At 70.9% G+C, this 55,868-nt stretch carries 52 protein-coding genes and 2 pseudogenes (1 of these 54 running past the window's edge); 25 read left to right on the top strand and 29 right to left on the bottom strand.

What is annotated here, in order from left to right:
* Positions 1-115 precede the first annotated feature (115 nt).
* The 8 genes and pseudogenes from ACIHCL_RS28425 to ACIHCL_RS28460 all read left to right on the top strand — a co-directional run bounded on the left by ACIHCL_RS28425 (position 116) and on the right by ACIHCL_RS28460 (position 7,013).
* Positions 116-760 carry an HAD family hydrolase gene (locus ACIHCL_RS28425; RefSeq protein WP_399866216.1) on the top strand — a complete coding sequence of 215 codons (645 nt, stop codon included), beginning with the start codon at positions 116-118 and terminating at the stop codon, positions 758-760.
* Between the two features lie 54 nt (positions 761-814).
* Positions 815-2,029, top strand: a complete 1,215-nt coding sequence (locus ACIHCL_RS28430; protein WP_399866219.1) for an MFS transporter — start codon at positions 815-817, stop codon at positions 2,027-2,029.
* Complete coding sequence (locus ACIHCL_RS28435; RefSeq protein ID WP_399866222.1) at positions 1,998-3,170, top strand: acetoin utilization protein AcuC; 1,173 nt, start codon at positions 1,998-2,000, stop codon at positions 3,168-3,170. The genes ACIHCL_RS28430 and ACIHCL_RS28435 overlap by 32 nt, the downstream gene beginning before the upstream one ends.
* A 92-nt stretch (positions 3,171-3,262) precedes the next feature.
* Positions 3,263-4,093 (top strand): annotated as a pseudogene (locus ACIHCL_RS28440) (phosphatase).
* 128 nt (positions 4,094-4,221) lie between these two features.
* Positions 4,222-4,434: a helix-turn-helix domain-containing protein gene (locus ACIHCL_RS28445; RefSeq protein WP_399866225.1), complete on the top strand. Its 213-nt coding sequence runs from the start codon at positions 4,222-4,224 to the stop codon at positions 4,432-4,434.
* Positions 4,435-4,565: 131 nt separating this feature from the next.
* Complete coding sequence (locus ACIHCL_RS28450) at positions 4,566-4,664, top strand: 30S ribosomal protein bS22 (RefSeq protein ID WP_003948845.1); 99 nt, start codon at positions 4,566-4,568, stop codon at positions 4,662-4,664.
* A 180-nt stretch (positions 4,665-4,844) separates the two neighbouring features.
* The gene (locus ACIHCL_RS28455) at positions 4,845-5,948 is read left to right on the top strand and encodes an NAD-dependent epimerase/dehydratase family protein (RefSeq protein WP_399866227.1); all 1,104 of its coding nucleotides are present in this window, start codon (positions 4,845-4,847) and stop codon (positions 5,946-5,948) included.
* 15 nt (positions 5,949-5,963) lie between these two features.
* On the top strand, positions 5,964-7,013 hold the full coding sequence (locus tag ACIHCL_RS28460) for a 1-acyl-sn-glycerol-3-phosphate acyltransferase (RefSeq protein ID WP_399866230.1): 1,050 nt from the start codon (positions 5,964-5,966) through the stop codon (positions 7,011-7,013).
* 95 nt (positions 7,014-7,108) lie between these two features.
* Here ACIHCL_RS28460 and ACIHCL_RS28465 read toward each other — a convergent pair whose 3' ends face one another.
* The 3 genes from ACIHCL_RS28465 to ACIHCL_RS28475 all read right to left on the bottom strand — a co-directional run bounded on the left by ACIHCL_RS28465 (position 7,109) and on the right by ACIHCL_RS28475 (position 10,898).
* Positions 7,109-8,305, bottom strand: coding sequence for a DUF5667 domain-containing protein (locus ACIHCL_RS28465; RefSeq protein ID WP_399866232.1), 1,197 nt, complete (start codon positions 8,303-8,305; stop codon positions 7,109-7,111).
* A gap of 271 nt (positions 8,306-8,576) precedes the next feature.
* Positions 8,577-9,353 (bottom strand): ECF subfamily RNA polymerase sigma factor, BldN family, encoded by a 777-nt coding sequence (locus tag ACIHCL_RS28470; RefSeq protein ID WP_399866235.1) that lies wholly within the window; start codon positions 9,351-9,353, stop codon positions 8,577-8,579.
* 447 nt (positions 9,354-9,800) lie between these two features.
* Positions 9,801-10,898: an HAD family hydrolase gene (locus ACIHCL_RS28475; RefSeq protein ID WP_399866236.1), complete on the bottom strand. Its 1,098-nt coding sequence runs from the start codon at positions 10,896-10,898 to the stop codon at positions 9,801-9,803.
* 280 nt (positions 10,899-11,178) lie between these two features.
* Here ACIHCL_RS28475 and ACIHCL_RS28480 point away from each other — a divergent pair, with 280 nt between their 5' ends.
* The 6 genes from ACIHCL_RS28480 (at position 11,179) to hemB (ending at position 17,850) form a co-directional block, all read left to right on the top strand.
* Positions 11,179-11,454, top strand: coding sequence for a glutaredoxin family protein (locus ACIHCL_RS28480; protein WP_399866238.1), 276 nt, complete (start codon positions 11,179-11,181; stop codon positions 11,452-11,454).
* 299 nt (positions 11,455-11,753) lie between these two features.
* On the top strand, positions 11,754-12,569 hold the full coding sequence (locus ACIHCL_RS28485) for a redox-sensing transcriptional repressor Rex (protein ID WP_399866241.1): 816 nt from the start codon (positions 11,754-11,756) through the stop codon (positions 12,567-12,569).
* Positions 12,566-13,978, top strand: coding sequence for a glutamyl-tRNA reductase (locus ACIHCL_RS28490; RefSeq protein WP_399866242.1), 1,413 nt, complete (start codon positions 12,566-12,568; stop codon positions 13,976-13,978). Before ACIHCL_RS28485 ends, ACIHCL_RS28490 begins: the two co-directional genes overlap by 4 nt.
* Positions 13,975-14,961, top strand: coding sequence for a hydroxymethylbilane synthase (gene hemC, locus ACIHCL_RS28495; RefSeq protein WP_399866245.1), 987 nt, complete (start codon positions 13,975-13,977; stop codon positions 14,959-14,961). The genes ACIHCL_RS28490 and hemC overlap by 4 nt, the downstream gene beginning before the upstream one ends.
* Positions 14,958-16,628: a uroporphyrinogen-III synthase gene (locus ACIHCL_RS28500; protein WP_399866247.1), complete on the top strand. Its 1,671-nt coding sequence runs from the start codon at positions 14,958-14,960 to the stop codon at positions 16,626-16,628. Before hemC ends, ACIHCL_RS28500 begins: the two co-directional genes overlap by 4 nt.
* Positions 16,629-16,851: 223 nt before the next feature.
* Positions 16,852-17,850: a porphobilinogen synthase gene (gene hemB / locus ACIHCL_RS28505; RefSeq protein ID WP_399866249.1), complete on the top strand. Its 999-nt coding sequence runs from the start codon at positions 16,852-16,854 to the stop codon at positions 17,848-17,850.
* A 104-nt stretch (positions 17,851-17,954) separates the two neighbouring features.
* On the opposite strand, the gene ACIHCL_RS28510 is transcribed toward hemB, so the two are convergent.
* The 11 genes from ACIHCL_RS28510 to ACIHCL_RS28560 form a co-directional block, all read right to left on the bottom strand.
* A complete protein-coding gene (locus tag ACIHCL_RS28510) occupies positions 17,955-18,521 on the bottom strand; it encodes a hypothetical protein (RefSeq protein WP_399866251.1) in 567 nt (188 codons plus the stop codon).
* A 44-nt stretch (positions 18,522-18,565) separates the two neighbouring features.
* Positions 18,566-18,922: a hypothetical protein gene (locus tag ACIHCL_RS28515; protein WP_399866253.1), complete on the bottom strand. Its 357-nt coding sequence runs from the start codon at positions 18,920-18,922 to the stop codon at positions 18,566-18,568.
* Between the two features lie 204 nt (positions 18,923-19,126).
* Entirely contained in the window at positions 19,127-19,582 is a 456-nt protein-coding gene (locus ACIHCL_RS28520; RefSeq protein ID WP_399866256.1) for a MarR family winged helix-turn-helix transcriptional regulator, read from the bottom strand.
* A 143-nt stretch (positions 19,583-19,725) separates the two neighbouring features.
* A complete protein-coding gene (locus tag ACIHCL_RS28525; protein ID WP_399866258.1) occupies positions 19,726-20,085 on the bottom strand; it encodes a DUF6204 family protein in 360 nt (119 codons plus the stop codon).
* Between the two features lie 458 nt (positions 20,086-20,543).
* Positions 20,544-20,843, bottom strand: coding sequence for a hypothetical protein (locus tag ACIHCL_RS28530; RefSeq protein WP_399866260.1), 300 nt, complete (start codon positions 20,841-20,843; stop codon positions 20,544-20,546).
* Positions 20,844-21,153: 310 nt separating this feature from the next.
* Entirely contained in the window at positions 21,154-22,014 is an 861-nt protein-coding gene (locus ACIHCL_RS28535) for an alpha/beta fold hydrolase (RefSeq protein WP_399866261.1), read from the bottom strand.
* Between the two features lie 191 nt (positions 22,015-22,205).
* Entirely contained in the window at positions 22,206-23,000 is a 795-nt protein-coding gene (locus ACIHCL_RS28540; RefSeq protein WP_399866262.1) for a DUF4253 domain-containing protein, read from the bottom strand.
* A gap of 345 nt (positions 23,001-23,345) precedes the next feature.
* The gene (locus ACIHCL_RS28545) at positions 23,346-24,011 is read right to left on the bottom strand and encodes a 1,4-alpha-glucan branching protein (protein ID WP_399866265.1); all 666 of its coding nucleotides are present in this window, start codon (positions 24,009-24,011) and stop codon (positions 23,346-23,348) included.
* Between the two features lie 24 nt (positions 24,012-24,035).
* Positions 24,036-24,293, bottom strand: coding sequence for a DUF397 domain-containing protein (locus tag ACIHCL_RS28550; protein WP_399866267.1), 258 nt, complete (start codon positions 24,291-24,293; stop codon positions 24,036-24,038).
* A gap of 158 nt (positions 24,294-24,451) precedes the next feature.
* Positions 24,452-24,691, bottom strand: coding sequence for a DUF397 domain-containing protein (locus tag ACIHCL_RS28555; protein WP_399866269.1), 240 nt, complete (start codon positions 24,689-24,691; stop codon positions 24,452-24,454).
* A complete protein-coding gene (locus ACIHCL_RS28560; RefSeq protein WP_399866443.1) occupies positions 24,691-25,473 on the bottom strand; it encodes a Scr1 family TA system antitoxin-like transcriptional regulator in 783 nt (260 codons plus the stop codon). The genes ACIHCL_RS28555 and ACIHCL_RS28560 overlap by 1 nt, the downstream gene beginning before the upstream one ends.
* Positions 25,474-25,624: 151 nt before the next feature.
* Between ACIHCL_RS28560 and ACIHCL_RS28565 the strand changes: the two genes are divergently transcribed.
* The gene (locus ACIHCL_RS28565; protein ID WP_399866271.1) at positions 25,625-26,053 is read left to right on the top strand and encodes an ATP-binding protein; all 429 of its coding nucleotides are present in this window, start codon (positions 25,625-25,627) and stop codon (positions 26,051-26,053) included.
* A gap of 101 nt (positions 26,054-26,154) precedes the next feature.
* Positions 26,155-26,853: a tyrosine-protein phosphatase gene (locus ACIHCL_RS28570; protein WP_399866273.1), complete on the top strand. Its 699-nt coding sequence runs from the start codon at positions 26,155-26,157 to the stop codon at positions 26,851-26,853.
* 70 nt (positions 26,854-26,923) lie between these two features.
* On the opposite strand, the gene ACIHCL_RS28575 is transcribed toward ACIHCL_RS28570, so the two are convergent.
* From ACIHCL_RS28575 to ACIHCL_RS28585, 3 genes are all read right to left on the bottom strand, one after another.
* On the bottom strand, positions 26,924-27,124 hold the full coding sequence (locus tag ACIHCL_RS28575; RefSeq protein ID WP_399866274.1) for a hypothetical protein: 201 nt from the start codon (positions 27,122-27,124) through the stop codon (positions 26,924-26,926).
* 1 nt (position 27,125) lies between these two features.
* Complete coding sequence (locus ACIHCL_RS28580; protein WP_399866276.1) at positions 27,126-27,608, bottom strand: hypothetical protein; 483 nt, start codon at positions 27,606-27,608, stop codon at positions 27,126-27,128.
* 395 nt (positions 27,609-28,003) lie between these two features.
* Positions 28,004-28,762, bottom strand: a complete 759-nt coding sequence (locus ACIHCL_RS28585) for a DUF4232 domain-containing protein (protein WP_399866278.1) — start codon at positions 28,760-28,762, stop codon at positions 28,004-28,006.
* 338 nt (positions 28,763-29,100) lie between these two features.
* Here ACIHCL_RS28585 and ACIHCL_RS28590 point away from each other — a divergent pair, with 338 nt between their 5' ends.
* Complete coding sequence (locus tag ACIHCL_RS28590; RefSeq protein ID WP_399866279.1) at positions 29,101-30,771, top strand: helix-turn-helix domain-containing protein; 1,671 nt, start codon at positions 29,101-29,103, stop codon at positions 30,769-30,771.
* A gap of 69 nt (positions 30,772-30,840) precedes the next feature.
* Here the strand turns inward: ACIHCL_RS28590 and argS are convergent, their stop codons facing one another.
* Positions 30,841-32,607: an arginine--tRNA ligase gene (gene argS, locus ACIHCL_RS28595; protein WP_399866281.1), complete on the bottom strand. Its 1,767-nt coding sequence runs from the start codon at positions 32,605-32,607 to the stop codon at positions 30,841-30,843.
* 604 nt (positions 32,608-33,211) lie between these two features.
* On the opposite strand from argS, the gene lysS reads away from it, so the two are divergent.
* Entirely contained in the window at positions 33,212-34,987 is a 1,776-nt protein-coding gene (gene lysS / locus ACIHCL_RS28600) for a lysine--tRNA ligase (protein ID WP_399866283.1), read from the top strand.
* Positions 34,988-35,200: 213 nt separating this feature from the next.
* Here the strand turns inward: lysS and ACIHCL_RS28605 are convergent, their stop codons facing one another.
* From ACIHCL_RS28605 to ACIHCL_RS28615, 3 genes are all read right to left on the bottom strand, one after another.
* Complete coding sequence (locus tag ACIHCL_RS28605; RefSeq protein ID WP_399866285.1) at positions 35,201-36,967, bottom strand: DUF2637 domain-containing protein; 1,767 nt, start codon at positions 36,965-36,967, stop codon at positions 35,201-35,203.
* Between the two features lie 354 nt (positions 36,968-37,321).
* A complete protein-coding gene (locus ACIHCL_RS28610; RefSeq protein WP_399866287.1) occupies positions 37,322-38,173 on the bottom strand; it encodes a DUF3558 family protein in 852 nt (283 codons plus the stop codon).
* Positions 38,174-38,385: 212 nt separating this feature from the next.
* The gene (locus ACIHCL_RS28615) at positions 38,386-39,210 is read right to left on the bottom strand and encodes a DUF3558 domain-containing protein (RefSeq protein WP_399866289.1); all 825 of its coding nucleotides are present in this window, start codon (positions 39,208-39,210) and stop codon (positions 38,386-38,388) included.
* Positions 39,211-39,381: 171 nt separating this feature from the next.
* Between ACIHCL_RS28615 and ACIHCL_RS28620 the strand changes: the two genes are divergently transcribed.
* Positions 39,382-40,575 carry an RtcB family protein gene (locus ACIHCL_RS28620; RefSeq protein WP_399866290.1) on the top strand — a complete coding sequence of 398 codons (1,194 nt, stop codon included), beginning with the start codon at positions 39,382-39,384 and terminating at the stop codon, positions 40,573-40,575.
* Positions 40,576-40,766: 191 nt separating this feature from the next.
* On the opposite strand, the gene ACIHCL_RS28625 is transcribed toward ACIHCL_RS28620, so the two are convergent.
* A complete protein-coding gene (locus ACIHCL_RS28625) occupies positions 40,767-41,525 on the bottom strand; it encodes an SDR family NAD(P)-dependent oxidoreductase (protein WP_399866291.1) in 759 nt (252 codons plus the stop codon).
* Between the two features lie 180 nt (positions 41,526-41,705).
* On the opposite strand from ACIHCL_RS28625, the gene ACIHCL_RS28630 reads away from it, so the two are divergent.
* The gene (locus ACIHCL_RS28630; protein ID WP_399866292.1) at positions 41,706-42,278 is read left to right on the top strand and encodes a hypothetical protein; all 573 of its coding nucleotides are present in this window, start codon (positions 41,706-41,708) and stop codon (positions 42,276-42,278) included.
* A gap of 126 nt (positions 42,279-42,404) precedes the next feature.
* Here the strand turns inward: ACIHCL_RS28630 and ACIHCL_RS28635 are convergent, their stop codons facing one another.
* Entirely contained in the window at positions 42,405-43,862 is a 1,458-nt protein-coding gene (locus ACIHCL_RS28635; protein ID WP_399866293.1) for an FAD-dependent monooxygenase, read from the bottom strand.
* A gap of 139 nt (positions 43,863-44,001) precedes the next feature.
* Between ACIHCL_RS28635 and ACIHCL_RS28640 the strand changes: the two genes are divergently transcribed.
* The gene (locus ACIHCL_RS28640) at positions 44,002-44,574 is read left to right on the top strand and encodes a TetR family transcriptional regulator (RefSeq protein WP_399866295.1); all 573 of its coding nucleotides are present in this window, start codon (positions 44,002-44,004) and stop codon (positions 44,572-44,574) included.
* Positions 44,575-44,867: 293 nt separating this feature from the next.
* Here the strand turns inward: ACIHCL_RS28640 and ACIHCL_RS28645 are convergent.
* Together ACIHCL_RS28645 and ACIHCL_RS28650 are read right to left on the bottom strand one after the other, a co-directional pair.
* Positions 44,868-45,596: pseudogene (locus ACIHCL_RS28645) on the bottom strand (Mut7-C RNAse domain-containing protein); the annotation flags it as partial.
* Between the two features lie 166 nt (positions 45,597-45,762).
* Positions 45,763-46,575 carry a DUF6597 domain-containing transcriptional factor gene (locus tag ACIHCL_RS28650; protein WP_399866296.1) on the bottom strand — a complete coding sequence of 271 codons (813 nt, stop codon included), beginning with the start codon at positions 46,573-46,575 and terminating at the stop codon, positions 45,763-45,765.
* A 90-nt stretch (positions 46,576-46,665) separates the two neighbouring features.
* Here ACIHCL_RS28650 and ACIHCL_RS28655 point away from each other — a divergent pair, with 90 nt between their 5' ends.
* Positions 46,666-47,238, top strand: coding sequence for a TIGR03086 family metal-binding protein (locus tag ACIHCL_RS28655; RefSeq protein ID WP_399866298.1), 573 nt, complete (start codon positions 46,666-46,668; stop codon positions 47,236-47,238).
* A 236-nt stretch (positions 47,239-47,474) separates the two neighbouring features.
* Here ACIHCL_RS28655 and ACIHCL_RS28660 read toward each other — a convergent pair whose 3' ends face one another.
* The 3 genes from ACIHCL_RS28660 to ACIHCL_RS28670 form a co-directional block, all read right to left on the bottom strand.
* Complete coding sequence (locus ACIHCL_RS28660) at positions 47,475-47,720, bottom strand: hypothetical protein (RefSeq protein ID WP_399866300.1); 246 nt, start codon at positions 47,718-47,720, stop codon at positions 47,475-47,477.
* 484 nt (positions 47,721-48,204) lie between these two features.
* On the bottom strand, positions 48,205-49,137 hold the full coding sequence (locus tag ACIHCL_RS28665) for a universal stress protein (protein WP_399866302.1): 933 nt from the start codon (positions 49,135-49,137) through the stop codon (positions 48,205-48,207).
* A 290-nt stretch (positions 49,138-49,427) separates the two neighbouring features.
* The gene (locus tag ACIHCL_RS28670) at positions 49,428-50,426 is read right to left on the bottom strand and encodes an Acg family FMN-binding oxidoreductase (RefSeq protein WP_399866304.1); all 999 of its coding nucleotides are present in this window, start codon (positions 50,424-50,426) and stop codon (positions 49,428-49,430) included.
* A 663-nt stretch (positions 50,427-51,089) separates the two neighbouring features.
* On the opposite strand from ACIHCL_RS28670, the gene ACIHCL_RS28675 reads away from it, so the two are divergent.
* Both ACIHCL_RS28675 and ACIHCL_RS28680 read left to right on the top strand, forming a co-directional pair.
* Positions 51,090-51,866, top strand: a complete 777-nt coding sequence (locus ACIHCL_RS28675; protein WP_399866306.1) for an HAD family hydrolase — start codon at positions 51,090-51,092, stop codon at positions 51,864-51,866.
* On the top strand, positions 51,863-54,403 hold the full coding sequence (locus ACIHCL_RS28680; protein WP_399866309.1) for a glycoside hydrolase family 65 protein: 2,541 nt from the start codon (positions 51,863-51,865) through the stop codon (positions 54,401-54,403). The genes ACIHCL_RS28675 and ACIHCL_RS28680 overlap by 4 nt, the downstream gene beginning before the upstream one ends.
* A 192-nt stretch (positions 54,404-54,595) precedes the next feature.
* Here the strand turns inward: ACIHCL_RS28680 and ACIHCL_RS28685 are convergent, their stop codons facing one another.
* Positions 54,596-55,186: a hypothetical protein gene (locus ACIHCL_RS28685; RefSeq protein WP_399866311.1), complete on the bottom strand. Its 591-nt coding sequence runs from the start codon at positions 55,184-55,186 to the stop codon at positions 54,596-54,598.
* A 283-nt stretch (positions 55,187-55,469) separates the two neighbouring features.
* Here ACIHCL_RS28685 and hemL point away from each other — a divergent pair, with 283 nt between their 5' ends.
* Positions 55,470-55,868 carry the 5' portion of a glutamate-1-semialdehyde 2,1-aminomutase gene (gene hemL / locus ACIHCL_RS28690; protein ID WP_399866313.1) on the top strand. Its footprint extends 909 nt past the window's final position, so the window shows 399 of its 1,308 coding nt (coding positions 1-399); its start codon is at positions 55,470-55,472; the stop codon falls past the right edge of the window.

Raw genomic sequence — 55,868 nt, forward strand, 5'->3', positions numbered from 1 at the left:
CTGCAGGGGGGACCCTGTGGGAGAGTAGGTCGCCGCCGAACAGTTTTTGTGGGAGGGCCCCGCACCCTTGGTGGTGCGGGGCCCTTCTGCGTTTCCGAGCGTCTAGTCTCGGACCATGCGCTACGAACTGGTCATCTTCGACAACGACGGAGTGCTCGTGGACAGCGAGCCGATCTCCAATACGATCCTGGCCGAGTACCTCACCGAACTCGGCCACCCCACGTCGTACCAGGAGAGCCTTCGGGACTACATGGGCGCCGCGGTGCACCGCGTGCACGACCTCGTCGAGGAAAGAACCGGCGAGAAGCTGCCCGACGACTTCGACGACACGCTTCATTCACGCGTGTTCGCGGCGTTCCGCCAGGAGCTGGAGCCGGTGCCGGGTGTCGAGGAGGTGCTGGCGGGGCTCGTCGCCGATGGCGTGGCCTACTGCGTGGCGTCGTCCGGAAGCCATGAGCGGATCCGGGTCGGACACCGCAAGACCGGGCTGGACCAGTGGTTCGAAGAGGACTGGATCTTCAGCGTGGACGACGTCGGCCGCGGCAAGCCGGCCCCCGACCTGTTCCTGTACGCCGCCGAGCGGATGGGCGTCGCCCCCGAGCGGTGCGTTGTCGTCGAGGACAGCCCGCTCGGAGTGGAAGCGGCACGCGCCGCGGGGATGGATGTGTACGGGTTCACGTCGATGATGCCCGCCGACCGGCTCAGCGGATCGACGGGCGTCTTCTCCGACATGAGCCAACTGAGGGAAAAGCTCGCGTGATCCATCTACCCACGGGTAGAGACTGGTTCTACGCTCACGGCCATGAATGTGGCCATGACAGATGCGCCCCTGAGGCGCGGCAGGGCCTCCCTCACGCTGAGCTTTTTCGCGCAGGGAGTCACGTTCGCCCTGCTCGTGACGCGGATACCCGCGATCCAGGACAGGTACGGAATATCCGACAGGCTGCTGCCGGTCTTCCTGGCCGCGGTGCCGATCCTCGCCGGTGTGGGCAGTGTGATCACCGAGAAGGTGGTCGCACGGGTACGGCCGGGCATCGTACTGAGGTGGGCACAGCCCCTGGTGATGCTCGGGTTGCTCGCCGCCGGAGCCGGTGACGCGCTGTGGGAAGCGGCGCTCGCACTCGGGGTGTTCGGGCTCGCCGTCGGGGCACTCGACGCCTCCATGAACATGATCGGGGTCAGTCTCCAACGGGCCTACGGGCGTTCCATCATGCTCGGATTCCACGCGGCGTACAGCCTGGGCGGGATCGTCGGAGCGTCGATGGCGTGGGCCGGGGCGCACTGGAACCTCTCGCTGCTGATGTCGTACCTGCCGGCCGTCGCCGTGCTGCTGCCCGCCGTGTTCGTCGGCAGTCGGTGGTACGTCGCGGGCGGGGCGGCGGCCGACACGGACGGAGCGGACGGAGCGGGCGGGGGCCGGGACGGTGCCGCGGTCTCGCTCAGACTGCTGATGCCGCTCTGCCTCGTCATGAGCTTCGCGTACATCGGGGACTCGACGGTCTCCAACTGGAGCGCCAAGTACCTCCACGACGTGCTGGGCAGCTCGGAGCAGCTGTCGACCGTTCCGTACAACGTCTACATGGTGACCACGCTCTTGGGGCGGACCGTCGGAGACCTCGGGGTGCGGCGGTTCGGGGCGGTGGCCGTGGTCCGGTTCGGGAGCGTGCTGGCCGCCGCCGGCTTCGCCGTGGTGGCGACGGCCGGCGGGGCGTGGGTCGGAATGCTCGGGTTCACGATGCTGGGCTTCGGGCTGTGCGTGGTGATGCCGCAGACGTTCGTCGCGGCGGCGCGGATGTTCCCCGGTGCGAGCGAGACGGCCATCGCGCGGCTCAACGTCTTCAACTATGTGGGATTCCTGATCGGTTCTCCGCTCGTGGGGGTGCTGGGGGACGCCTGGAGCTACCGCGGGGCCATGCTGGTGCCGATGGTCCTGGTCCTGGCGACGCTCGTGTACGCCAAGTCGTTCGACGCGCCGCCCGCCCGATACGGTGGCGGACATGAGCGGCCGCGCACAGCTGATGTGGGATGACGCAGTCACGGGATACGACTTCGGGGAAGGTCACCCGATGGACCCCGTGCGACTCGCCCTGACGATGGGGCTGGTACGGGCGTTCGGGCTCGACCGGGCGGTGGACGTGGTGGCGGCCAAGGCGGCCGGGGACTCCACCCTGCGCCTGGTGCATCGGGAGGACTACGTCGCCGCCGTGCGCGCCGCCTCCGCCGCTCCGGAGCGGGCCGAGCAGAACTATGGGCTCGGGACGGCCGACGACCCCGCGTTCAAGGGGATGCACGAGGCGTCGGCGCTGATCGCCGGTCAGTCGGTGGCGGCGGCCGAGGCCGTGTGGCGCGGGGACACCGCGCACGCCGTGAACTTCACCGGCGGGCTGCATCACGCCATGCCGGGCGGCGCGGCCGGGTTCTGCGTCTACAACGACCCGGCGCTCGCCATCGCGCGGATGCTGGAACTGGGCGCCGAGCGGGTCGCGTACATCGATGTCGACGTGCACCACGGCGATGGGGTGCAGGCGGCGTTCATCGAGGACCCCCGGGTCCTGACCGTGTCGCTGCACGAGCATCCGCGCACCCTCTTCCCGCAGACCGGCTGGCCGCAGGAGACCGGCTCCGGTGCGGGCGAGGGCAGTGCGGTGAACGTGGCGCTGCCGGCCGGTACCGGCGACGCGGGCTGGCTGCGGGCGTTCCACGCGGTGGTGCCCGAACTGCTGGCGGACTTCCGGCCGCAGGTCCTGGTCACCCAGCACGGGGCCGACACGCACTTCGAGGACCCGCTCGCCCACTTCGCGGTGTCGCTGGACGCGCAACGGGCGATCATGACGGCCTGTCACGACCTCGTCCACACCCATGTGGAGGGCGGGCGCTGGATCGCGCTCGGCGGCGGTGGATACGAGGTGGTCGACGTGGTGCCGCGGTCCTGGACGCATCTGGTGGGGATCGTCGCGCACAGCCCGGTGGACCCCGAGTCGGTGATCCCGTCCTCCTGGCGGGACGAGGTCTATGCCAGGACGCGGCGGTTGGGCCCGGCCCGGATGACGGACGGGCGCACCCCCTCCTGGAGGCCGTGGGAGGAGGGGTACGACCCCGCGGACCGGCTCGACCAGGCGGTGCTGGCGACCAGGCGGGCGGTGTTCCCGCTGCGGGGGCTGCTGACCTGAGGCCCGGTTTCCGCGGCGGATTCCCGCGCCGGGGCGTCGCCGTTACGTCGATCGTGGGGAAACCCAGGGTTGGTGACCTCCCGTTCGGGTGAGTGGGGAAGCGTCGGCGGGGTGTTGAGCACCGGAGCGCTGCGCATCCGCCGGCGGCCCGGCCGGCCGGGCCCGTGGCCACCCCGCGGGAGGCGAGCCTGCGGAGCTGTCGGTTCTTCGCGGCCCGGGGACCCGCGTGTGATGATCGGCCTCGCGCCCGGAGGGAATGGGGGCGAGCCCGATCTGCTGCGGCTGATGGCCGACAGATGCGGGGTCTGTGACGATCCTGCCCTGGTCGAGGGCCCGGACGTGATCGATCCCGTGCGGACCTTGGAGAGGCTGGAGGCGTTCGTGGGGTGGCTGCCGCAGGCCGCGTCGCGGCGGTCGCCCGTGCTGTTCGGGACGCGGTACCCGCACCGGCCGCACGGTTTCTACGCAGCGCCGGCAGACGCGATGTCGGCGGCGGGGTGTCCCGTGCTCACCCCCGCGCAGGGGAGATGTATCGACATGACGACCCGGTTCGGCGTACGCACGGGCCGCCTCGACTACGTACGAGGGGTCGCGATGGTGCGCGAGCAGGGCGCGCGGACTCCCGGCGCCGGCGCCGGCGCACACACCCACCCGCCGCTCCCGGTGCGGGTCGTCCTGGAGGCGGCGGCGGAGGCCGGCGGGTGGTTTCCCGAGCTGGCCGTGGGGGCCATGGATGGGTCTGCGGGGCAGGTCAGCCGGGTATCGAGACGGTCGGGCCGGCGGACACGGACGACCCTGCGCTGTTCGTCGGGGAGACCGAGGGGAGGGGGGCGGTCGCCGTGCCGCTCGACGACGCGGTGCGTTCCGCGCACTGTCTGCCGCTCACTCGCTATGTACTCAATCGGGCGTGTCTGTCACAGTAGGCGGCCGATCACCTCTCCTCTTCCCCACTCGCATCACCCGCCCCTAGTCTGGGGAGTGAGCGCACAACGACGAAGAGTCACCGGAGGGGAAGCCGGTGAGCGTCTCGTGCGGAAGGTACAGGTGGGTCATGGCTGCTGACAGCGGAAGGCCTCTCAACGAGGTCAAGTTTCTGACCGTGGCGGAAGTCGCCGCGGTCATGAGGGTGTCGAAGATGACCGTGTACCGTTTGGTGCACAGCGGTCATCTGCCGGCGATCCGGGTGGGCAGGTCTTTCCGGGTTCCGGAGCAAGCGGTTCACGAGTATCTCCGCGAGTCCTTCGTGGGGGTGGAATCCGCCTGATAAGCGGGCGGAGTCCACCTGATATTCGCCTCGGATTACGTCCCTCACCCGGCGGCGGGTAGGCTAGGCCGACGTAGGTCGTGTGGGCCCAGACGCCCCGCACCAGTGAAGAGAAGTGAGCGAGGGTAGTCGTGGGCTCTGTTATCAAGAAGCGGCGCAAGCGGATGGCCAAGAAGAAGCACCGCAAGCTGCTCAAGCGCACGCGCGTCCAGCGTCGCAACAAGAAGTAAGCGAACGCTGTCCGTGGTTCCGCAGCCCTCCCGCCGAAGTGGTGGGAGGGCTGCGGCGCGTTGGGGGATACCCGCATTCGGACCAAGAGTCGGCGCAGGCCCGCCGTGAGACCGCCGTGAGGCGGTGTCCACCCGCTACGGTGACGGCCAGGTGAAACCTATCGACGGAAGGCGCTGATCTTGGGGAAGGTCGTGCTGGTCACGGGAGCGGCCCGGCAGTTGGGCGGCCGTTTCGTACGGCACATCCAGCGTGACCCGGAGGTGGACCGGGTGATCGCCGTCGACGCGGTCGCGCCCGGACATTCGTTGGGAGACGCCCGGTTCGTGGCGGCGGACATCCGTCGGCCCGCGATCGCGCGGGTTCTCGCGGAGTACGCGGTCGACACGGTCGTCCATCTGGACGTCTCCGCGAAGCCGGTGGGGGTGGGCAGCCGGGCGGCGGTCAAGGAGACCAACGTCATCGGCACCATGCAGTTGCTGGGGGCCTGCCAGAAGGCGCCCGGCGTGCGGCGGCTGGTGGTCAAGTCCAGTACGAACGTGTACGGCTCGGCCCCCCGCGATCCGGCGGTCTTCACCGAGACGACCCCGCCCAAGTCCCTGCCCAGCGGGGGCTTCGCGAAGGATGTGGTGGAGGTCGAGGGGTATGTGCGGGGCTTCGCACGGCGTCGGCCGGACGTCGCCGTGTGCGTGCTCCGGTTCGCGAACATCCTGGGACCGGAGGCGGATTCGCCGCTGGCCGACTATCTGTCGCTACCCGTCCTGCCGACGGTGTTCGGATACGATCCGAGGCTTCAGTTCGTGCACGAGGACGACGTCGTCGATGTCCTCGGCATCGCCTCGCGCGAGCCGAGGCGCGGGACGCTGAACAGCGGCACCTTCAACATCGCCGGGGACGGAGTGCTGCTGCTCTCGCAGTGCGCGCGGCGGCTGGGGCGGCCGACGATGCCGTTGCTGCTGCCCGCCGTCACCTGGGTCGGCCAGGCGCTGCGCAGGGTCGGCATGACGGACTTCTCGCCGGAGCAGATCCGGCTGCTGACCCACGGGCGGGTGGTCTCGACGGTCCAGATGCGCGAGACCTTGGGGTTCGGGCCGAGGTTCACCACCGCGGAGACGTTCGAGGAGTTCGCGCGCGGTCGGGGGCCCGGACTGCTCCCGCCGGAGGCGGTGGGCCGGGCGGTCGACAGGCTGGCCGCCGCGGCACCGTTCATCGGGGCGGGCGCCGAGGCCCTGCGGACCACCCGGACGGGTGGCACGTCCCCGACCCCCAGCGCCGGCAGGCAGTAGAGGAGCGCATCGACGATGGCGGACGCCAAGGTCATTCCGTTCGACGACGACCGTTCGCGGTCGGGCGGCCCGCCGCGCTCCGCGCGGGGCAGGTCCGCAGCGGGTCCCGTGGTCGGCACGGCGGCCGTCAGTGCCCTGCCGGGGCAGCAGGACGTCCCGGTACGGCAGGACGCGGAGCCGCCGCGGGAGGAGCCCCCCGGAGCCGGGCAGGCGCGGGAGGGCGAGGAGAGCTGGGAGCGGCGGCTCGCCGCCGGGCTTGCCTTCCTGCGGCGGCGGGTCACCGGCGAGTACGAGGTCGACGAGTTCGGGTACGACGAGGAACTGACCGACCAGGTCCTCATGTCGATGCTGCGGCCGTTGTACGAGAAGTACTTCCGGGTCGAGGTGAAGGGCATCGAGAACATCCCGACCGAGGGCGGCGCGCTCATCGTGTCCAACCACTCCGGCACGCTTCCGCTCGATGCGCTGATGCTCCAGGTCGCCGTGCACGACCGGCACCCGGCGGGACGGCATCTGCGGCTGCTCGCCGCCGATCTCGTGTTCGTGATGCCGGTGGTGAACCAACTGGCCCGTAAGGCGGGGCACACGCTGGCCTGCACGGAGGACGCGGAACGGCTGCTGGGCCGGGGCGAGATCGTGGGGGTGATGCCGGAGGGGTTCAAGGGCATCGGCAAGCCGTTCGGCGACCGGTACAAGCTGCAGCGCTTCGGCCGGGGCGGTTTCGTCTCCACGGCGTTGCGGGCCGGGGTGCCCATCGTTCCGTGCTCGATCGTGGGCGCGGAGGAGATCTACCCGATGATCGGCAATTCGAAGACGCTGGCCCGGCTGCTCGGATTCCCGTACTTCCCGATCACGCCGACGTTCCCCTGGCTGGGGCCGCTGGGGGCGGTGCCGTTGCCGACGAAGTGGACGATCCAGTTCGGGGAACCGATCCCCACGAGCGGGTACGCGCTGGAGGCGGCGGACGACCCGATGCTGATGTTCAACCTGACGGACCAGGTGCGTGAGCAGATTCAGCACACGCTGTACAAGCTGCTGGTGCAGCGGAGGTCGGTGTTCTTCTGACAGGGCCTCGACGGGGCTTTCGACAGAGTCTTCAGACGGGGCGCCCCTCGATCGCAGGACCGGCTCGGGACGGCCGGCGATCGAGGGGCGGCGGGTCAGTCGTTCAGGTTCTCGCTGCCGATTCCCAGTCCCGGGAGCAGTCCGGGCAGGAGCGGGGGCAGGGTCACGTCCGGGGCCGGCGGCGGGCTGATCCGGCCACCACCGCCGGACGGGTCGGTGCCCGGATGCTGGGGGCCGAGGAGGTCGTCCGCGCCGCCGGGGAGCAGACCGTCGGACGTGGCGCTGCCGGAACCGTCGGACGGATGGGGCGTGGCGTGGTCGTCCGCGTGGTCCTGCGAGGCGTCCGGCGCGGAGGGTGTGGCCCGGTCCGTGCGTGGTGTCACCGCGTCCCGTTCCCCGGCGTCCGGCCGCTTCGAGTCGTCGCTCCTGCCCGGGGTGCGCGGCAGAAGCGACTGGAGCGGCCCGACTTCTTCGTCTATGGCGTCGAACACCGAGCTGACCTGATCGCCGATGTCGGTCAGCTGGAGCGGAAGCCGGTCGCGCAGACTGCTCCAGCTCTGGCGGTGCGAGCGGGAGAAGGAGTCCAGGGTCTGGATCGGGCCGAGGACGCCGTCCCGCTGGTAGGCCGCGCGGAGCAGGCGGTGGCCCTCGGTGGCGTCATGCGTCATGCCGCTGAGCGTGCGCCGGATCTCACCGAGCGCTTCGTGGTCCAGGTCGCCCGAGCGGGCGCGCTCCATCAGGCGGCGGGCTTCGCTCAGCCGGGTCGACGCCTGGTCGAGATAGATCTCACCGCGGTCGGTGTCGTCGCTGGTCAGCCCGAGATGGATGTCCTCCATGCCGCGCTTGAGCCCATACAGCGCATCACCCGGCAGGGCGTCGGAACTGGCAGCGGCCACTCCACCGAAGGCCCCGGCTGCGACACCGACGGTGAGTCCGCCGGCCGCGAGCCCTTTCGACCAGCGTGAACGCGGGCGCAGTCTCCGGAGCGCGGAGGCCCGGTGGGCGCCCTTCTTCCGCTGCTCGGGCACCGTGGGGTCCGCGGACGCGTCGCCCTCGGCGATCATGGCCTCCATGGCGGCGACGAGCTGGGCTCGCTGCACCACTTTGACCTCGGGATCCAACTCCGGCCGCGGCAACTCACCGAGGCCGTTCGCCAGGGCCAACAGCGGTCCGTGGTCGGCCGGTTCGGCCGCTTCCTCGGGCTGTGCGGCCGCCCCGTCGCGGGGCGACTGCTCCTCCAGGGCCTGGGCGAAGGCGTTCGCCCGCCGGTGCGCCGATACGTTTGCGATCACTGGCGGCACCTCCTCTCGTCATGACGGTCGACTCCCCTGGGTGTCCGGAAGGTTGTACACCTTGAGCGCTTCCACACGAACGAGTGAGTGTCAGCGGACATGGGTGACGACAGGGGGCCTGCAATCGACACAACGACAGGCGCGGCACATGGGTTACGCAAGAAGAGTGACCGGACTCTGCGTGCGGAAGGTATCGCCGGGGCATGTCGCCGGGAGTGGGAAGGGTGGTCGGGACGGTTGTGCGGTCGGGACGGGACGGGGGTGGGACGGGTCAGCGGGCATCGTCCGGCAGGAGCCGGGCCAGGGTGCGCACGGCGCGGTACTGCAGGGTCTTGATCGCGCCCTCGTTCTTCCCCATGACACGGGCGGTCTCGGCGACCGAGAGGCCCTGGAGGAAGCGCAGGGTCACGCATTCCTGTTGCTGGGGGTTGAGCCGCCGCACGGCCTGGAGCAGCGCGGCGTTGGACAGGGATTCCAGCACGGAGTCCTCCGGGCTGCGCTCGACCTCGTTGGCGTCGAGCATCTCGCCCGTGGTCACCTCCAGGCGGAAGCGGCTGGACTTGAAGTGGTCGGCGACGAGGTTGCGGGCGATCGTGACCAGCCAGGCGCCGAAGTCACGGCCCTGCCAGGTGAACGTCGAGATGCGGCGCAGGGCGCGCAGAAAGGTCTCGCTGGTGAGGTCCTCCGCCGTGGCCTTTCCCCCCACGCGGTAATAGATGTAGCGGTAGACGGTGTCGCTGTACTGGTCGTAGAGGCGGCCGAAGGCTTCGGCCTCGCCGGCCTGCGCGCGCTCGACGAGCTCCATCATGCGCGCGCTGTCGCTGTCGGCGGTGGGACGGCGGACGGTGGACGTGGTCGCTGCGCCGCGGCTGCTGCGTCTTCCGACCGCGGCACCGCGTTCGGCCATGGCGTAGCAGGGGCCGACAGGCGCAGGGGTGGCGAACACGGGTACGGCGTACGCGGTGGGGACGAAGCCGCGCAAACGGTTGGCGACCGATGCGCGCAGCGTAGCCAGGCCCGAGGCGTCAACCCCGACGTGTGGGTACACGGGACTCCCAGAGGCAGAGCTTCCATCACGTGCAGTGCGAAACCCTCACTCGTCGTAGTGAGTCAGGGGTTCCGGAATGCGTCTGAGGAGAATAACGCTTCGTATAGACAGTGCTACACCCAGTTGCTCAAATCGCCGATTACGTCGCTTCTGTAGCGACTAATCGACGCATTCGGTGGCACGTCGTGACCGATTATTGATCGGATTACTTCGTGTTTTGTCTGCGTGGCGGACTGGTTGTGCCCGCGTGAGGGCAGGCCCACTGGTGGCGCGGGCCGCGGGCCGGGCGTTCGACCGGGGGTGCCCGGGCGGGGCCGGGCGCATCCGGAAGGCGCTGTCCGGTGTGCGGCGGTCGGTGAACGGTGTGCGGGCAGCGGAGGGCCGGAGGTCGGCGGGCGGCCCGGCGACCCCCGGCGGTGTGTCCCGGCGTGCGGACGCGCCTCGGCGTCAGCGGCGGCGACGGTGCAGGGCGACGGCCGCGGCCGTACCGCCCGCGAGGGCGCCGATCCCGGCCGCGGCCGGGATGCCGACCTTGGCCGCCTTGCGGCCGGTCCGGTAGTCCCGCAGTCGCCAGTCGCGGGCGCGGGCGTGCTTGCGGAGCTTGGTGTCCGGGTTGATCGCGTACGGGTGGCCGACGAGGGACAGCATCGGGATGTCGTTGTGCGAGTCGCTGTACGCGGCGCAGCGGTCGAGGTCGAGCCCCTCGGCCGTGGCGAGGGCGCGGACCGCCTCGGCCTTCGCGGGCCCGTGCAGCGGCTCGCCGACCAGGCGGCCGGTGTAGACGCCGTCGACAGACTCGGCGACCGTGCCGAGCGCGCCGGTCAGACCGAGACGCCGGGCGATGATCGTGGCCGTCTCCACGGGGGCGGCGGTGACCAGCCAGACCCGTTGACCGGCATCGAGGTGGGCCTGGGCGAGGGCGCGGGTGCCGGGCCAGATGCGGTCGGCCATGTACTCGTCGTAGATCTCCTCGCCGATCGCCATCAGTTCGGAGACGCGGTGGCCCTTGACGATGGACAGGGCGCTGTCACGGGCGTCCTGCATGTGCTCCGGGTCCTCGACGCCGGCCAGTCGGAACCACGCCTGCTGCCAGGCGAACCGGGCCAGTTCGCGGCGCTGGAAGAACTGCCGTTTGTACAAACCGCGGCCGAAGTGGAACAGGGCCGCGCCCTGCATGACGGTGTTGTCCAGGTCGAAGAAGGCGGCGGCCCGGTTGTCACCGACCACGGGGAAGGGGGGTTCCTCGGGCTTCTTCTCCTTGCCCGGTGCTTTGCCCTTCTCCTTGTCCTTCCCCTTCTCCTTGTCCCTTGCCTTCTTCTTCTCCGTCTTCTTCGTCTCGGCGGTCTTCGCGGACTCCGCCGCCGTCGCGCGGTCGGCGTCCGGGGCTTCGGGGGCTTCGGCGGCGGTGGCGGAGGGCTGGTCGTCGGCGGGGCGTTCGTTGTGCAGGGCGGACTTCCGCGCAGCCTCGGCTGCGGCCTCGCCTGCCAGCACGCTCCGCGCCGTGGCGGGGCGTCTACGGCGTGTGAGCCATCCAAGAGCGGCCATGCCGTGAGCATAGCCATGTGGTTCGGCCCTTCCCGACCTGCCGGGATGCCGCGCCGTGAACTCTTGGGCGCGGCTTTGTCCAAGGAGGGGTCGGGGGCGGAGGGGCGGGGAAGGGAAGGTGCGTGATACGGGGCGCCGGGCCGCGGTACGCGCTCCGGGGCCCGGGTGTGTGCCGGGCGGATCGCGCGGCGGGCTTCCGGGTGGACCGTGCGGCGGGGCGCGCCGAGTGGGATGGGGCTCCGGGCGGGGCGGTGCCGGTGCTTCGGCGCAGAATGAAGGCATGAGCGCGATGTTCCGACGTACGAAGAAGAATCCCGCCGAGCGGATGGTGACCCTCGTGGGCAAACCGGGGTGCCATCTGTGCGACGACGCGAGGGAGGTGGTGCGGGAGGTGTGCGCACAGACCGGTGCGTCCTGGGAGGAGAAGGACATCACCCGGGACGAGGCGCTGCACCGTGCGTACTGGGAGCAGATCCCGGTCGTCCTGATCGACGGCGAGCAGCACACCTTCTGGCGGGTGGACCCGGCGAGGCTGCGCGGCGCCCTGGGCTCGTGAGTGACGCGCGACGCGCTGGGTTCGTGGGTGAAACCCGGCTACCATCATGGGCGTTTTGACTGATCTCGGGGGAGTGGTAGTGAGGAGTGTGCGCCGCTTTGCCCCCTTCGGGTCTGCAACGGATCGATGCGGTCCTCGGTTCCGGGATCGCCCGACGGAAGTGCGTGACCCCGGTCACGTTGACCGGACAAAACGGACACAATCTTTGTGCACACGTTCACAAAGACATAGCCTGCATTCGACGGGGCGGTCATGTGAAATACGGCCGCCTACAGCCCCGCTCATCCCGCAGGAGCACCGTGGCAACTGGCCGAACTCACCGACCGGCGACCCGTAGCCGAGGAATTCCCGAGGCCACCGTCGCTCGGCTTCCGCTGTATCTGCGCGCGTTGACCGCGCTGTCCGAGCGCTCGGTCCCCACGGTCTCGTCCGAGGAGCTCGCCGCCGCGGCGGGGGTCAACTCGGCCAAGCTGCGCAAGGACTTCAGCTACCTCGGCTCGTACGGGACGCGCGGGGTCGGGTACGACGTGGAGTACCTCGTCTACCAGATCTCCCGCGAACTCGGGCTGACCCAGGACTGGCCGGTCGTGATCGTCGGCATCGGTAACCTCGGCGCCGCGCTCGCCAACTACGGCGGCTTCGCCTCCCGCGGTTTCCGGGTCGCCGCTCTGATCGACGCCGATCCGGCGATGGCCGGGACGCCCGTCGCCGGCATCCCGGTGCAGCACTCCGACGACCTGGAGACGATCATCCGCGACAACGGTGTGTCGATCGGTGTCATCTCGACCCCGGCCGGTGCCGCGCAGCAGGTGTGCGACCGGCTCGTCGCCGCGGGCGTCACCTCCATCCTGAACTTCGCGCCGACGGTGCTCTCCGTGCCCGACGGCGTCGACGTCCGCAAGGTGGACCTCTCCATCGAACTCCAGATCCTCGCCTTCCACGAGCAGCGCAAGTCGGTCGAGGACACCGGCGGGGCCGCCGGTCACGTCGTCACCGGGTCCGCCCAGGACGTGGCGGTGCCGCCCGTGCGGGACGCGGACGGGGAGCCGGTGCGCCCGGCCGCCGAGGGCCGTAAGGGACCTGACGGGGACATGCCCGCCGTGATGCCGGCATGAGTCTTCTCGTCGTAGGGCTGAGCCACCGCAGCGCCCCCGTCTCCGTGCTGGAGCGGGCCTCGCTGGCGGCCGAGACGCAGGCCAAGCTCCTCCAGGACGCCCTCGCCGCGGAGCCCGCGGCCGAGGCCGCCGCGCTCGCCACCTGCAACCGCATCGAGCTGTACGCCGACGTGGACAAGTTCCACGCGGGCGTCGCCGAGCTGTCCACGCTCCTCGCCCAGCACAGCGGCGTGGGCCTGGACGAGCTCACTCCGCATCTTTATGTGCACTACGAGGACCGGGCCGTCCACCACCTCTTCTCGGTGGCCTGCGGGCTGGACTCGATGGTCGTCGGCGAGGGGCAGATCCTCGGCCAGATCAAGGACGCGCTGGCGCGGGGCCAGGAGCTCCACACCGCGGGGCGGCTGCTGAACGACCTGTTCCAGCAGGCGCTGCGGGTCGGCAAGCGCGCCCACAGCGAGACCGGGATCGACCGGGCGGGGCAGTCGCTCGTCACCTTCGGCCTCGAACAGCTCGCCGCGGGCGAGGACGTCGCCGAGTGGGCCCGGGGCAAGCGCGCCGTGGTGATCGGCGCCGGTTCGATGTCCTCGCTGGCCGCCGCCACCCTGGCCCGCTCCGGGGTCGCCGAGATCGTCGTCGCCAACCGGACCCGCTCCCGCGCCGACCGGCTCGTCGAGATCCTGGGCCAGCCCGGCGGCACCGGAGTGGCCGCACGCGCCGTGGAGATGGCCGAGGTCCCCGGCGAACTGACACGTGCCGACATCGCCATTTCGTGCACCGGCGCGACGGGTCTCGTGCTGACCGCCGAGACCGTCGCAGAGGCGCTCGGCCTGCCCCACGCGCCGGTCGGCGAGGCGTCCGCCGCGCCCGCCGGGGAGACCGCGTCCGGCCAGGCCGCCGGTCCCGTCCGGCTCGCCCTGCTCGACCTCGCCATGCCGCGCGACATCGACGGCGCCGCCGACCGCCTCGACGGGGTGCGCCTCGTCGACATCGAGTCGCTCGCCGAGGTCTCCGCGGACGCACCGATGGCCTCCGACGTGGACCAGGTGCGCACCATCGTCGCCGACGAGGTGGCCGCCTTCGGCGCCGCCCAGCGGGCCGCCCGCATCACCCCGACCGTCGTCGCGCTGCGCACGATGGCCGCCGATGTGGTCACGGGCGAGATGGCCCGGCTCGACGGGCGCCTCCCCGACCTGGACGAGAAGCAGCGCGCCGAAATCACGCTGACCGTGCGCCGCGTTGTGGACAAGCTCCTGCACGCGCCCACCGTGCGGGTCAAGCAACTTGCCAGCGAGCCGGGCGGCGCCGGGTACGCCGACGCGCTCCGAGAACTCTTCGATCTCGACCCGCAGACGGTCGCCGCCGTCTCCCGGGCAGACCTGAACGACCCGAATCGAGGGCGGTCATGACCGACAACTCCCCCCTGGGCGCGGGTGCCGACAAGCCGCTGAGGCTGGGCACCAGGCGCAGCAAGCTCGCCATGGCGCAGTCCGGCCTGGTCGCCGATGCGGTCAGGGAGGTGACCGGGCGGGCCGTCGAGCTCGTCGCGGTCACCACGTACGGAGACATCTCCCGTGAGCACCTCTCGCAGATCGGCGGCACGGGCGTGTTCGTCGCCGCGCTGCGCGAGGCGCTGCTGCGCGGCGACGTGGACTTCGCCGTCCACTCGCTCAAGGACCTGCCGACCACCCCGCACGAGGGCCTCGTCCTGGCCGCCGTACCGGTGCGCGAGGACCCGCGCGACGTACTGGTGGCGCGGGACGGGCTGACCTTCGCGCAACTGCCGTCCGGTGTCCGCATCGGCACCGGCTCGCCGCGCCGTATGGCGCAGCTCAACGCATACGCCCGCAGCCACGGCCTCGACATCGAGACGGTGCCGATCCGGGGCAATGTCGACACGCGTATCGGATTTGTACGAAGCGGAGAGCTGGACGCGGTGGTACTCGCCGCGGCCGGGCTCAGCCGCCTCGGCCGGATCGGTGAGGCGACCGACTTCCTGTCGCCCGACACCATCCTGCCCGCTCCCGGCCAGGGAGCACTGGCGATCGAGTGCGCTGCAGGCAGCGCCGACCTCGTCGCCGCGCTCGGAGAGCTCGACGACCCGTACACCCGGGCCGCCGTGACCGCCGAGCGTGCCCTGCTCGCCGCCCTGGAGGCAGGCTGCTCCGCACCCGTGGGTGCGCTGGCGGATCTCCAGGCCGACGGACAGGCTGTCAACGAACTGCGCCTGCGCGGTGTCGTCGGTGCCACCGACGGTTCCTCGCTGGTGCAGATGTCCACCACCGGTCCCGTTCCCACGTCGCACGACGACGCGGCGGCCCTCGGTCGCGAACTCGCGGCCGAGATGCTCGCCAAGGGCGCGGCCGGTCTTATCGGGGAGCGAGCACTTTGAGCCCCACCGGCCCCGCTGCATCCGATTTTCCGGCCGTGTCCGCCCATGGGCACGTCACCTTCCTGGGTGCCGGTCCCGGCGATCCGGGACTGCTGACCCTGCGCGCTGTCGAGGCGCTTGCGAGCGCGGACGTCCTTGTCGCCGAGCCGGACGTTCTCGGCGTTGTTCGCTGCCACGCGCGGGCAGGCGTGAGCACACCCGAACTCACGGTCGTTGACGCACAGTCAACCGCCGCCGGTGTCCCTGTCCTCAGGGATGCGGTCAATCTTGTCATGGAGGCAGCGAAGGGCGGTAAGCGGGTGGTCCGTGCGGTCCCGGGGGACCCGGGGCTGGACGCGGACGCCGGTGCCGAGATGCTGGCTTGCGCCGCCGTCGGCATCCCCTTCGAGGTCGTGCCGGGAATCGCCGAGGCCGTGGGCGTACCCGCGTACGCCGGCGTGCCGCTGCGGGACGCGCAGGGCGCGGACGTCCGGTTCGTCGACGCGCGTACCGCCTCGGACCGCTGCTGGGGCGAGGTCGGCGCGAGCGATGCCACGGCGGTCATCTCGACGACGCTCGACGCGGTGGCCGCGGCCGCCGGTGAGCTGGTCTCGGCGGGACGCAAGCCGGACACGCCGCTGTCCGTGACGGTGTCCGGTACCACGACCCGCCAGCGCACCTGGACGGCGACCCTCGGGACGATCGCCCAGGTACTGAAGCAGGCGAAGGTGTTGCCGTCGCCGGAGGGGCACCGCCCCGTCATAGCCGTGGTCGGTGAGCGCAGCTCCGCCGCCCAGCGCGACCAGCTCGCGTGGTTCGAGTCCAAGCCGCTGTTCGGCTGGAAGGTGCTCGTACCGCGGACCAAGGAGCAGGCGGCGTCGCTCTCCGACCAGCTTCGTTCGTACGGTGCCGTGCCGCACGAGGTCCCGACGATCGCCGTCGAGCCGCCGCGCACCCCGCAGCAGATGGAGCGCGCGGTCAAGGGCCTGGTCACGGGCCGGTACGAGTGGATCGCCTTCACCAGCGTCAACGCCGTGAAGGCCGTCCGGGAGAAGTTCGAGGAGTACGGGCTCGACGCCCGTGCCTTCGCCGGGATCAAGGTCGCGGCCGTGGGCGAGCAGACCGCCGCCGCGCTCGTCGACTTCGGTGTGAAGCCGGACCTCGTGCCGTCCGGTGAGCAGTCCGCCGCGGGTCTGCTGGAGGACTGGCCGCCGTACGACCCGGTCTTCGACCCGATCGACCGGGTCTTCCTGCCGCGCGCCGACATCGCCACCGAGACGCTGGTGGCGGGCCTCATCGAGCTGGGCTGGGAGGTCGACGACGTCACCGCGTACCGCACGGTCCGCGCCTCGCCGCCGCCGGCCGAGACCCGCGAGGCGATCAAGGGCGGCGGGTTCGACGCGGTGATGTTCACCTCGTCGTCGACCGTCCGGAACCTCGTCGGCATCGCGGGCAAGCCGCACAATGTGACGGTCATCGCGTGTATCGGCCCGGCGACGGCGAAGACCGCGGAGGAGCACGGCCTGCGCGTCGACGTGCTGTCGCCGGAACCCTCGGTGCACAAGCTGGCCGAGGCCCTCTCCGAGTTCGGCGCGCGGCGCCGGGACGCGGCGAAGGAGGCCGGCGACCCGGTGACGCGACCGAGCGAGCGGCGTCCGGGGGCGCGGCGGCGTCGTTCGTCGACCTGACGCGCACGAGAACGCGCTGTCGTAGGAGCGCGCTACGCGCGGGGACCGGGCGGTCCGGCTGCTTCGGCAGCCGGACCGCCCGCGGCGTTTCCGGTGCTTGTGCCGTTTCCGGCGCGCGTGGCCCCGCGGCGTTTCCGGGGCGCTTGCTCCGGACAGGGGCGGCGGTGTTTTTCCGGCTGGGGTGTCGGTAAACCGGTGATGTGTGCGGGTCTAGTCTCGAAGCATGACTGTGTACGGAAACTTCCCCGGCTCCCGCCCCCGGCGGCTGCGGACGACCCCGGCGATGCGGCGCATGGTCGCCGAGACACGGCTCGACGCGGCGGACCTGATCCTGCCCGCGTTCGTACGCGAGGGCATCGACGCTCCCGTGCCCATTTCGGCCATGCCCGGGGTGTACCAGCACACCCTGGACACGCTGCGGAAGGCCGCCGCCGAGGCGGTGTCGGCGGGGGTCTCCGGGATCATGCTCTTCGGTGTGCCCGCGGACGAGAAGAAGGACGCCCGGGGCACGGCGGGCACCGACCCGGACGGCATCCTCCAGGTCGCTCTGCGCGCGGTGCGCGAGGAGGTCGGCGACGACCTCGTCGTCATGTCGGACCTGTGCCTGGACGAGTACACGGACCACGGCCACTGCGGTGTGCTGACCGCCGACGGCCGGGTCGACAACGACGCGACGCTGGAGCGGTACGCGGAGATGGCCCAGGTCCAGGCCGACGCGGGCGCCCATGTGGTCGGCCCCAGCGGCATGATGGACGGCCAGGTCGGGGTGGTCCGGGACGCGCTGGACCAGACGGGCCACGAGGACGTGTCGATCCTCGCGTACACCGTGAAGTACTCCTCGGCGTTCTACGGGCCCTTCCGTGAGGCGGTCGGCTCGTCGTTGAAGGGCGACCGCAAGACGTACCAGCAGGACCCGACGAACGCCCGTGAGTCGCTGCGCGAGCTGGCGCTCGACCTCGAAGAGGGCGCCGACATGGTCATGGTCAAGCCGGCCGGCCCGTACCTGGACATCCTCGCGAAGGTCGCCGACGCGGTGGACGTGCCGGTCGCCGCGTACCAGATCAGCGGCGAGTACGCGATGATCGAGGCCGCCGCCGAGAAGGGCTGGATCGACCGGGACGCGGCGATCATGGAGAGCCTGACCGGCATCCGGCGGGCGGGTGCGCGGATGATCCTGACGTACTGGGCGACGGAGGCCGCACAGCGGCTGGGCGGTCGCTGACCGTTCCGCGCCGAGGGTGACCGGGCCGTTTATGCGAACCGGCGGCTTCCGGCCGGATGCCGCCGGATCGTGGAGACGGCCCGGTGCCGTGTCCGGTCCGCCGTCTATGCCGGGGCGTCGGGCGTGCGGTCCCAGGCCGTGAGGACGCGGGCCGCCGCCCTGCCGAGTTCGGGGTCCGGGGCGAGGGCGCGCAGGACGTCGGAACGGGCGTCGCTCGGGCCCGCCTCTTCGAGGGCGGCGAGGGCGTTGTGGCGGACCAGGGTGTCTTCGTCGCCGTCGTCGTCCAGCACGGCGGCGGCCAGGGCCTCGTGCACGGCCGGCTCGTCGGCGTAGGAGCCGAGCGCATGGACCGCGTACTGGCGGACCAGGTCCTCATCGGGGTGGTTCGACGCGCTCAGCAGGGCCCGGACGACACTACGGGCGGCGGCGGGGTCGGACGGGGGCCACAGGCGCAGGATCGTGGCGGCCTCCACCCGGGCCAGTTCGTACGCGTGCGGGTCGGCGACGACGGACGCGAGGAAGAGCGCGGCGTCGACGGCGGTGCCGGTGGTGATGCCGCCGGGGTCCAGCGCCGCGATGATCTCGAGTCTGCGGTCGTCGTCTGCGGGCAGGGCATGGAACTCCTCGACCAGACGGGCGAGTTGAACGGGGTGCTCCGGAGGCTGGGACATGCGGTGTTTCTTTCGAGGGTTCTCTGTGGCGTGCGGGACTTCCGTCAGGGCCAGTCGATCATGGCCATGAACAGCAGCGCCGCGAAGAACACGACACCGGGCGCGAGAACCGCGAGGAAGAGCCCGGCCGGCGGCCTGCCCCGCCACAGAGCCCAGCTCCCCACCAGGGTGATCAGCGCCAGCACCAGACCGCAGTTGAACACCGTCCACGCGGGGCCGAAGCTCGCGTCGAACCGGCGGGCCGCGGCCCCTTGGCAGGAGTCACAGGCCATGGGCGAGATCCCGGCGAGGAACAGTGCGATGCACGCCAGCGGGAGCGTCACGATCGTGGAGATCAGTGAGGCGATCCAGACGCGCGGCGATCGGGTGGCGGTGGCGTCGGCGGTGAGGTCGTCAGTCATGCGTACGAGTCAACTCGGCTGTCTCTTGGGGCACATGAGTGCGCGTACTCATCGCCGGTCTGGTGCCTGACCGGGATGTCGGGCCCGTACCCGCCGGGCGAAGCGGCGCGGGGCTAGGGGCGCTGGAGGCCATGGGACGTGGAAGCCGGGGTGTGGGCTCACGGGGTGTGGGGGCCGTGGAGTGTGGGAGTCACCGGGTGCGGGTCATGGGGCGACGGTGTGGCCGGGGAGGCCGGTGCCGCCGAGAAGGGTCAGCAGGCTGGACAGCCGGCCGATGTCCTTCTTGCTCCATGGGGGCGCGGCGAAGATCTCGGCGGCGACCTGCTCGGCCGTGGCGAGCATCTCCGTCAGGCGTGCGTGGCCGGTGTCGGTCAGTGCCGCGTAGGCCACTCGGCCGTCGCGGGCGTCCGTCTCGCGTGTGACCAGGCCGATCCGCTCCAGCGGCGCCAGCCCCCGGGTCACCCCGGAGGCGGTCAGCCCCAGCGCCTCGGCCAGGTCCACCCGGCGCATCCGGCCGCCGGGCGCCTGCCCCAGGCGCAGCAGCATCGTGAAGTCGGCCAGGCTCACCCCGTGCAGCCCGCTCAGGCTCGCGTCGAACCGCTTCACCAGGGCCGCCTGGGCTCGTACGAGACGCAGGGTCGCGTCCAGGGCGTCACTCATTGCATCCTCCTTGACTGCTCAAGCATATATCCATACGTGAGCAGTCAAGGATTTATGCGAGGGGGCGACGGGGGATCAGAGGCTCGTCAGGCTCAGACGCGCTGTGGGAGCCGGCCCGCTTCTGGCTCGGGCCTGCTTCGGACTCAGGCCTGCTTCTGGGCTGCGGCTCGGCGCTGCCGTTTGCCCAGTGGCGCCTGGGAGAGGTCCTCGGCCTGGGGCTTGAGGTTCTTGTAGCCATAGCCACGGCTGGTCAGCCATGCCTTCGCCGCTTCTTCGGCGCGTTCGGTTGCCTCCAGGATGTCCTCCTCTTCCTCCCCGGAGTCCAGGAAGCGGAAGGTGAAGGCGGATCGCGCCGCCAGGTCGTAACTGAGGTGCCCCTCGGGCGTGAAGGCCGCGTGCAGGATGTCGTGTTCGGCGGCGCGGGCCAGGAGTTCGGCGCGTTGTTCGGCGCTGAGTCCGTCGAAGACACCGCGCACGGTGATACGGAAGGTACGAGTACTCATCCCGCGACATTAACAAGGCGTTACCTCGTTGGCTGAGTGGATATTGCCGGCCTGGTCCACGTGCGAGGGAGTTCGGGGGGGAACCCGGTCGACGTCGCATGGAAGCGTCCGCACGGGTCGGGCGTGGCCCATCCGGCACGGCGGCACTCGGGTCTGGGCGGCGCCGGCCGTCCTCATGGACCGCCGTCTTCATGGACCGCGGGCCTCACACCCTTTCCGGTCCTGGGCCATCGGTGACCCGGCCCGTTCGTACTTGGGGCGCGGCTTTGCGCCATGTGGCGCGACTTCGCCTTGATTCCTGGATGGCTCCGTCCATGGGACCGTCGTCATCATGATCGAGTCCTGGTTGATCGATGCCCGCAGATGCCCACCGGGTGTCCAATCGCTGACCAGGGAGCCGTCGTCGGGCCCGGACATCGAAAGTGAGCGGCGACCGCCGGGACGGCCCGCTTCGACTCCTACGAAAGCCAAGAGCGGACGAGGTGCACGACGGCCATGGCCACGAACCCGAACCCGATCAGGGCGACCACTCCACCCCATATCCGCACGAGCACGCGGAGTCGTGGCCTTCTGAGGGAGAAGTCCATCGAAGGATGTTCCTTCCCCAGCCTGTCGAGGCGCCGCAGGACGCTCGGTTCGGCGAACACGGGGTTGAGTTGCGTGTCCACGAACCATTGGGCGGCGCCGCGGTAGTCCGTCGTCAGAACGAGCCCGGCGAGCGTGATCCCGATCCCCAACAACACTGCTGTCCCGATCATTTGCCCCCCGAGAGGTTCGCTGTGGCGAGGCCGACCTGACGCCCGCCGGTCCGTTGCGTCAGGGCCTGGATCGTGCGCCGGGGCGTCTCCCCTGCGCTCGGCCCATGTTGTACTCCGCTTCGGGCATGCGCGGCGGTGTGTGGTGGGCGTTACGCTGCTCCGCTCGTTCGGTGGGACGGTTCGGTGCGTCGGCGGTCCGGATGGCGCGCTTCGGCGTGGGCGCGGTGGAGCGCGGCTTCGTGGGTGGCGGCGGCCGGGCGGCGGTTCAAAGCCAGGGCATCCGCCGTCTCCCCATCGCTTTTGGCGGAAACTACCCCGCCGCGCCGTCCGCCTGGTCCGGGCTCCGCAGCAGCGCGGACAGGTAGGCGGGGCATTCCTCGACCACGAGGTGACCGGCCCCGGAGACCACGCCCAGCTCAGTGCCGAGCCTGTCGCGCACTGCCGGTCCGAGCCGCCGTGGAGGGAGGAAGACGTCGTGCTCCCCGGTGACGACCAGGCGGGGTATCGACCGCACGGGCAGGGTGGCAGTACCGGGCGCCCCGCTGGAGCGCGCGTGCCGGGCGACCAGCGTCATCCACTCCACCAGTTCCCCGCGGGGCGGACGGCCCGGCGCGAGCATGGTGCGCAGGAGCCGGGCGCTGCGTGTCGACGTGGGCCGCAGGAACCAGGCGGCCGAGGCGGTCAGTACCGAGGGCGTCAGCTTCAGCCTGGTCAGTCCGCCGGGCGAGACCAGGACGAGCCGGTCGATCAGGGGACAGTCGCTGGACAGGGCGATGGCGGCACCGAAGGAGTGCCCCATCACCGTCACCGGCTCGGACGAGATCTCCTCGATCGTCTCGCCCAGCCACGCTCCGTACCAGGACAACCGGCCGCCGGAGACACCACGTCGGCCGGAACTGAGACCCGGCTGCCCCGGAACGTCCACCAGCAGGACCCGGTGGCCGTCGTCGACCAGGGCCGTGGCCAGTGGAAGGGACGCGGCTGCGTTGAAGTTGGTGCCCGGGACGAACACGACCGTCGTCGGGCCGGAACCGGCGAGAACCACGTGGGTCCGTGCTCCGTTGGCGGTGACCGTCTTCCGTTCGTGCGGCACCGGCCACCCGGCGAGCTGATCGAGGCACCAGTCTCGGATGAGCTCCCTGCTGGTCGTGCCGCGGTAGATCGAGTCCATCCGTCGAGTGTCGCTGCTCGTCCCGGACCACGGGGCGAGAACGGCCCCATGGACCGAGAGACTTGTGCGTCGGCCCCGGGTGAGGCGGGCTCAGCCCGGGTGGCTCGGTCCGGGCCCGGGAGCGGCACTGGTCAGTGCGGACCGGGCCGGGGCAGGCCAGGTCGAGGCGGGCTGGGTCGAGGCGGGCTGGGTCAGTCCCACCAGAATCCCCAGGTCGCCTGGTCCAACAGGTACTTCTCGGCGTAGTGGTCGAGGTCGTAGGGCGGGTTCTGGTTGATGTTGTCCGGGCAGAACGCGAAGTGCTCGGCGGCGAGCGCCCGCGCCTCGGCCGACGTGGTGGGCGGGCGTCCGACCGTGACGGTCAGGGTGTCGAAACCGAGCATCAGGACCCGTATGCCGTAGCGGTCCTCCCAGGAGCGGAGCACCGAGCTGAGCCGGGCCGTGTCGTTCTCGTAGTTGAGCGGGCCCGACCAGCCGATCGCCGCGGGGATGTCCGCAGTGCGCCGGGCCGGGACGAGCGCCGCCCGTACGTTCGGGAACCATCCCTCCGGGCCGGTGAACAGGCCGGCCATTTCCGTCGCCAAGTCGTCGGGGGACTGCGTCGGGGGCGTTCCACCGGGCGTGGGGGCCAGGCCCGGCCATGCGGCGGGCGGGGCGCCGAGTTCGTCGGGCGCGTACGAGGCCCAGTACGCGGCGAGCACTTCGGCGGGGTCGTGGTCGTCCGGCGACGAGGTGTCCTCCGGGACGAGGTCCCAGTCCTCGGGCCAGTTGTCCCGTCGGCCGCCGTCGATCAGTACGGGGAGCAACCCGAGCGGCTGCCCGGCCGCGTGCAGCCGGGACCAGTCCCCGGGGGCCACGGGCGCGTCGGTGCACCAGAGCAGCGGTTCGTGCCAGGTGCCGTCGATCGTGGCGTCCACCAGTGAGCCGGGCGGAAGCTGAAGCCCTGAAGCGGCCAGGGACGTGAGCGGGTTCGGAAGCGTCGCCATGGTGTCGAGCGTACGGGCGGCCACTGACAACGGTCCTGTTCGGCCGGGCCGCCGCCGTCGGCCCGACCACTGTCCGGACGGTCGCTGTCCGGACGGTCACTGTCGGCGCGGGGCGGGTGGGCCACCGGGCGGGCTCGCGTTCCGGAGCACGCCGCGTGGCTGCGAGGGCCTGCGCGGCGTGCGTCCGGTCCGTGCTGCGTCCGGTCCGCGCGTCCGGTTCGTGCGTCCGGACGTACGTCCGGGCCGTACGTGTCCGTTCCTTACGCCCGTTCCGTAGGTCCGTTCCGGGTACGTCGCTGGTTGGGCGTGCGTCCGGTCCGGGGTGCGTTCGGTGGGGCGCGCGATCTACGGGCGGGCGTGGTTCACGGCGGCGAACACGGCACGTGCCGTCGTACCGTCGGGCACGGACCAGCCTGCGGTGACGAGCCCCAGCCCAGCTCGTGCGTCGGCCTCCTGTCCGGGTCGCAGAACGCGGTTGATGCGGAGGGCCGGCCGATGTCCGTCGGCCGCCGTCTCCACGAAGACATCCGTGCCGTCCGGATCGTCGGACACGCTCATGGAGGTGATCGCGGACGTGGCGATCGGCTCGGTGCGTGAGGCGGTGACGGAGGGGTCGGGGGTGTCGCTCGTGCTCTGCATCTGCGGTTCGGCCTCACCGGCGACGAGCGCGAGCAGTTGCGCGACGAGTACCGGGTCACGCGTGCCGTCGTAAACCCAGCGACGCCCCAGCACCCCGTGCTCGGTGGTGCCGATCAGGGCTTCGCCGGCGCCCGCGAGCGGTGCGCCCCGGTAACTGAACGGCACCTGGTACGTGGCCGGTCGGTCCCCCGAGGTGTCGGTGACCACCATGAATTCCATGCCGACCTCGCCCTCGGGGTCGTCCAGCCGGAACCCGCCGGCCCTCACCAGCTCGGGCTGTCCCTTGCCGTGGTACCAGGGCTGGGCGGGCAGCCAGGTGGTGAGGAGTTCCAGCTTGGTGGGCGTCAGGGTGGTGCGGTAGATGAGTGCCATGCCGGTGCTTTCTCTCCCGTGAGCTCAGTCGAGTCGCTGATCGGAGGCGAAGTCCGCGAAGGCCGCCCAGGTGGTGGGGGTGATGGTGAGGTGGGGACCTTCGGGGGTCTTGGAGTCGCGGATGTGGATGGCGGCGGGGTGTGCTGCCACCTCGACGCACTGCCCGCCTTCGTCGCCGCTGTAGCTGGACTTGTGCCAGTCGTAAGCGACTTCGAGGCAGGCGCCGCCTTCGCTGCCGCTGTAGGTCGACTTGAACCACTTATGTGCTGTGCTGCTGCTCATGGCTCTCCCAACAGGACTACGGGGCTGAGGGGGTAGGGCTTGCAGCGGTGCGTGGTGCTCGGTTGCGGGTCGGGCCACCGGGGGCCGGTTCGGGGGTGGGGCTTGTATCGGTGAGTCCATGGGCGGACGCCGACGACGGCCCGCCCCGAACCGGTCGTTCAGGACCCGATGTGGGTGGCGAAGGCCGCCCAGGTGGTGGGGGCGATGGTGAGGATGGGGCCCTCGGGGTCTTTCGAGTCGCGGATGTGGATGGCGGCGGGGTGTGTGGCCACCTCGACGCATGCGCCGCCCTCGTCGCCGCTGTAGCTGGACTTGTGCCAGTCGTAGGCGACTTCGAGGCAGGCGCCGCCTTCGTCGCTGCTGTAGCTGGACTTGAACCACTCAAGTGTGCTGCTCATTACTCTCCCAGCAGACGGTCCAACAGACCCACGGTGTCTTTGGGGTTGAGGGCCTGGGCTCGCAGCATCGCATATTTCTGAGCGAGGATGCTGGTCTCGTCGGGGTCGGAGACGAGCAGACTGCCGCGCTGAGTTTCGGAGTAGGCGATGTGTTGAAAGTCAGGAGTCTCCAGCAGGATGAAGGGGCCAGCGAGCCCCGAGTGGGTACGGCTGTTCAGTGGCAGCACCTGGAGACAGATGCCGGGGAGCCCGGCGCAGGCACGTAGATGACGAAGCTGCTCCATATGTGCCTCGTCATCGATGAGTTGGAGCGTCAGAACCGGTTCCCAGACGACGAAGCTGATGGTCGGGGGCGAGGGGCGGCGCAGGATCTCCTGGCGCTGGAGTCGCGCCTCCGTCTGGTTCGCGATCTCCTCCTCGTTGAAGACCGGGACGCGGTTGCGGAAGACCGCTTCGGCGTACGGGGCCGTCTGGAGCAGGCCCGGCAGTACCTGGTTGTCGTACCAGGACAGAGCGAGCGCGTCATGCTCCAGGTCCACGTACTGCTCCGCCCACGCCGGGATCAGGTCCACCTCCGGCATGTTGCCCACCGCCATCTCCAGCGCGCCCTTCGTGCCGAGCAACTGGTCGAGATGGCTTGCCAGATCGGGGAGGAGTGAGCGCCTGCCCTGCTCGATGGAGGCGATCGTGTCGACCTGATGGCCCAGACGGTCCGCGAGTTGGGCTTGGGTCAGGCCGTTCGCGACGCGGTACAGACCGACGAGCTTGCCCACGAGTTTCATTGCCGACGCGTTCTTGCGCTGCCGCTTCCTGGGGTGCATATGAACCGAACTCCCACCGTTGTGCGTACGTCACGCGCGGACGGCCCGTACAACGGAGGTGTACGGATGCGCGTACTGTGGCAGCGTAGTCACGGAGTGTGACTCTCGTCTCGTGAATGAGACGATGCAACTCTCGTTGCTGCGCGAGCGGTTCTATCGGCGGGAGCGTCGATCCGTGCCCGCCACACGGGAGTTCGTGCGCGCCGCCGTGGCCGACTGGGGGCTCGGGGCGCGGCTGGACGACGTACTGCTGTGCGTGAGCGAGCTGGCGACCAATGCGCTGGTGCATGGAGTGCCGCCGGGGCGTGGGTACCTGGTGCGGTTGCTGCTGCGGGAGGGCGGGGCGGCGCTGCGGGTGGAGGTGCATGACAGCGGCGACGGGGAGCCGGTGGTGCGGGAGCCGGGGGCCGGGCCGGAGGGGGAGTCGGGGCGGGGGCTGCTGATCGTCGCGGCGATGGCCGATCGGTGGGGGGTGGGGGAACGGAACCCCGGCAAGATCGTGTGGTGCGAGTTCGGAGTGTGGTCAGCGGGAGGGGCGTGACTGGCGTGGTGGACGGGTCTGGGGCGGCGGCCGTTCGGGGTGGGGTGGGAGGCGGCCGGTGCGGGGGGCGGTATGCCCGGAGTGGCCGCATACAGTGAGGCATGACCGCGATCGATGAGTCCGTGACGGAATCAGAGCCGACCGTTCCGCCCGGCGTGAGGAACTTCCGTGACGCCGGTGGTGTGGGGACGCTGCCCCGAGGCGTGCTGTTCCGTTCCGCCGCGCTGCACCGTCTCGCCCCAGAGGGCGTGGGCGCCCTGCGGCGGCTGGGGCTGCGAACGGTCGTCGACCTGCGCAGCAACCCAGAGGTGGCGGAGCGGCCGGACGCCGTGGAGCTGGTTCGTGCGGGGCACGCCCGGTATCTTCACGTGCCCCTCTTCGAGGAACGGCGGTGGCCCGCGGACCAAGGGGAGCTCTATCCGCTGATGGCCGAGCGCGCCGGGAAGGCAGCGGTGGAGGTCGTACGACGGCTGATCGCGGACGACGCGGCGCCGGTACTGGTCCACTGTGCCTCGGGCAAGGACCGGACGGGGGTCGTCGTCGCGGTCGTCCAGACCCTGATGGGTGCCTCCGAGGAGGAGGTGCTCCGGGACTTCCTGCGTTCGAACACCGCACTGGGCCTGGTCGCCGATCCTTCCGCCGCCGGGACGGCCGTGGCACATGGGTCGTTGCCCGTGTCCGCCACGCACCTGCACCGTGCCATGCTGTGGATTCGGAGCCATCACGGCTCCGTCTCCCAGTACCTCGTGGCCCATGGCCTGGGCGCCTCGGAGCTTTCCGCCGCGCAGGGATCGCTCTGACACGACCGGGCCGTGCGGCACGAGGGAACGGACACGGCCCGTCAGGGGCCCCGAAGGCCGCGCACCGGCCCTAGAGTTCCTTGCCGCACAGAACGCGGTCGTTCACCAACTTGCCGGCGTGGGCCATCGAATTCTCGGTGAACACCGCGTCGGCCTTGTCGTCGCACGGGTCGCTGAGGCCGCCCAGAATCCTGTTCTCGACGATTTTGAAGATCTTGTGCGTCGCGCCGAACTTCTGGCCCTTGGTCCGGCACGCAGCCTCCATGACCACGTCACCCTTCTTCTCCGGGGTGCTGTGCACGCAGTCGCCGATCTCGATCCTGGGGCCGCCGCCTTCGCCTGGGCCGCCGGGGTGCGGCGGCTTCAGATTGCGCACATGCGTACCCGTAAACGGTCTGTCGCGTGTGCTCCAGCGCGGCCAGGCTGAGCGGTACGTCGACCACGAAGTCGGTGCGCGCGGCGCAGGACGTCGCGGAGAAGGGGACGGCGCTGCCACTGTCCGTCCGGTAGATGACCTTGGCGATGGCCTCGGGGGTGTCGCACGGGACCTCGCGGTAATCCTCCAACTGCTTGTCGCCCTCGGGGGCGGCGCATGCGTCGAAGTCGAGGTACCGCGTGCCGTAGGACGGGTTCACGCTCGGACTGGGGCTCGGGGTGCCGGACTCCCCGCCTGTGGCGTCGTGGTATCCCGTGGCCTTTCCGCAGCCGGTGAGGAGAAGCAGCGAGACGGCCACGGCGGCGGTGGCCGTGACCACGGTCGCTCCCCGGTGGTCCGGCCCGTCCGCGTGCTCCCGTCCGTACGAGCGCTCCGGCTCGTATGTGTGCTCCCGCTCTTACGGGCGCTTCGGCCCGCACACCTGATTTCGCCGGTCCGTCGCCACTTCCTCTGCGCACAGCCATCCCCCTCGGGCCTCGATCCGCGCCGACCCCCTTTCTCGGTCCCGTTTCTCGCATCGTACGGTCTATGAACCTTGTGGAGATGGTGAGTTGACGGTCGAAATCGTCGGTATTCAGGATTCCGGCCATGTACGGCGAGGGGGGTGGGTGGCTCGGGCCCGCGGGGCGTGCACGGTGGATGAGAGCTTGCGCTGACGGGAGGGGAGGACGCGTGCTCGGATCGAGGACGCGTCCTCGGGAAGCGAGGGCGTGCTCAGTCGAGGGCCAGGCTCATCTCGCTCTGCCAGTAGGTGACGAAGCCGTTGTCGCCCCAGTAGGTGTCGGCGGGGAGCTTAAGGTTGGCGGGGGAGCCTGTGGAGCCCGAGTTGCTCTTGGGGGCGAAGTACACCGCGAGGCTGCTGCCCTTGTGCAGCTTGCTCCCGTCGTCCTCACCGCTCAGCCCGATGCCGGCGTACGCGGACTGGCCCGGCTCAAGGGCGACCACGGCCTGCGGGACGCTGTCGCGGAGGACCGGGAACGCGGCCTGCGAGTCGTCGAACCGCAGCGCGGGCGCGTGGTACGCGAAGCAGGGGCGGGAGCCCGTGTTGGTCGCGGTGAGCAGCAGGTGGTTGATGGGACGGCTCACCTTGCTGACGGTGACCCTGGTGTTGTCGCCGGTGCAGGTGACGGGGGAGCTGTTGGCGTTGCCGCTGCCGGAGTTGTTTCCGCCGCCGGAGTCGGAGCCCTTGGTGGACGAACTGCCGGAGGACGAACCGGAGGACGAGCCGCTGGAGGACGAGCCGGCGGAGCCGGAAGCCACGTTCTCGGAGTCGGCGCCCTGCCCGTTGGCGTTGTCCTTGCCCTTCCCGGCGGTCTCGCCACCGTCGTTCGGGTTGACGGTCCCGGTCGGTCGGCTGCTGCCCGCGGGAGTCGGATTCTCGGCCAGGTCCTCGGTGTTGCAGGCGGTCAGGGACAGGGTGGCCAGGAGGGCGGTGGCGGCGAGGGCGGTGGTGCGGATGAGGTTCCTGCGCATGGTGGTACTCCCCGTGTGTGGTGGTGAGGTCATGTCTGCTCGGCGGACCGTTCAGTGACGGAAGATCAGGACCAGGACGATCGAGGTGGTCACGATCACTACGCCGACGGCCAGGGCATCGATGGGTTCGATGCGGAAACGGGTGCGCACTGCGTCGTCCCGATGGTTGCCGTGGTGTGGTCGCTGCGGTGTGGTCCCAGACTGCGGGACGGCTGAATCCGGCCGCAACGCCGAACGGACCATTGGGGAAGCTGGAATGCCTGCGCATACTCTGACCTGGGCAGATTCCACGTCCCTGGAACGTCGTTCCGGGACGGACGAGGAGGGGGAACGCCGTAATGGCGACGCCGGAGGCCGTGGAGTTCGCGGCTCTGCTGAAGAAACTGAAGGACCGTTCGGGGCTCAGCTACGGAGTGCTCGCCGGGAGGCTGCACGTCAGCACGTCGACGCTCCACAGGTACTGCAACGGCGACGCGGTGCCCAACGAGTACGCCCCGGTGGAGCGGCTGGGGCGGCTGTGCGGTGCGAGCCCGGAGGAACTGGTGGAGCTCCACCGGCGGTGGATCGTGGCCGACGCGGCGAGACGGCGTCCGTCCCCGGCACCTGCCCCGGGCCCGGCCCCTGTCCCGGGCCCGGCGCCCGCTCCTGACGTTGCCCGTACCCCGGCCCCGGTTCCGGCAGCCGGTTCGGGAACCGCTTCCGAGGCCGATGACGGCCGCGAAGTCCGGGACGGCGACGGTGACGGTGGTGACCGCGGTGATGGTGGTGGTCGCGGTGACAGTGGTAGCCGCGGTGATGTTGGTGGTCATGGCGACGGTGGTGGTCGCGGTGACGGGGTACGCGGAGGGGGCGAGCGGGAGCGCGACGGTGGCGGTGTGGCCACGCCCGGGTCCGCTTCCGTCGAGCCCGCCACCACGCCGACTCCCGCGCCTGTCGAGCCCGCCACCACGCCGACTCCCGCGTCCGCGCCCGTTGACGCGTCGGCTTCGGACGTGTCCGTATCGGTGTCCGGGCCCGCAGCCGCCGCGGAGGCGGGCGCCGGAGTGGGGAGTGGCCGGTTCCGGTGGTTCCGGAGCTCGCCGCGTACACGAGTCCTGCTCGCCGTGGCGGCCGTGGTCGCGCTCACCGTGCCCACCACGGTTGTCGTCAACAAGCTCTCTGCCACTGACGACGTGGCCCTGAGCGACATTCCCGCCTCGGCGGACGTGCTGGAACCCGGCCCGTCCGAATCGCCCGCGCGGAGGACCCACGGCGGGACCGCGTCACCCGGCACCCCTTCCCCCACGGCCGACCCCAGCGGGCCTGAGTCCGCGCGCACTTCGTCCGCCGGGCCCACGGCGTCCTCCGGTCCGGAAGCCGGGGCGGGGCGGGGAAACGAGGCGCCGGCGGTCGGCGGCGTGCCGGTGACCGCCGCGATCAGTTCGTACAACTGGGACGCGCCCTGCGACGAGTACTACGTCCTGGATCAGGAGCCGGAGGACGTCCCGCCGCCCCCCACGCCGATGGACGGCCGAAGCTGGGCGCGGGCGCTCGGCGCGGTGGACGGCGCACACCAGCTGATCGAACTGACCGTGCAGGGAACGTCGCGCCAGCCGGTCGTGCTGAACGCGCTGCACGTACGGCAGGTCTCGAAGAAGGCGCCGCTGCCCTGGTCGGTGTACGCGACGAGCCTGGGGTGCGGAAGCGGCGTCACACCGCAGTCCTTCGACATCGACCTCGACGACGACAGGCCGAGGACGCGGCCCGTGCCCGGGCAGCGGGGCGACACGGTGATCCCGGCGAAGGACTTCCCGTTCAAGGTGTCGTCCACCGACGTGGAGGTGTTCGACCTCAAGGTCCATGTCGAGGCGCACGAGGTGAGCTGGTACCTGGAACTGGAGTGGAGCAGCGGCGGTCGGTCCGGGACGCTACGTATCGACGACGGCGGGAAGCCATTCCGCGTCAGTGCCATCAAGACCCGGCCGCAGTACTCCTACTGGTACGACAAGGCTCGCTGGACGGCCGACTGAATCGGCCGTGGCCGCTGCGCCACCGGAAACCGGCGGCGCAGCGGCCACGTGCAACGGCCCTCGGGGCGCTCAGAGGCGCTCGGGGGTCCTGATGCCGAGCAGCTCCATGCCCTGGTGCAGGGTGCGGGCGGTGAGGTCCGAGAGGAAGAGACGGTTCTCGGCCACGTCCTGCGGGACGTCCGTCCGCAGCACCGGGCACTGGTCGTAGAACGCCGTGAACAATGACGAGAGCTGGTAGAGGTACGCGGCCAGGCGGTGCGGCTCGTACGCGGCGGCGACCTCGGCCACGACCTCGCCGAACTGGTCCAGGTGCAGGCCCAGCGCCCGTTCGGCCGGGGCCAGCTCCAGCTCCGGGTGCGGCTGCGGCTTCAGCTCGCCCGCCTTGCGCTTGATGGAGCGGGAACGGGCGTGCGCGTACTGGATGTATACGCTGGTGTCGCCGTTCAGCGAGACCATCTGGTCCAGGTCGAACTTGTAGTCGCGGGCGGCCGACGTGGACAGGTCCGCGTACTTCACCGCGCCGATGCCGACCTGCGCGGCACGCTCCGCGATCTCCTCCTCGGTGAGGTCCTGGGCCTTCTCGCGCACGACGACGGACGCGCGGTCGATCGCCTCGTCCAGCAGGTCCGCCAGCCGGACCGTCTCGCCCTCACGGGTCTTGAACGGCTTGCCGTCCTTGCCCAGCACCGTGCCGAAGGCGAGCTGGACGGCGTTGACGTCCTCGTTCAGCCAGCCGGCGCGGCGGGCCGTCTCGAAGACCATCTTGAAGTGCAGGGCCTGCCGCGCGTCCACCACGTACAGGAGGCTGGACGCCTTGAGGTTCTGGACCCGGTCGCGGATCGCGGAGAGGTCCGTCGCGGCGTAGCCGAAACCACCGTTCGACTTCTGCACGATCAGCGGCACCGGGTTGCCGTCCGGGCCCTTGACATCGTCGAAGAACACACAGAGCGCGCCCTCGGAGCGGACGGCGACGCCCGACTCCTCCAGCAGGCGGCAGGTCTCCGTCAGCATGTCGTTGTAGCCGGACTCACCGACGATGTCGGCGTCGCGGATCTCCATGTCCAGCTTGTTGAAGACCGAGTAGAAGTAGATCTTCGACTCGTCGACGAAGCGCTGCCACATGGCGAGGGTCTCCTCGTCACCGGCCTGGAGCGCGACGACCCGGTCCCGGGAGCGGGCTTTGAACTCCTCGTCGGAGTCGAAGAGCGCCCGCGACGCCTTGTAGAGGCGGTTCAGGGAGGACATGGCGGCCTCGCCGTCGCCCTCACCGCCCTCGTGGCTCAGCTCGCCCGGGTGCTCGATGAGGTACTGGATGAGCATGCCGAACTGGGTGCCCCAGTCACCGATGTGGTGACGCCGGATCACGGTCTCGCCCGTGAACTCCAGGATCTGCGCCATCGCGTCACCGATCACCGCGGAGCGGAGGTGGCCGACGTGCATCTCCTTGGCCACGTTCGGCTGGGCGTAGTCGATGACCGTGGTGCCCGCGGCGCTGTTGTACGGGACGCCGAGGCGGCCCTCGTCGTCGGCGTCGCGCGCGGCGAGGGTCTCGATGATCGCCCGGTCGCTGAGTGTGATGTTGAGGAAGCCAGGGCCGGAGACCTCGATCTCCTTGATCGGGCCATCGGCCGGGACCGCGGCCGTGACCTGGGCGGCCAGCTCGCGCGGGTTGCCCTTGAGCTTCTTGGCCAGGGCGAGGATGCCGTTGGCCTGGAAGTCGGCCCGGTCGCTTCGTCGCAGCAGCGGGTCCGCGGTGCCGGCGTCCGGCAGTGCTGCCGTCAGGGCGTCCGCGAGCTGCTGCTGGAGCGTGGAAGCGAGGGAATTGACCGAGGCCATGGGCTGGCTGCCGTTTCCTTAGAGGTACAGGGGCACAGTGACGCGGCACGATGGCTGCGAAGTATCACACCAGTATTCCACGGTGGGTAAACCCGTTTTCCGAGCGCCTTCCAGCGGCGGGGCGGGCCGCCGGGCGCCTTCCGGCGGAGGGGTGCGACGCGTCCGAAGAGCTTCCAGCGGTAGGGCGGGCTGCGTCCGAACGGTTTCCAGCGGTAGGGCGGGGTTGTCTTCGAGTGCGCTCCCATGGCAGGGGGGGGGTGTCTTCGAGCGTGTGCCCACGGCGGGGCGGGGCTGTTTTCGAGCGTGTGCCCACGGCGGGGCGGGGCCGCGCTTTCCGGCGGAGGGTACGCCGTGCGACAAAGCCGTTTTCGCGCTGCAGGGGGGACCTGGGAGAATGAATGGGTCCCATACCGGTCCGCCCGGGCCTTTCGGTTCCGACAGGTTCCGACGGGTCGGTTCCGGTAGGTCGGCTCCGACGGTTCCGGCAGGCCGGAACAGACCTCGGCAAGCCCCTACAGGTCTCCGACAAGTCCCATAGATTCCACAGATCGATAGATTCCACAGAGGGTTTTCTTTCCCTACGAGTCCCACAAGAGAGAAGGACGTGCAGACCGTGGCTCAGAGTCAGAGCGGCACCGAGACCGACTGGGTCTCCCGTTTCGCGGACGATGTCATCGCCGAATCGGAGCGTCGTGCGCCTGGCAAACCGGTCGTCGTCGCGTCCGGTCTCTCCCCGTCGGGCCCGATCCACCTGGGCAATCTCCGCGAGGTCATGACCCCGCACCTGGTCGCCGACGAGATCCGCCGCCGCGGCTACACCGTGCGGCACCTGATCTCTTGGGACGACTACGACCGCTACCGCAAGGTCCCGAACGGCGTCCCCGGCGTCGACGCGTCCTGGGCCGAGCACATCGGCAAGCCGCTGACCTCGGTGCCCGCTCCGGCCGGATCCGCGTACCCGAACTGGGCCGAGCACTTCAAGGCCGCCATGAACGAGGCGCTGGGTGAGCTGGGCGTCGAGTTCGACGGCATCAGCCAGACCGAGAAGTACACCTCGGGTGCGTACCGCGAGCAGATCCTGCACGCCATGAAGCACCGCGCCGAGATCGATGCCGTGCTCGACCGCTACCGGACGAAGAAGGACCCGGCGGACGCGGCGGCCAAGGGCGCCAAGGGCGGCAAGAAGCCGCAGCAGCAGAAGAAGGTCGACGAGGCGGAGGCCGCGGCCGAGGAAGGCTCCGGAGCGGCCAGCGAGGACGACGGCAGCGGCGGCTCGGCCGGCTACTTCCCGTACAAGCCCTACTGCGGCAACTGCGAGAAGGACCTCACGACCGTCACGTCGTACGACGACGACAGCACGGAGCTGAACTACACCTGCACGTCCTGCGGCTTCGCCGAGACCGTCCGGCTGAACGAGTTCAACCGCGGCAAGCTGGTCTGGAAGGTCGACTGGCCGATGCGCTGGGCCTACGAGGGCGTGGTCTTCGAGCCGAGCGGCGTGGACCACTCCTCGCCGGGCTCCTCGTTCGTCGTCGGCGGCCAGATCGTCCGCGAGGTCTTCGGCGGGGTGCAGCCGATCGGCCCGATGTACGCCTTCGTCGGCATTTCCGGCATGGCGAAGATGTCGTCCAGCAAGGGCGGCGTGCCGACCCCGGCCGACGCGCTGAAGATCATGGAGGCGCCGCTGCTGCGCTGGCTGTACGCGCGCCGCAAGCCGAACCAATCCTTCAAGATCGCTTTTGACCAGGAGATCCAGCGGCTCTACGACGAGTGGGACTCGCTGAAGCGCAAGGTGGCCGACGAGTCGGTGCTGCCGGCCGACGCCGCCGCGTACAGCCGGGCCGTCGGCACGGCCGCCGGTGAGCTGCCGCGCACGCCGCGCCCGCTGCCGTACCGCACGCTCGCGTCGGTCGTCGACATCACGGCCGGGCACGACGAGCAGACGCTGCGGATCCTCAGCGAGCTGGACCCGGAGAACCCGCTGACCTCGCTGGACGAGGTCCGGCCCCGTCTTGACCGGGCCGAGAACTGGATCACCACCCAGGTCCCGGCCGAGGCCCGCACCATCGTCCGCGACGAGCCGGACAAGGAGCTGCTCGGTTCCCTGGACGACCAGGGTCGGGAGTCGCTGCGGCTCCTGCTGGAGGGGCTGGACTCGCACTGGTCGCTGGACGGTCTCACCACGCTCGTCTACGGCGTGCCGAAGGTGCTGGCCGGTCTGGAGCCGGACGCCAAGCCGACGCCCGAGCTGAAGGTCGCGCAGCGGTCGTTCTTCGCGCTGCTGTACCGGCTGCTGGTCAGCCGGGACACCGGACCGCGGCTGCCGACGCTGCTGCTGGCCGTGGGCGCGGACCGGGTGCGCAGGCTGTTGGGGGCGTGAGGACTCCGTCGCTGATCAAGGCGGATCGCCGCTGAAACGTGGATCGCCGGGTGGCCGAGGAATCGGCCACCCGGCGATTTGCGTCGGTCGTACGGGTCGCGCGGGGCATGCCGGTCGTGCGGGTTGCGTTGGCCCGGTTGGCCCGGTTGGCCCGGTTGGTCACGCGGGGCACGTTGGCCATGTGGGCTGCGTGGGCTGCGTGGGCCACATGGCTCAGGCGATGTGGTTCTCCGCCATCTCGTTGTCGAAGCGCTGCTTGAACCCCGGCAGCATGCGGCGGAGCAGGGCCGTGCTGCGGGGGTGGTGGACGTTGTGCACGTCCGAGAGGTGTATGTCGAGGACCTCGGCGCTCGGGTGGGCCTGGTGCGTGAGGGTGTACTCGGCGAACACCTGGTACGCGATGGTCCCGAACTCGACCTCGGACGCGACTCCGGACTCGGCCCACTCGGACTGGTCGGTCTCCTGCCATGGTCCCGCCTCTTCGGGGCCGGGGCCGGGGCCGGGGCCGGGGTGGGGTCCGGGTTCGGGTTCAGGTTGGAGTGCGGGCGTGGGTTCGACCGCGGGCGTGGGCTCGGGGGCGGTCGCCGGCTCGGGGGCGGTCGTCTGTGCCGGTGTCTGAACCTGAACCTGTGCGGGTGTCTGAACCTGTGCCTGTGCGGGTGTCTGAACCTGTGCCTGCGCCTGTGCTGGGGGCTGCCCCTGCTCCTGTGCGGGCACGGGTGCGGATGCCGGAGTGGGCTGAGGCGCGGGCTGGGGCTCAGGCTCCGGCCGAGGCGCTGGCTGGGAATCCACGGCGCGCGGTTCGGGGACGGCGCCGATCGTCCCCACATTGCCCAGCGGACGGGTCCGGCCGCCGGGGCCCAGCGGGACCCTGACCGGTGCGGGTTCCGGGCCCTCGGCCTGCGTCGGGTCGTACGTGCTCCGGTGCGCGTCGTTCGATGCCGGGGGCGAGGCGAACCATGGGCTCTCGTGCGAGCCCGGGCCGTCCTGCGGCCGTTCCTTGGCCCCCGCCGTCTGGCCCTCGCCGGTGCGGGCGTGCTGTGGCTGCTCGTGTTGCTGATGCCCCTGTTGCCCGGCCGGTTGCTCGTACGGCTGTTGCTGCTGGTGCCCCTGCTGCTCCTGGTGCTGTTCTTGGTGCTGTTGTGGGGCGAGCGCCTGTGGGTGTGCCCGACCCTGCTCCTGCTCCTGCCCCCGCGTCTGCGTCTGTGTCTGCGGTCCGGCGTACGGCAGCTCGGGCGGGTACTCGTCGGGCCCGGCCGCGGGCAGGGCGGGTGCCGGGGGCAGGAGCACCGGTTCGATGCCCGCAGCGGCGAGTCCGGCCCCGGCGGTCTCGGCCAGCGGAACGCCGTACTTCGCCAGGCGCAGCGGCATCAGGGACTCGACGGGCGCCTTGCGTCGCCAGCTGCGGCCGAACCGGGCCTGGAGCCGTGCCTGGTAGATCAGCCGGTCCTGTTCGAGCTTGATGACCTGTTCGTAGGAGCGGAGCTCCCAGAGCTTCATCCGTCGCCACAGCCGGAACGTCGGCACCGGGGAGAGCAGCCAGCGGGTGAGGCGCACGCCCTCCATGTGTTTGTCCGCTGTGATGTCGGCGATCCGGCCCACGGCGTGCCGGGCGGCCTCGACGGCGACCACGAACAGCACCGGGATGACCGCATGCATGCCGACCCCGAGCGGGTCGGGCCAGGCGGCGGCGCCGTTGAAGGCGATCGTCGCGGCGGTCAGTAGCCAGGCCGTCTGACGCAGCAGCGGGAACGGGATGCGCATCCAGGTCAGCAGCAGGTCCAGGGCGAGCAGCACACAGATGCCCGCGTCGATGCCGATCGGGAAGACCAGCGAGAAGTCGCCGAAGCCCTTCTGTACGGCCAGCTCGCGCACCGCCGCGTACGAACCGGCGAAACCGATTCCGGCGATGAGTACCGCACCGGCGATCACGAGCCCGATGAGTACCCGGTGGGTACGTGTCAGCTGCATCGCAGCCACCCGCGTTCCCCTCCCTACTCGTTTGTTGAGAGCGACAGCCTGGCACATGTGTGCGAGAGGGTGCGGGGCGGGCGTCGCGGAGAGTCCGGTCAGGAGCCGGGCCGGCGCCGGGCTGAGTCGGCACCGGGACCGGAGTCGGTCCTGGGGCAAGGCTGTTCACGGGGACCCGGACGATCCCGGTCGATTCCTGACCGGTTCCATCGATTCCCGGCCGATTCCAGGGCGGGGCGAGCGGTTGCGGGTGGCGGTCATGGGCTGCCGCCCGCAACCGTCTGTCCGTACTCCGGTGCTGTCGGGCCGACCCCCGGTGCCATGACCGGCGCCGCGCGCCCGCCGGGGATTACGGGGCAGCCCTTAGTTCGCCTTCTTGTCCGAGGGCTCCTCGCTGGGCGCGAGCGACTTCCCGGACTCCTTGGACTCCGTCTTCCCGTCGGCCTTGTCCGAAGCGTCCGGCTTGCCTGATGCATCCGCCTTGGCGGTCTTGCTCGGCGCGTCCTGGTTCGCGTCCCCGGCGGCGACCGCGGCCACGGCCTCCTTGGCGGCCTTCTCGGCGCCCTTGAGGATGTCGTCGGCGGACGGCGCCTTTGCGCCCGCGTAACCGGCACCGTTGTAGGTGAGGGTGACGACGACGTTCCCCGTACGGGCGACGACCGTCGCGTACTTGAAGTCCTCGCCCGTCTTGGTGAGGTCGTACGTAATCTTGGACGCCTGCTCGCCGATGCCGGTGACGGGCGCCTCGGCGACCTTCTTCGCGCCCTCGGCCGCCTTGGCCTTGGTGACCTGCTTTGCGAACTCCTGCTGGGCGCGCTCGGCGCCGCTGCCCAGGGTCTGGTCCGAGTCGAAGCGGGTGAAGCCGACGTCGAGCCAGTGGTACTGGGAACCCTTCAGGCCCTTGTCGTCGAGGCCGTTCCAGGAGCAGCCGGCGCGGTGCGAGGTGTCGCTGGACTTGGCCGATGTGCCGCCCTTGGGCTTCGCTTCGGGAACCAGGGAGGAGATCGTCTTCTGACCGATCGACTTGCACGGGTCGGGAAGCTGGGCGAACTTTGCCGGTTCGACGCTCGGTTCCGTCTTGGTCGCCTCGGGCGAGGAGGAGGCCGAGCCCGAGTCCTTCGTGTCGCCGTCGGACGAGCAGCCGGCGACGACGAGCATCACCGGAACGGCGGCGCAGGCGAGTATGCGGGTGAGTCGCGGGGCTGAACGGTGCATGGTTCCTTCACTCGGTGGCTCGGCCGGCGGGGCGGGTTGCCGGGGTTCGGCATGGCCTGCCGGGTGGCCGGGCACGGTCGGTCGGCGGGTGCCGGGCGGGTGCCCGGCGGATGTTCCGGAGGGCCACCGTACGACGGACGGGGCTCGGGCGTTGCCCCGGACGGGGGTGTGCGCAGCGCAGTCGGCGCCGGTCCGGGGCACGGAGGACGCGGCTACTCGCCGAACTTCTCGACCAGCTTCCGGGCCAGCGACCGTGCTCTTTCCTGCAGTTCCTTGCTGTCCGGGATCGCGGTGGGGACGGTCGGCTGCTCGGCGTACTCGACGGTCACGACGACGTTCGATGTGCGAAACACCACGCTCACCGTGCGGTTCTGGGCGGTGGAACTGGCGCGGACGAGCCGGTCGTCCAGGAACGCGCTGTCCCCGAGGCCGTCGAGGGTGCGCGGCAGCAGGCCCTCGTCGCCTTTGTTCTCATCGGGCTCTTTCTCGCCCTTGTCCTTGTCCTTGCCCTTGTCGTGGTCGGTGGGGGACGGGTCGGACGCGGCGTGCGGGACGGTGCCCGACGGGGGCGGAGTCTGCTCTTCCGTACTGTCGGGTGTGGCGGACGGCACGGAGAGACCGACGGCGGTCGCCTTCTTCGCATACACCTCGCGGGCGCGGTCGTCGTCGCTCACCGAGGGGTCGTAGGACACGACGCGTTCGAAGTCGACGGAGAGGATGTGCGAGGTGCCGGGGGCCTCGGCCTTCCAGCGGCAGCCGACCCGGCGGTCGGTGTCGTACGTGACGGCCGCCGTGCCCTTGTACGCCTTCTCCTGCTGGTCCTCGGGAAGTTCGGCCGCGCCCGGGAGCAGGTCCTTCAGCGAGGACGGGGAGACGGCGCGGCAAGCGTCCAGAAGCGTGCGGTACTTGCCGGGGGCCGCCGTGGTGGCGGTCGCCTCGCCGGGCTTGCCGTCGGCGGCCGAGCCGCCGGTTCCGGTGCCGGCGCTGCAGCCGACGACAAGCGCCGCCAGCAGTGCGGTGCCGGGTACGTACGCCATTCGCCGCACGGTCCTGGGCTCCCTTCACGCGAAAAGCGGTTGCCGCCCGATGGCGGCCGCTGGAGACAATGTGTATCGCACACGCCGCTGTGAACGCCGGTCGGCCGACTCATTTGCCGACCTTGGCGCCGGTTTTGCTCTTTCAGGCTTTTCGGGGGATTAGAGGAACTTATGTCGTATGTAGAGGTGCCGGGCGCCGAGGTCCCGATACGCATGTGGACCGATCCGGCGTCGATCGAGGACGCGGCGATGCGGCAGCTGCGCAATGTAGCCACCCTGCCCTGGATCAAGGGGCTCGCCGTCATGCCGGACGTCCATTTCGGCAAGGGGGCGACGGTCGGTTCGGTGATCGCGATGAAGGACGCGGTCTGTCCGGCGGCGGTGGGCGTGGACATCGGCTGTGGAATGTCTGCTGTGAAGACGTCTCTGACGGCCAATGACCTGCCCGGCGACCTGTCCCGGCTGCGCTCGAAGATCGAGCAGGCCATTCCGGTGGGGCGCGCGATGCACGACGAAGCCGTCGAACCGGACGGGCTGTACGGCTTCCGCGCGCCGGGCTGGGACGACTTCTGGGCACGGTTCGACGGAGTGGCCGAAGAGGTCCGGTTTCGTCGGGAACGTGCCATGAAGCAGATGGGAACGCTCGGTTCGGGCAACCACTTCATCGAGTTCTGCCTTGATGAGTCGGGGTCGGTCTGGCTTATGCTGCATTCCGGTTCGCGGAACATCGGCAAGGAACTGGCCGACTTCCACATCGGGCAGGCGCAGAAGCTGCCGCACAACCAGGACCTGATCGACCGTGACCTCGCGGTGTTCATCGCCGACACCCCGCAGATGGCGGCCTACCGGAACGACTTGTTCTGGGCGCAGGAGTACGCGAAGCACAATCGCGCAGTCATGATGGCGCTCTTTCAGAACGTGGTCCGCAAGGAATTCAAGAAGGCCAAGGTCACGTTTGAGCCGGTCATCTCCTGCCACCACAACTACGTGGCGGAGGAGCGGTACGACGGTATGGACCTGCTGGTCACCAGGAAGGGCGCGATCCGCGCGGGCTCCGGCGACTTCGGGATCATCCCGGGCTCCATGGGGACGGGTTCGTACATCGTGAAGGGCCTCGGGAACGAGAAGTCCTTCAACTCGGCCTCGCACGGCGCCGGCCGCAAGATGAGCCGGGGCGCCGCGAAGCGGCGCTTCTCGACGCGCGACCTGGAGGACCAGACCCGAGGTGTGGAGTGCCGCAAGGACTCCGGCGTCGTGGACGAGATCCCGGCGGCGTACAAGCCGATCGAGCAGGTCATCGAGCAGCAGCGGGACCTGGTGCAGGTCGTTGCCAAGCTCAAGCAGGTGGTGTGCGTCAAGGGCTGAGCGCCCGGAACGCATGTCATGTCACCCACCGCCACGGGGGAGCGGTGGGTTTCTGCTGTGGGGCGTGGGCGTGGGCGTGGGCTTGGGCATGGGCGTGGCTGTGGGGGTGAGCTTGGCGGGCTCGGGGCCTCGTCGGGACTCAGGGGCTTGTCCGGGGCTGAGGGGCTGAGCGGCTCAGGGGCTTGTTTGAGTCAGGCGGTGCGGTGGACCTTGGTGTTGGACGCCTGGGCGCGGGGGCGGACCACCAAGAGGTCGATGTTGACGTGGCTGGGGCGGGTGACGGCCCAGGTGATGGTGTCGGCCACGTCGTCGGCGGTGAGCGGGGCCTCGACGCCCTTGTACACCTTGGCCGCCTTCTCGGCGTCGCCGCGGAAGCGGGTGGTGGCGAACTCCTCCGTCTTGACCATGCCGGGGGCCACCTCGATGACGCGGACCGGGGTGCCGACGATCTCCAGGCGGAGGGTCTCGGCCAGGACGTGCTCTCCGTGCTTGGCGGCCACGTAACCGCCGCCGCCCTCGTAGGTGGCGTGACCCGCGGTGGAGGAGAGGATCACGATCGTGCCGTCGCCGCTCTCGGTGAGGGCGGGCAGCAGGGCTTGGGTGACGTTGAGCGTGCCGATGACGTTCGTCTCGTACATCCGGCGCCAGTCGGCGGGGTCGCCGGTGGCAACGGGGTCGGCGCCGAGTGCGCCGCCCGCGTTGTTGACCAGAACGGCGAGGCGGCGGAACGCGGTCGCGAACTCGTCCACGGCGGCGCGGTCGGTGACGTCCAGCGCGTAGGCCGTCGCCTGGTGGCCGGCCGCGTTGATCTCGGCGGCGAGCGCCTCGATGCGGTCCTTGCGGCGGGCGGTCAGCACCACGCGGTAGCCGGCGGCGGCCAGCTGTCGGGCGGTCGCGGCACCGATGCCGCTGCTCGCTCCGGTGACGACGGCGATCGGGGTGGCGGCCATGACGGTCTCCTCGGGCGGCTGATCGGTACCGGGTCAGGATAGGCGGGTGCGAGGGCGGTGCCCGTGCCCGGCAGTGGTTGTGCGGGGGCGGTGCCTGTACCCGGCGAGAAGGCGGAGAAGAAGGCACGCCGAACTAGTGGGTAAATATGGATGATTCCGGCTCATAGGTATCTTCGGTGCATGGCAATGACACGTAGAGCCGCGCCCGTGGTGTCCGGCGTCGGTGTGACCGTGGCCGTGGCTCTGGCCGTGGTCGTCGTACTGGCGACGGGCCGTGCCGCCGCGGCCGGGTCCACGGCCGGGCCGATGGCGGATGCGGATGTGGTGGCGGATGTGGCGAACGCGTCGGTGATCGGTGGTATCGCGCCCGAGGCCGACGTATCGCACCACGGACATGTCTCGTTGTGGGGGACGGGGCTCGGGGTCTGGGTGCAGAGCCGGAACCACGGCCCCTCGAACCTGGACGGTGTGACCGTGCGGGTGCGCACATCGGTACCGCTCTTTGGGCATCAGGAACTGTCCCAGGGCTGCCTTCAGGCCGACCACCGGACCGTGCTGTGCCGGACGGGCGCCCTGCGCGCGGATGCACGTGAAGCGCGGCAACTGGCTCTCGGGCTGCAGCTGGCGGGGCGGCCGGATGAGGTTGTCGTGCGTATCGACACCCTGTGGAACGGAGGGGCCACTGACCGGAACCCGGAGAACAACGAGCACGAGGTACTGGCTCCGGCCACCGGGGACGAGTATGTGTTCTGACGCTTTGTAGGTACAGGGCCGGTGCCGGTGGTGGGGCCGAGGGCGGTGTCGGGGGAGGTATCGGGGCAGGTGCCGGTGGTGGGGGCTGGAGGCGGGGCGGGGCGTGTGCCGCAGGGGTGGGCGGGTTCATCGGGCGAGCGCGGTTTGCAGGCCCGCCGCGTCGGGGTGGTCGGCCGCCCAGGCGATGTAGCCGTCCGGCCGGATGAGCAGGGCGGTGGTGCGGTCGCCCTCCCAGTGGGCGTGTACGAGCGGCGTGGGCGATGCCGGGGGTGGGGTGCCGACGGGCGTCACGAGGACGAAGGTGCCGTCGCGGAGCAACTGGTGGAGGCGGCCCTCGCGCAGGCCCAGGTCCGGTGCTCGCTTCGCGGTCAGGGGGTGGGCTCCGTTCGGGGGTGCGTAGGAGATCGAGAGTCCGGAGACCATGCCGATGGCTTTGTCCGAGGCGGTCCGGAACGTGGACAGCACCGTGGTGGCGGCTGCGCGGGCCGTTCGCTGGAGCGGCGATTTCGCCATGGCGAGGCGGATGAGTGCTCCACTGGAGCGAAGGACTTGTGTGCCGACCGGGTGGCGTTCCCCGTGATAGCTGTCGAGGAGCGCCTCGGGGGAGTTCGTGCGCCCGTGCAGGACCGCCGCGAGCTTCCAGGAGAGGTTGGCGGCGTCCTGAAGGCCCGTGTTCATGCCTTGCCCGCCCGCGGGTGAGTGGACATGGGCGGCGTCCCCGGCGAGAAAGACTCGCCCCGTGCGGTAGGCGGGCACCTGGCGCTCCTCGCTGTGGAAGCGGGAGATCCAGCGTGCGTCATGCATGCCGAAGTCGGTGCCGAGGGCACGGCGGGTGACCCCGCGCAGTTCGTCGAGGTCCACAGGGGCGCTGTCGGCGGGCTGATGCCCGCGGTCCCAGCCCATCACGCGGTACCAGCCGTCGCCGAAGGGGGCGATGAAGGAGAAGGCGTCCCCGTCCCCGTCGACCGTCAGAACGCCGGGCGGTTCCTCGGCGAGCCGGACGTCCGCGAGGACGAGCGACCGGATCACGGAGGTGCCGGGGAAGGGGAGGCCGAGCGCTTCACGGACCTGGCTGCGCACCCCGTCGGTGCCGACGAGGTAGCGGGCTTCGACCGTGCTCGTGCCACCGTCGGCCTCGCGCAGTTCGGCGGTGACCGTGTCGGATGCGGTGTCCTGGTGGAGCGAGGTCAGCCGCGTCTCGTGGCGGAAGCGGACGCCCGCGGCACGGGCGCGGCGCTCCAGTAGGCGCTCCATCTCGTACTGAGGGGTGATCAGCACGAACGGGAAGCGGGTGCGCATCCCGGAGAGATCGAGCGAGAGCCTGCCGAAGAAGCGTATGGCGGAGAGGGGGGTGCCGGATCCGACGAGTTCGTCGGCCAGTCCGCGGGAGTCGAGCAGTTCGAGCGTGCGGGCGTGCACGGCGAACGCGCGCGTCATATTGCTGATCCCGCGCGGGCGGCGCTCCACGAGCGTGACCGAGAGCCCTTGGGAGGCCAGGTCGCCCGCGAGCAGCAGGCCGGTGGGGCCGGCGCCCACGACGAGTGCGTCGACGGTTTCGGGTGCGGTGCTCGGGGTGCTGGTCATGACTGCCTCCTGGGCCCGGTCGTCAGCTGTCGCCTTGATGCCAACGCGCATTGGTCAACGCATGTTGGTCAACGCTCGTTGGCAACGGTAGTCCTGTCGGGTCTGGAGTGTCAACGCTTGTTGGCCTACAGTTGTTGGTGTGAAGACGAAGCCCGCTGCCCCGCGCCGTTCGGACGCCACCAAGGCCGCAATCCTCGAAGCCGCGCGCGAGAGATTCGCCGCCGATGGCTATGAGCGCGCCACCATCCGGGCCATCGCCCGGGACGCGAACATCGACCCGTCGATGGTCATGCGCTATTACGGGAACAAGGAGGGGCTGCTCGCGGCCGCTTTCGAGATCGATCTGCACGTGCCGGACCTGGGGGCACTGCCGGGCAAGCACATCGGCGCCGTAGTCGTCGCGCATTTCCTGGACCGGTGGGAGGGTGACGACGTGCTCACCGCCCTGCTCAGGGTGGGGGTCACCCATGAGGCGGGGGCCGAGCGGATGAAAGAGGTCTTCGCCGAGCAGTTGGGCCGGATAGCCGTCGGCGTGTGCCCCGACCCGGCCGACGCCCGGCGCCGGGCGGCTCTCGTGGCCTCGCAGATCCTGGGCATGGCCCTCGCGCGTTACGTCCTGCGCATCGAGCCCGCCGTAGCGATGTCGCGCGAGGAGGTGGTCGCCTGGCTCGCACCCACCATTCAGCGGTATCTGACCGCGGAGGGGCCATAGCGCGGCCCGGAGCGAGGAGCGAGGGGGCGAGGAGCGAGGGGGCGAGGAGCGAGGGGGCGAGGAGCGAGGGGGGCGAAGGGCGAGGAGCGAGGGGCGAACGGAAAGGGGCGAGGGCCGGGCGCGTGTGCTGGGGCGGACCGTCAGCCGGTGGCCCCGGTGGCCCCAGTGGTCTTGGAGGCCCCGGAGCTCTCGGCCGGGTCCGAGGGTGCGCTGTCGGCGCCGTCCTGCGGGATGTCGCCCGGGGCGTTCCCGCTGCCGTTCTCCCCGTCGGGCCCCGGGGCGTCGTCCGGGACGGCGGCGGGTGCGAAATCGCGAAGTGCCTTCGCGACGATCGTGTCCAGGTGGGAGTGGTGGGCGCCCCGCCAGTAGACGCGGTCGCACTCCGTGCACTGCGCGAAGACGTCGTATGAGCGTCGGGTGCCGTGTTCCAGCAGGTCGCTGACGGATTCCTTGTCGGCCGGCTTCAGCGGGCCGTTGCAGGCCGTGCAGCGGGTCCAGGGCGCCAGACGCGGGGCGAAGCGCTCCAGCACGTCGCGCAGTTGGTCCTCCGGCCGGTCGCTGTAGACGTACGCCCCGGCCCAGATCTCCCGCCGGTGCAGAAGTCCGCGGTCCCGGGAGAGCAGCACCCGGCGTTCGTCCGCCGACTGGGCGGCCAGCGCGGCGTCGCCGATGTCCTCGCTCTCGTACGCCGCGTCGACGCCCAGCAGCCTCAGCCGCCGGGCGAGCGTGCCGAGGTGGACGTCGAGCAGGAACCGCAGGGGCGCCCCGGGAACGCGCTGCGGGCGTTCCACGGCACGTACCTGGACCGTTTCGCCCGCGCCGGGGATGTGCGATACGGACACGGGACGGCCGTCGACCAGAAGTTGCCCGGCCTCCGTGAGCGGGATCCCGAGCGACTCCACGACATGACCGAGGGTGGAGGAGCCGTCGGTGGCCACGGTCGAGCGTCCCCGGCGGCGATCATGGGAGACGAAAGGGCGCAGCTCGGGAGCGACTTCGAATTGGATCTCGGGTCCGTTCACCTCGTAAGGATGTCACCGGACACGCCACACCAGCCAGGGGATTCCGTGCCGGGACCCGACGCGTGAGCGAGCTCGGGCGGGTGGCGCCGGGGGAAGGCCGTCTCAGCCGTGCCGGCTGAAGGCCGTCTTCGGGTCGGGCGAGCATGGGGCGGAGGCCGTTCAGCGGTCAGTGCTGGGCGAAGGCCGTGGGGGAGACGCCGACCGTGGCCGTGAAATCCCTGATCAGGTGGGCCTGATCGCTGTATCCGAGCTCCGCCGCGAGCGCCGCCCAGTCCACGTCCGGGCCTGATTCGGCGCGTTCCAGTGCCTCGTGGATGCGGTAGCGGAGGATGACCCACTTGGGGCCGACGCCGACGTACAGGGCGAAGAGCCGTTGCAGCGAGCGGGGCGACAGCCCCCCGGCACGGGCGAGCGCGTCGACCCGGCGCACCGTGCGGTCCGCGCGCACCAGGTCGACCAGGGCCATCGCGCGGTCGGCCTGCGGGTCCGGTTCCGGGCCCAGCGCCAGCAGGTACGCGTCGAGCGCCGCGACCCGGGCGTCCTCGTCGGCCGGGTCCAGGACGGCCGACGGCGGAGCGGACGGGGTGAACACCTCGCCGACGGGAAGACGCCGCCCCGTCCAGTCGGAGACCGGCCGCCCCGGGGCGAACGGGCGGAACCCCCCGGGCCGGAACTGCACGCCGCAGACCCGGCCCCGTCCCTCCAGTTTCTGGACGAAGAGCTCCAGGCCGATGCCCGAGACCTCGGCGTACCCGGTGCCGTGCGCCAAAGGCGCCTCGTACCGCTGGAAGACCAGGTTCACGGACGGGTGCGGCACCAGATGGGAGGTGTAGGGCTGCTCCAGGTCCCAGTCGATGAGCCAGTAGTGCTCCAGGTACGGGCGCAGGACGGGAGCGGGCTCGCGGCGCCGGAAACGCACCTGCGCGAAGAGTTCGGCGGCGTCGACGATGCCCTTGGTATCGCGTCGAGGACCTGCCATGCCGACGATCCTACGGGCGCGGAGGGCGGGGATCCGGGCGGTGTCGCGTTTTTTCAAGCGTCGGGCCGCGGTGGCGTGCAGGCTCGACGCATGAAGAAGATCAGCGAGTTGCTCGAAGCGGCTGCCGACCGGGCCGTTCTCGTGGTGGACGGGATCAGCGACGCCGGCCTGGGGGACACCACGCCGTGTGCGGAGTACGACGTGCGGGACCTGATCAACCACCTCTTCCAGGTCGTCGTCAACTTCCAGATCCTGGCGGCCAAGGGAGAGGCCGACTTCGGTGAGACGCCAAAGTTCGTGACGGACGACTGGCGGGCCCGCTTTCGTGAGGAGACGGCGAAACTGGTGGTGGCCTGGGACGCGCCCGGCGCCGAGGACGGAACGACGGGGGCCATGGGGCTCCCGGCCAGAACCGTCGGGAACATGGTGCTGGGCGATCTGACCGTGCACGCCTGGGACCTGGCCCGGGCCACCGGTCAGGAGTTCGTCCCGGACGAGTCCGTGTTGAACGAGATCGGCCCCGCGCTGGCCGCGATGGCGCCGATGGCCCGGGAGGCGAAGGTGTTCGGCGAGGCGTACCCGGTACCGGAGGGGGCTGGTCCGTTCGAGCGCGTACTGGCGCTGACCGGCCGCGACCCGGGCTGGCGTCCGCCCCGTGCGTGATGCGCGTGATGTGTGTGACGCGCAGGATGCACGTGACGCATGTGACGTGCAGGACGTTTAGGACGTGCAGGGCGTGTAGGACACACGTGACGTGCGTGTCGGAGTGAATCGGGGACGGGGCCGCCGCTATCGCGTGTTCGGACGGTCGGCCCGCCTCGCCGCGTGTCACGCGTGATGTGCGTGACGCACGTGCCACCTGGGCACGGCCCAGCGGCGCCCTCCATCCAGCCGCGGCACTACCGACTCCACACGTGCAGGGCGTCACCGGTTGTCGACACCGTGTACCAGGTGCCATCGCCGAAGGCCTTGACGCCGCCGGATATCGGGAAGGGATAGGCGATCCGCGCGCTCACCTGCGGCGGCCCCGCCGCGTCCGTGCTCACCAGCCAGTGGCGTGGCTGGCCGTACTCCTCGTCCTGCTCCGTCGTCCCCGCGATGACGGTCTCCTCGTCGAGGAAGCCGCATCCGTAGTCCCAGAGCACCTCGTCCGCATCGGCTTCGGTGCCGGCCGCGGCCCAGCGGCGCGGTCAGCGTGGTGACAAGTCGCGCGGTGATCTCGGCCACGGGCCGTCCCTCCCCCTCGTGCATGGGCCCCTCCCCGTTCGCATCGCTGTGCATCGGTCCGAGAGGAACCGTACGACGGCGCACTGACAGCCGCTCACGCCGACGGCGGTGACGGGCTTGTTCGCGCATGTGCTCGTGTCCGGCCGGTGCGCACGCTCTCGCGCCGGGCCCGTTCGCGTGTGTCCGCGCTGGACCGTTCACGCGTTCCGCGGCGTGGGCGCGCGTATGCGTGCGGCGTGGGTTCGAGGGTGCGCGTATGCGTGGGTTCGGGGGTGCGCCGTAACGACCTGCCCGTGGCCGCGACGACGAGCCGGCCCCCATAGGGAGCGAGCGGAGAAACGGAACAACGAAATATGGAGCGAGTGGGGAACGAACCGCCTGATCGGCCGCCGCCGGGCGTGATCACGGTGCGGTCGGGACGTCGGCGCGGTAGGTGTCCGGGACGACCGCGACCGGGCAGGGCGCGTAATGCAGCATCGCGTGGTTCACGGGGCCGAGGTGGTGTCCGTGCGGTACGTGGTGTCCGTGCCGTCCGCCGCTCCGGCTCGCGCCGACGACGAGGAGTTCCGCTCCGACGGCGGCCTCCAGCAGTTTCTGGTGCACCGGCCCCCGCACGACCGACCGCTGGATGACGACGCCGGAGGAGGAAGCGCTTGGGTCCAGTGCCGCGAGCACGGCCTCCAGGTGTTCCTCGGCCTGCCGGTGATGGGCGGCGGCGGGGGAGCCGACGAGCAGCGGATGGCTCCTGGCCTCGTGGGCGGGGCAGCGCCAGGCCCGTACGGCGACCAGCTCACCGTGCCGCGCCGCCGCATGGGCGAGCGCGAAGAAGGCCGCCGACGCCGGTTTCTCGGCATCGCTGATCCCGACGACGACCCGACCGGGCCACGGCGGTGTGCTGGGCGCCCGCGCCGGGACCACTACGACCGGGCAGTGGGACCGGTTCGCGAGCGTGAGGCTGACGGACCCCAGGAGCATCCCGGCGATCCGGCCCCGGCCTCGGGAGCCGAGGACCACCGTGGCGGCCCCGTGGCTCTCCCCGATGAGCGCGTCCACCGGGTCCTCGGGCCGCACATCGACCGCCACTTCCACCTTCGGTCCGAGCCGCCGCGCGCGCTCCCGTGCCTGGGCGACGAGATGCTCGGCCAGGACCTCCTCGGCAGGACGCTCGGCGTCGGAGGCGGGATGCGTGCCTTCGTAGTGCTCCCACAGCGAGGCGTGGACCACGCGCAGGGGCAGCCCCGAGCGCATCGCTTCCGCCACCGCCCAGTCGAGGGCGCGGAGGCTGCCCTCCGACCCGTCAACTCCGACGACCACGGGACGTCGTATCGCTTCCACGGCCATCCGTCCTTCGTCGTTCCTCTTCCGCACGCCGTCTCTCTGTCCGCGCGCCGCTTCTCTTCCGGGCGCCGCTTCTCTTCCGGGCGCCGGGTGGCACGCTCGGGCCGTCGGCGTTCCCGCCCCTGCCGTTCCCGCCCCTTGCTGTTCCCGGTCGGTGGGGTGGAGTGGGGCAGGTCTGCCGACTTGTCCGGTCCGGCGTGCTTCCCTGGCCCGCCGATGCCCCCGGCTGCCGTGCGTGCCCGGCCGCCGTGCGGGCGCGGTCCGCCGGTGTGCTCGCGCGCCCTGTGCTACGGCTCGATCGTCAGCACCTGGGCCGTCGGGCGCCGCGGTGTACGCGGCCCCGTCGGTCCGTACCCCAGGCGGACGATCATCTGCGCGTGCCCCGAGCCGAAGACCGGGTCGCGCAACAGCCACCGCAGGTCCGGCCACTCGACGGGCTGGGTCGAGAACGACGTGGACACGCCGTGGAGCGTGGCCAGGAGCAGTACCCGTTCCAGCGCCTGACCGGCGTGCAGCCAGTCGACGGAGTGGTCGCTCGATGTGCTCAGCAGAGCCAGTTGGGGCCGTTCCTCGAACGCGACGCGCGGTCGGCCGGGCAGGACGCCGGTCCCCACGAAGTCGCGGGTGGTCGCCCGCTCGGAGGCATCGCGCGGACCGAACGCGTAGTCCGGGATGCCGTCGACGGGCGCCTCGGTCTTCGTGTCCCGGGTCCAGTGGTGCTGCTCCGCCTCCCGTTCCCGATCCCCGCGGTCGTACCCCTCCGCGTCCCGGATCAGCCCCAGCACGGTCTCCAGATGCGACGAGGCCAGGAAGGAGAAGTCCGCGCCCTCGACGCGGGCCGCCTCGGTGAGGAGCGCGCGGACGTCCTCCGGGATCAGTTGGTCGTCGAACGGGTAGCGGCTGGTGTGCCGCTCCCGGATCGCGGGGTACAGCGCGGCGAGTGCCTCGTCCTCGGGGGCCGGCCGGGCGTCCGCTCGGACGCCGAGCCGGACGGAGGCCAGGACGGCGGGTGCCGACGGCTCGGGCAGCAGCGCGGTGACGGTGTCCAGGCCGCGGTGGGCGGCGGACACCCGAAGGTTGAGCAGGGCCGCACCGCAGCCCACGTGCAGCGCGCGGGTCGCGGGATCCTCTTCCGGCAGTGCGCGGTCGAGGTCCGCGAGGAGGGTGAGCGTATGCCCCGCACGCGTATAGCGGAACTGCCAGGGCTGGGCGTTGTGCATGGACGGGGCGGCAGTGGCATCGGCGACGAGGCCGGTCAGCGTCGCGTCGTCGAGTGACCTGGGCATCGTGACTCCCGGGTATCCGGAACGGTCGGTCGAGGGGCTCGGCCGTTCCTGGGTTCGGCTGGTCGGGGGATTTGGTCGGTTGAGCGGTTCGGTCGGTCCTGGAGGGGCTGGCGGTCCTGGCTGGTCCGGAGGGGCTAGCAGTCCTGGAGGGGCTGGCTGGTCTGGTCGGCCGGTCGGCCGGGTCGGTCCTGGCGTTCATCCGGATCCGGGGTGAGCGCTTTATTTGCCCGTTATAGGCATTTTGTTCCTTACTTCTGTTACGAACTCTCCCACGCCCCGGGCGCTTCCACGCCTCGGGCGGCCCCTGTTCGCAGGGGCGATCCCCGTGTTGTGCCCCGCCCGTACGGGCCGTACCGGGCGTACCGTGCCCGTACACCGGTCACGCCGGCCTCGTGCGCCGCTCACGCTTGGCTTGTGCGCGCCTTGTGTGCCGGGGCGCCTGTCTGTCGTGTGCGCCGGTCGCCGCCGTTGCGCCGGTCGCCGCCGTTGCCGCGTATGCCGCCGTGCCGCGTACACCGTCGTGTCCCGATGCCGCCGTGCCGCGTGCGCCGGGCGCGCCCACCCGTGCAGACGCGCCGTGCCCATGCGCCGGAACCGTGGTGCCATGGGAGGAACCCCCGACGAAGGGGCTGATGGAGGGACCGTCGAAGGGAACGCCCGCCCATGGCAGCCGCACCGTCCCTGGCACCGCCCCTGCGATTCGCACGGGCCGTCGTCCTCGACACCGACGGAGTGATCACCGACTCCGCCCACAGCCACGCCGCGGCCTGGAAGAAGGCGTTCGACGCCGTCCTCTCGGGCATCGAGGGACAGCCGCCCTTCGACGTCGTGGACGACTACCTGCGCCATGTCGACGGGCGGTCGCGGCGGGACGGTGCGGCGGCGTTCCTGGCGTCCCGGGGGCTGGACCTGCCCGAGGGCGGCCCCGACGACCCGCCGGGCACCGGGACGGTGTGGGCCGTCGCCGCCCGCAAGGACGAACTGTTCACGCGGGCGCTGCGCACCGAACGGGTCGAGGTCTGGCCCGGTACGGTCCGGCTGCTCGACGCGCTCTGCGACCGGGGGACGCCGTGCGCGGCCGTCTCGGCGTCCCGGCACGCGACGGAGCTGCTGTCGAGGGCCGGTCTCCTCGACCGGTTCGCCGCCGTGGTCGACGGGAACGAGGCGAGCCGGCTGCGGTTGCCGGGAAAGCCGGACCCGGCGCTCTTCGTGGAGGCGGCGCGGCGCTTGCGGGCACCGGTCCGGGACACGGCCGTGGTGGAGGACGCGCTGGCCGGTGTCGAGGCCGGCCGGCGCGGTGGGTTCGGACTCGTGATCGGTGTGGACCGCACCGGCGGCCCCGACAGCGCCGCCGCGCTGCGCCGCCACGGCGCCGATCTCGTGGTGTCCGATCCCGGTGACCTGTTGACCGCCGGAGCGGATGCCGGGGGAGACCGATGAACGACGCCTGGACCTGGTCGTACGAGGGGTACGACCCGCGGAAGGAGCGGCTCCGGGAGGCGCTGTGCACGCTCGGCAACGGCTACTTCGCCACCCGTGGCGCCGCGCCCGAGACGTCCGAGGGCTCCTCGCACTACCCCGGCACCTATGCGGCGGGCTGCTACAACCGGCTGACCTCCTCGGTGCGGGGCCGCAGTGTGGAGAACGAGGACCTGGTCAACCTGCCGAACTGGCTGCCGCTGCGCTACCGCATCCGCCCCGAGGGCGGCGAGGCGGGGCCGTGGCTCACCCCGGACCACGAGCAGCTCGTGGAGTACGGCCAGTGGCTCGACCTGAGCAGCGGCACGCTGACCCGCCGGTCCGTGTACGAGGACGGGGCGGGGCGGCGCCTGTGCGTGGAGCAGTGCCGGCTGGTGCACATGGGCGAACCGCATCTCGCCGCGCTGCGCACGGTGTTCCGGGCGTCGGGGTGGACAGGCGCGGTCGAGGTGGAGTCGGGGATCGACGGCGATGTCCGCAATGCCGGGGTCGAGAGGTACCGGGACCTGTCGAACCGGCATCTCACCGGCTGGGAGACCGGCACGCACGACGACGGCGTGGTGTCGCTGCGATGCCGCACGGTGGAGTCGGACATCGGGATCGCCCTGGCGGCCCGCACCCGGGCCGGGTACGGACCGGTCGGCACCCCTGACCCCGCCGAAACCGCCTCGGCCCCAACCACCCCCGCCCCGACCGCCCCTGCCTCGGGCCCGACCGCCCCTGCCTCGGCCTCGACAGCCCCCGCTCCGACCGCCCCCGCCCCGCAGTTCCGGCGGACGCCGATGTCGGTCTTCCAGCGGCTGGCGCTGCCGCTGAGCCCCGGGGCCGACACCGTCGTCGACAAGACGATCGCCCTCCACACCACGCGCGACCCCGCGATCGGCAGCCCGCTGCGGGCGGCGAAGGCCGCCGTGCGTACGGCACCCGGCTTCCCGGACCTGCTGGCCTCGCACCGACGGGCCTGGGCCGGCCTGTGGCGGCAGGTCCGGCTGGAGGTCCCCGGCGAAGCCGGACGCATTCTGCGGCTGCACCTCTTCCATGTGCTGCAGACGCTCTCCCCGCACACCGCCGAACTCGACGTGGGGGTTCCGGCGCGAGGGCTGCACGGCGAGGCGTACCGGGGGCATGTCTTCTGGGACGAACTGTTCGTCCTGCCCTTCCTCAACCTGCACCTCCCGGAGGTCTCCCGAGGGCTCCTCGACTACCGCCACCGGCGGCTGCCCGCCGCGTGCCGGGCGGCGCGCGAGGCGGGCAGGTCCGGGGCGATGTACCCCTGGCAGAGCGCCGGCACCGGACGCGAGGAGACCCAGGAGCTCCACCTCAACCCGCACTCCGGCCGCTGGCTGCCCGACCACTCCCGGCTCCAGCACCACGTCGGTTCGGCCGTCGCGTACAACGTGTGGCAGTACTGCCAGGCCACCGGGGACGTGGAGTACCTGCACTCCAAGGGCGCGGAGATGCTGCTGCAGATCGCCAGGTTCTGGGCGGCGAGCGCCACATGGGACGACTCGCGGGGCCGGTACCGCGTCCGCGGGGTCGTCGGCCCGGACGAGTACCACGACGCCTATCCGGGGGCCGGAACGGCGGGCCTCGACGACAACGCTTACACGAACGTGACGGCGGCCTGGGTCCTGTCGCGTGCGGCGGAGCTGTACCGCGACCTCCCCGCGAGCAGGCGGGGCCGACTGCTCGACCAGTTCCGGCTCGGCCCCGACGAACCGGAACGGTGGGAGGACATCTCCCACCGTCTGCGGGTGCCGTACCACCGGGGCGTCATCAGTCAGTTCGACGGCTACGGGGAGCTGGCCGAACTCGACTGGGAGGGGTACCGGAAGCGGTACCGGGACATCCGGCGGCTGGACCGGATCCTGGAGGCGGAGGGCGACAGCGTCAACCGGTACCAGGCGTCCAAACAGGCCGACGTGCTGATGCTGGGCTACCTCTTCTCTCCGCAGGAACTCGCCGGACTCTTCCGGCGGCTCGGGCAGCCGCTGGACGACGAGGTCTGGCGCTCAACCGTCGACTACTACCTCGCGCGCACCAGCCACGGATCCACGCTCAGCTCGCTGGTCCACGCCTGGGTGCTGGCCCGGGTCTGCCGCGACGAGGCGTGGATGTACTGCGAGGACGCGCTGGTCGGGGACGTGGCCGACGTCCAGGGCGGCACCACCGAGGAGGGCATCCACCTGGGTGCGATGGCGGGCACCCTCGATTTCGTACAGCGCGGAATGACCGGGCTGGAGACTCGCGAGGACGCGTTATGGCTCGACCCCGCCCCGCTGCCCCAGCTCTCGAAGTTCGAGACGCGCATCCGCTTCCGCCGGCACTGGGACGTGGACCTGCGGTTCAGGGCCGGACGCGTCCGGATCGCCGTACCGGACTCGCATCATCCGGCGGTCCGGGTGGTTCTCGGAGGCCACATCCATGTGATCGCGCCCGGCTCGGCCCGGTGGCTGGAGCTGCCCCCGGACTCCTCGCGGCTCCGCCCGTCGGCGTGACCGGCCGCCCGGTCCCCTGGTCGGAGCGGCTGCCCCGAACCCGGCCCACCGGCCGCACCACGGCGAACGCATCGAGGCGGCGACGGGATGCGGCGCGGGGCTTCGCCGCCCCGGCCGCCCGACGGCCCTCCTCGGGCACACGAGCAAGGGCGGGATCCGAAGGCCCCCGCCCGAACCCCACGCAACCCCGGGTCAGGGCCATACCAGGCAATACGCCTGATGCCCCGCGTCGTGCAGGCGGTGGCTGAAGTCCTGCCACTCGTGCAGCAGCCGGTAGACGTTGAACGCGTCGCGCGGGCCGCCGCGGTCGGGGACCGTCGACCAGATGAAGGCCGCGGCACCCACCGATTCCTCGCCGACGCCGCGCAGCGGGTCGATGACCGTCATCGGGAGCCTGACCACCGCGTAGTCGGGGTGCAGGACGACCAGTTCCAGCGGGGGGACCCGGTGCAGGGGTATGCCCTGGATGCCGGTGAGGACCATCGCCGCCACCGTCTCCGGCTTGATCTTGGTGAACATGCCGCCCATGCCCAGCTCATCGCCGCCGAGCTCCTCGGGGCGCATGGAGATGGGCACCCGCGCCGCGGTCGCTCCATCCGGGGCGCCGAAGTATTTGTAGGTCACCCCCACCCGGCCACCACCCCTGCTCCCGGCTCCGCCGTCCTGCGCACCACCGGGCGGCACATTCCGGCGACGGTCCCCCTCGCGCCGGTGCCGACCCCGTCGGGCGGGCTCGGGCCCCAGGCCGTCGGTCCCTCCGCCCACTCCGCCACCGCGATGCATATCTCATCCACCCGACTACTACTTAGGAGACACGGACTCCGCCGCGCAACCCGATCATCGTGTCAGTGACCTCCCCCGCGGGCGTGCGGTGAAACACCTGTCCCGCAAGACCGTGTGTGCCTCTGACACCATGGCTTGTGTGAGCTTCCCCCATCACGCCCCAGTTTCGCAGACGCGAGGGGGCTGAGACCTTCCCCCACACGAGGAGAACACGTTCCCCGCTCACCGCGGCCGATATTTCCGGCGCGGCTCTCCGACCTCCGAATCGCAGATCAGGACCAAAGTGGCGTATTCATACCAAGCCCCCGTTTCGCAGACGCTCTTCGACCGCGCGTCCCTCGTGACGCCCGGTGGCGTGAACTCTCCTGTGCGGGCCTTCCGGGCCGTGGGCGGTACGCCCCGCTTCATGGTGTCCGGTGCCGGTCCGTACCTCACCGATGCCGACGGCCGCGAGTACGTCGACCTCGTGTGCTCATGGGGACCGATGATTCTCGGCCATTCGCACCCCGAGGTGATCGCCACAGTGCAGGAGGCCGTCGCACGCGGCACCTCGTTCGGGACGCCCGGTGAGGGCGAGGTCGCGCTCGCCGAGGAGATCGTGGCCCGGGTCGAGCCCGTGGAGCAGGTGCGGCTGGTGTCGTCCGGCACCGAGGCGACCATGTCCGCCATCCGCCTCGCCCGA

The sequence above is a fragment of the Streptomyces sp. NPDC052042 genome (assembly GCF_044548345.1).
GTDB lineage: Bacteria > Actinomycetota > Actinomycetes > Streptomycetales > Streptomycetaceae > Streptomyces.

Coding starts and splice junctions, on each gene's coding strand:
- ACIHCL_RS28425 (WP_399866216.1), top strand. CDS start 116: ATGCGCTACGAACTGGTCATCTTCGACAACGACGGAGTGCTCGTGGAC.
- ACIHCL_RS28430 (WP_399866219.1), top strand. CDS start 815: ATGACAGATGCGCCCCTGAGGCGCGGCAGGGCCTCCCTCACGCTGAGC.
- ACIHCL_RS28435 (WP_399866222.1), top strand. CDS start 1,998: ATGAGCGGCCGCGCACAGCTGATGTGGGATGACGCAGTCACGGGATAC.
- ACIHCL_RS28445 (WP_399866225.1), top strand. CDS start 4,222: ATGGCTGCTGACAGCGGAAGGCCTCTCAACGAGGTCAAGTTTCTGACC.
- ACIHCL_RS28460 (WP_399866230.1), top strand. CDS start 5,964: ATGGCGGACGCCAAGGTCATTCCGTTCGACGACGACCGTTCGCGGTCG.
- ACIHCL_RS28475 (WP_399866236.1), bottom strand. CDS start 10,898: ATGGCCGCTCTTGGATGGCTCACACGCCGTAGACGCCCCGCCACGGCG.
- ACIHCL_RS28480 (WP_399866238.1), top strand. CDS start 11,179: ATGAGCGCGATGTTCCGACGTACGAAGAAGAATCCCGCCGAGCGGATG.
- ACIHCL_RS28490 (WP_399866242.1), top strand. CDS start 12,566: ATGAGTCTTCTCGTCGTAGGGCTGAGCCACCGCAGCGCCCCCGTCTCC.
- hemC (WP_399866245.1), top strand. CDS start 13,975: ATGACCGACAACTCCCCCCTGGGCGCGGGTGCCGACAAGCCGCTGAGG.
- hemB (WP_399866249.1), top strand. CDS start 16,852: ATGACTGTGTACGGAAACTTCCCCGGCTCCCGCCCCCGGCGGCTGCGG.
- ACIHCL_RS28510 (WP_399866251.1), bottom strand. CDS start 18,521: ATGTCCCAGCCTCCGGAGCACCCCGTTCAACTCGCCCGTCTGGTCGAG.
- ACIHCL_RS28515 (WP_399866253.1), bottom strand. CDS start 18,922: ATGACTGACGACCTCACCGCCGACGCCACCGCCACCCGATCGCCGCGC.
- ACIHCL_RS28520 (WP_399866256.1), bottom strand. CDS start 19,582: ATGAGTGACGCCCTGGACGCGACCCTGCGTCTCGTACGAGCCCAGGCG.
- ACIHCL_RS28525 (WP_399866258.1), bottom strand. CDS start 20,085: ATGAGTACTCGTACCTTCCGTATCACCGTGCGCGGTGTCTTCGACGGA.
- ACIHCL_RS28530 (WP_399866260.1), bottom strand. CDS start 20,843: ATGATCGGGACAGCAGTGTTGTTGGGGATCGGGATCACGCTCGCCGGG.
- ACIHCL_RS28535 (WP_399866261.1), bottom strand. CDS start 22,014: ATGGACTCGATCTACCGCGGCACGACCAGCAGGGAGCTCATCCGAGAC.
- ACIHCL_RS28540 (WP_399866262.1), bottom strand. CDS start 23,000: ATGGCGACGCTTCCGAACCCGCTCACGTCCCTGGCCGCTTCAGGGCTT.
- ACIHCL_RS28545 (WP_399866265.1), bottom strand. CDS start 24,011: ATGGCACTCATCTACCGCACCACCCTGACGCCCACCAAGCTGGAACTC.
- ACIHCL_RS28550 (WP_399866267.1), bottom strand. CDS start 24,293: ATGAGCAGCAGCACAGCACATAAGTGGTTCAAGTCGACCTACAGCGGC.
- ACIHCL_RS28555 (WP_399866269.1), bottom strand. CDS start 24,691: ATGAGCAGCACACTTGAGTGGTTCAAGTCCAGCTACAGCAGCGACGAA.
- ACIHCL_RS28560 (WP_399866443.1), bottom strand. CDS start 25,473: ATGAAACTCGTGGGCAAGCTCGTCGGTCTGTACCGCGTCGCGAACGGC.
- ACIHCL_RS28570 (WP_399866273.1), top strand. CDS start 26,155: ATGACCGCGATCGATGAGTCCGTGACGGAATCAGAGCCGACCGTTCCG.
- ACIHCL_RS28585 (WP_399866278.1), bottom strand. CDS start 28,762: ATGCGCAGGAACCTCATCCGCACCACCGCCCTCGCCGCCACCGCCCTC.
- ACIHCL_RS28590 (WP_399866279.1), top strand. CDS start 29,101: ATGGCGACGCCGGAGGCCGTGGAGTTCGCGGCTCTGCTGAAGAAACTG.
- argS (WP_399866281.1), bottom strand. CDS start 32,607: ATGGCCTCGGTCAATTCCCTCGCTTCCACGCTCCAGCAGCAGCTCGCG.
- ACIHCL_RS28610 (WP_399866287.1), bottom strand. CDS start 38,173: ATGCACCGTTCAGCCCCGCGACTCACCCGCATACTCGCCTGCGCCGCC.
- ACIHCL_RS28615 (WP_399866289.1), bottom strand. CDS start 39,210: ATGGCGTACGTACCCGGCACCGCACTGCTGGCGGCGCTTGTCGTCGGC.
- ACIHCL_RS28620 (WP_399866290.1), top strand. CDS start 39,382: ATGTCGTATGTAGAGGTGCCGGGCGCCGAGGTCCCGATACGCATGTGG.
- ACIHCL_RS28625 (WP_399866291.1), bottom strand. CDS start 41,525: ATGGCCGCCACCCCGATCGCCGTCGTCACCGGAGCGAGCAGCGGCATC.
- ACIHCL_RS28630 (WP_399866292.1), top strand. CDS start 41,706: ATGGCAATGACACGTAGAGCCGCGCCCGTGGTGTCCGGCGTCGGTGTG.
- ACIHCL_RS28635 (WP_399866293.1), bottom strand. CDS start 43,862: ATGACCAGCACCCCGAGCACCGCACCCGAAACCGTCGACGCACTCGTC.
- ACIHCL_RS28650 (WP_399866296.1), bottom strand. CDS start 46,575: ATGGCAGGTCCTCGACGCGATACCAAGGGCATCGTCGACGCCGCCGAA.
- ACIHCL_RS28655 (WP_399866298.1), top strand. CDS start 46,666: ATGAAGAAGATCAGCGAGTTGCTCGAAGCGGCTGCCGACCGGGCCGTT.
- ACIHCL_RS28670 (WP_399866304.1), bottom strand. CDS start 50,426: ATGCCCAGGTCACTCGACGACGCGACGCTGACCGGCCTCGTCGCCGAT.
- ACIHCL_RS28675 (WP_399866306.1), top strand. CDS start 51,090: ATGGCAGCCGCACCGTCCCTGGCACCGCCCCTGCGATTCGCACGGGCC.
- ACIHCL_RS28680 (WP_399866309.1), top strand. CDS start 51,863: ATGAACGACGCCTGGACCTGGTCGTACGAGGGGTACGACCCGCGGAAG.
- ACIHCL_RS28685 (WP_399866311.1), bottom strand. CDS start 55,186: ATGCATCGCGGTGGCGGAGTGGGCGGAGGGACCGACGGCCTGGGGCCC.